Source organism: Streptosporangium sp. NPDC048886 (assembly GCF_055586905.1).
This window is the reverse complement of sequence record NZ_JBVJHH010000010.1, coordinates 86,643-141,180: the sequence shown is the minus strand read 5'-3', so window position 1 is coordinate 141,180 and position 54,538 is coordinate 86,643. Positions and strand designations below refer to the sequence as shown.

The 54,538-nt window shown below is 71.6% G+C and carries 55 protein-coding genes (2 of these 55 only partly in view); 25 read left to right on the top strand and 30 right to left on the bottom strand.

The annotated features are described in order from the left end of the window. From recR to ACZ6R6_RS14520, 4 genes are all read left to right on the top strand, one after another. Nucleotides 1–438 carry the 3' portion of a recombination mediator RecR gene (gene recR, locus ACZ6R6_RS14535; RefSeq protein ID WP_030919803.1) on the top strand. It extends 162 nt beyond the left edge of the window, so the window shows 438 of its 600 coding nt (coding positions 163–600); the start codon falls outside the window, past its left edge; its stop codon occupies nt 436–438. After that, complete coding sequence (locus tag ACZ6R6_RS14530) at nt 431–961, top strand: DUF5063 domain-containing protein (RefSeq protein WP_306861403.1); 531 nt, start codon at nt 431–433, stop codon at nt 959–961. The genes recR and ACZ6R6_RS14530 overlap by 8 nt, the downstream gene beginning before the upstream one ends. Nucleotides 962–1,076: 115 nt before the next feature. Next, nucleotides 1,077–2,351, top strand: coding sequence for an aspartate kinase (locus ACZ6R6_RS14525; protein WP_470093437.1), 1,275 nt, complete (start codon nt 1,077–1,079; stop codon nt 2,349–2,351). Then, nucleotides 2,348–3,415 (top strand): aspartate-semialdehyde dehydrogenase, encoded by a 1,068-nt coding sequence (locus tag ACZ6R6_RS14520; RefSeq protein ID WP_470093435.1) that lies wholly within the window; start codon nt 2,348–2,350, stop codon nt 3,413–3,415. Before ACZ6R6_RS14525 ends, ACZ6R6_RS14520 begins: the two co-directional genes overlap by 4 nt. A 189-nt stretch (nt 3,416–3,604) precedes the next feature. On the opposite strand, the gene ACZ6R6_RS14515 is transcribed toward ACZ6R6_RS14520, so the two are convergent. Beyond that, complete coding sequence (locus ACZ6R6_RS14515) at nt 3,605–4,306, bottom strand: hypothetical protein (protein WP_470093433.1); 702 nt, start codon at nt 4,304–4,306, stop codon at nt 3,605–3,607. A gap of 209 nt (nt 4,307–4,515) precedes the next feature. On the opposite strand from ACZ6R6_RS14515, the gene ACZ6R6_RS14510 reads away from it, so the two are divergent. Continuing rightward, on the top strand, nt 4,516–5,136 hold the full coding sequence (locus tag ACZ6R6_RS14510) for a TetR family transcriptional regulator (protein ID WP_451932155.1): 621 nt from the start codon (nt 4,516–4,518) through the stop codon (nt 5,134–5,136). Between the two features lie 82 nt (nt 5,137–5,218). Further along, nucleotides 5,219–5,995, top strand: coding sequence for a bestrophin-like domain (locus tag ACZ6R6_RS14505; protein ID WP_470093431.1), 777 nt, complete (start codon nt 5,219–5,221; stop codon nt 5,993–5,995). 65 nt (nt 5,996–6,060) lie between these two features. On the opposite strand, the gene ACZ6R6_RS14500 is transcribed toward ACZ6R6_RS14505, so the two are convergent. Then, nucleotides 6,061–6,183, bottom strand: coding sequence for a hypothetical protein (locus ACZ6R6_RS14500; RefSeq protein WP_470093429.1), 123 nt, complete (start codon nt 6,181–6,183; stop codon nt 6,061–6,063). Between the two features lie 837 nt (nt 6,184–7,020). Here ACZ6R6_RS14500 and ACZ6R6_RS14495 point away from each other — a divergent pair. Continuing rightward, nucleotides 7,021–7,989, top strand: a complete 969-nt coding sequence (locus ACZ6R6_RS14495; RefSeq protein ID WP_470093427.1) for an LLM class F420-dependent oxidoreductase — start codon at nt 7,021–7,023, stop codon at nt 7,987–7,989. Nucleotides 7,990–8,122: 133 nt separating this feature from the next. Then, nucleotides 8,123–8,461, top strand: coding sequence for a YkvA family protein (locus ACZ6R6_RS14490; RefSeq protein WP_470093425.1), 339 nt, complete (start codon nt 8,123–8,125; stop codon nt 8,459–8,461). Here the strand turns inward: ACZ6R6_RS14490 and ACZ6R6_RS14485 are convergent. The 3 genes from ACZ6R6_RS14485 to ACZ6R6_RS14475 all read right to left on the bottom strand — a co-directional run bounded on the left by ACZ6R6_RS14485 (nt 8,442) and on the right by ACZ6R6_RS14475 (nt 11,370). After that, complete coding sequence (locus ACZ6R6_RS14485; RefSeq protein WP_470093423.1) at nt 8,442–9,638, bottom strand: amidohydrolase family protein; 1,197 nt, start codon at nt 9,636–9,638, stop codon at nt 8,442–8,444. The two genes, ACZ6R6_RS14490 and ACZ6R6_RS14485, sit on opposite strands and share 20 nt — an antisense overlap. 169 nt (nt 9,639–9,807) lie before the next feature. Continuing rightward, nucleotides 9,808–10,548: a tyrosine-protein phosphatase gene (locus tag ACZ6R6_RS14480; RefSeq protein WP_470093421.1), complete on the bottom strand. Its 741-nt coding sequence runs from the start codon at nt 10,546–10,548 to the stop codon at nt 9,808–9,810. 36 nt (nt 10,549–10,584) lie between these two features. Then, the gene (locus tag ACZ6R6_RS14475; protein WP_470093419.1) at nt 10,585–11,370 is read right to left on the bottom strand and encodes an SURF1 family cytochrome oxidase biogenesis protein; all 786 of its coding nucleotides are present in this window, start codon (nt 11,368–11,370) and stop codon (nt 10,585–10,587) included. Nucleotides 11,371–11,552: 182 nt separating this feature from the next. Here ACZ6R6_RS14475 and ACZ6R6_RS14470 point away from each other — a divergent pair, with 182 nt between their 5' ends. Next, on the top strand, nt 11,553–12,221 hold the full coding sequence (locus tag ACZ6R6_RS14470; RefSeq protein WP_470093417.1) for a VC0807 family protein: 669 nt from the start codon (nt 11,553–11,555) through the stop codon (nt 12,219–12,221). Here the strand turns inward: ACZ6R6_RS14470 and ACZ6R6_RS14465 are convergent. Then, the gene (locus ACZ6R6_RS14465) at nt 12,154–12,684 is read right to left on the bottom strand and encodes a winged helix-turn-helix transcriptional regulator (protein WP_470093415.1); all 531 of its coding nucleotides are present in this window, start codon (nt 12,682–12,684) and stop codon (nt 12,154–12,156) included. The genes ACZ6R6_RS14470 and ACZ6R6_RS14465 overlap by 68 nt on opposite strands. Nucleotides 12,685–12,750: 66 nt before the next feature. Here ACZ6R6_RS14465 and ACZ6R6_RS14460 point away from each other — a divergent pair, with 66 nt between their 5' ends. Both ACZ6R6_RS14460 and ACZ6R6_RS14455 read left to right on the top strand, forming a co-directional pair. Then, a complete protein-coding gene (locus ACZ6R6_RS14460; RefSeq protein WP_470093413.1) occupies nt 12,751–13,269 on the top strand; it encodes a GNAT family N-acetyltransferase in 519 nt (172 codons plus the stop codon). A gap of 124 nt (nt 13,270–13,393) precedes the next feature. Next, nucleotides 13,394–13,990 carry a TetR/AcrR family transcriptional regulator gene (locus ACZ6R6_RS14455; RefSeq protein WP_470093411.1) on the top strand — a complete coding sequence of 199 codons (597 nt, stop codon included), beginning with the start codon at nt 13,394–13,396 and terminating at the stop codon, nt 13,988–13,990. A gap of 98 nt (nt 13,991–14,088) precedes the next feature. Here the strand turns inward: ACZ6R6_RS14455 and ACZ6R6_RS14450 are convergent, their stop codons facing one another. Further along, nucleotides 14,089–14,400, bottom strand: a complete 312-nt coding sequence (locus tag ACZ6R6_RS14450) for a hypothetical protein (protein WP_306861373.1) — start codon at nt 14,398–14,400, stop codon at nt 14,089–14,091. 147 nt (nt 14,401–14,547) lie between these two features. Between ACZ6R6_RS14450 and ACZ6R6_RS14445 the strand changes: the two genes are divergently transcribed. Next, nucleotides 14,548–15,990, top strand: a complete 1,443-nt coding sequence (locus ACZ6R6_RS14445) for a DUF7059 domain-containing protein (RefSeq protein WP_470093409.1) — start codon at nt 14,548–14,550, stop codon at nt 15,988–15,990. A 313-nt stretch (nt 15,991–16,303) separates the two neighbouring features. Here the strand turns inward: ACZ6R6_RS14445 and ACZ6R6_RS14440 are convergent, their stop codons facing one another. Continuing rightward, a complete protein-coding gene (locus ACZ6R6_RS14440; protein ID WP_470093407.1) occupies nt 16,304–19,366 on the bottom strand; it encodes an AfsR/SARP family transcriptional regulator in 3,063 nt (1,020 codons plus the stop codon). Between the two features lie 319 nt (nt 19,367–19,685). Here ACZ6R6_RS14440 and ACZ6R6_RS14435 point away from each other — a divergent pair, with 319 nt between their 5' ends. Next, entirely contained in the window at nt 19,686–20,177 is a 492-nt protein-coding gene (locus ACZ6R6_RS14435) for a hypothetical protein (RefSeq protein ID WP_470093405.1), read from the top strand. A gap of 102 nt (nt 20,178–20,279) precedes the next feature. On the opposite strand, the gene ACZ6R6_RS14430 is transcribed toward ACZ6R6_RS14435, so the two are convergent. Beyond that, complete coding sequence (locus tag ACZ6R6_RS14430; RefSeq protein WP_470093403.1) at nt 20,280–20,924, bottom strand: GNAT family N-acetyltransferase; 645 nt, start codon at nt 20,922–20,924, stop codon at nt 20,280–20,282. Nucleotides 20,925–21,109: 185 nt separating this feature from the next. Continuing rightward, the gene (locus tag ACZ6R6_RS14425) at nt 21,110–22,390 is read right to left on the bottom strand and encodes a pyridoxal phosphate-dependent aminotransferase (RefSeq protein WP_470093401.1); all 1,281 of its coding nucleotides are present in this window, start codon (nt 22,388–22,390) and stop codon (nt 21,110–21,112) included. Nucleotides 22,391–22,488: 98 nt separating this feature from the next. Between ACZ6R6_RS14425 and ACZ6R6_RS14420 the strand changes: the two genes are divergently transcribed. Both ACZ6R6_RS14420 and ACZ6R6_RS14415 read left to right on the top strand, forming a co-directional pair. Beyond that, nucleotides 22,489–23,424, top strand: a complete 936-nt coding sequence (locus tag ACZ6R6_RS14420) for a LysR family transcriptional regulator (RefSeq protein ID WP_470093399.1) — start codon at nt 22,489–22,491, stop codon at nt 23,422–23,424. 10 nt (nt 23,425–23,434) lie between these two features. After that, complete coding sequence (locus ACZ6R6_RS14415; protein WP_470093397.1) at nt 23,435–24,103, top strand: ribonuclease HII; 669 nt, start codon at nt 23,435–23,437, stop codon at nt 24,101–24,103. Here ACZ6R6_RS14415 and ACZ6R6_RS14410 read toward each other — a convergent pair. Continuing rightward, nucleotides 24,100–24,513, bottom strand: a complete 414-nt coding sequence (locus tag ACZ6R6_RS14410; protein WP_470093395.1) for a HepT-like ribonuclease domain-containing protein — start codon at nt 24,511–24,513, stop codon at nt 24,100–24,102. The genes ACZ6R6_RS14415 and ACZ6R6_RS14410 overlap by 4 nt on opposite strands. Continuing rightward, on the bottom strand, nt 24,485–24,796 hold the full coding sequence (locus ACZ6R6_RS14405; protein ID WP_470093393.1) for a nucleotidyltransferase family protein: 312 nt from the start codon (nt 24,794–24,796) through the stop codon (nt 24,485–24,487). The genes ACZ6R6_RS14410 and ACZ6R6_RS14405 overlap by 29 nt, the downstream gene beginning before the upstream one ends. 259 nt (nt 24,797–25,055) lie before the next feature. Here ACZ6R6_RS14405 and ACZ6R6_RS14400 point away from each other — a divergent pair, with 259 nt between their 5' ends. Next, nucleotides 25,056–26,084, top strand: coding sequence for an LLM class flavin-dependent oxidoreductase (locus ACZ6R6_RS14400; RefSeq protein WP_470093391.1), 1,029 nt, complete (start codon nt 25,056–25,058; stop codon nt 26,082–26,084). On the opposite strand, the gene ACZ6R6_RS14395 is transcribed toward ACZ6R6_RS14400, so the two are convergent. Together ACZ6R6_RS14395 and ACZ6R6_RS14390 are read right to left on the bottom strand one after the other, a co-directional pair. Further along, nucleotides 26,081–26,467: an SCO5389 family protein gene (locus tag ACZ6R6_RS14395; protein ID WP_470093389.1), complete on the bottom strand. Its 387-nt coding sequence runs from the start codon at nt 26,465–26,467 to the stop codon at nt 26,081–26,083. The two genes, ACZ6R6_RS14400 and ACZ6R6_RS14395, sit on opposite strands and share 4 nt — an antisense overlap. A gap of 63 nt (nt 26,468–26,530) precedes the next feature. Beyond that, entirely contained in the window at nt 26,531–27,496 is a 966-nt protein-coding gene (locus ACZ6R6_RS14390; RefSeq protein WP_470093387.1) for an ATP-binding protein, read from the bottom strand. Nucleotides 27,497–27,610: 114 nt separating this feature from the next. On the opposite strand from ACZ6R6_RS14390, the gene ACZ6R6_RS14385 reads away from it, so the two are divergent. Continuing rightward, a complete protein-coding gene (locus ACZ6R6_RS14385; RefSeq protein WP_470093385.1) occupies nt 27,611–27,925 on the top strand; it encodes a DMT family transporter in 315 nt (104 codons plus the stop codon). Here ACZ6R6_RS14385 and ACZ6R6_RS14380 read toward each other — a convergent pair. The 5 genes from ACZ6R6_RS14380 to ACZ6R6_RS14360 all read right to left on the bottom strand — a co-directional run bounded on the left by ACZ6R6_RS14380 (nt 27,857) and on the right by ACZ6R6_RS14360 (nt 32,779). Beyond that, nucleotides 27,857–28,378, bottom strand: coding sequence for an RrF2 family transcriptional regulator (locus tag ACZ6R6_RS14380; RefSeq protein ID WP_306861347.1), 522 nt, complete (start codon nt 28,376–28,378; stop codon nt 27,857–27,859). The genes ACZ6R6_RS14385 and ACZ6R6_RS14380 overlap by 69 nt on opposite strands. Nucleotides 28,379–28,382: 4 nt before the next feature. Further along, a complete protein-coding gene (locus ACZ6R6_RS14375) occupies nt 28,383–29,258 on the bottom strand; it encodes an ABC transporter permease (RefSeq protein WP_470093383.1) in 876 nt (291 codons plus the stop codon). Next, on the bottom strand, nt 29,248–30,039 hold the full coding sequence (locus ACZ6R6_RS14370; RefSeq protein ID WP_470093381.1) for an ABC transporter ATP-binding protein: 792 nt from the start codon (nt 30,037–30,039) through the stop codon (nt 29,248–29,250). Before ACZ6R6_RS14370 ends, ACZ6R6_RS14375 begins: the two co-directional genes overlap by 11 nt. Nucleotides 30,040–30,079: 40 nt before the next feature. Further along, nucleotides 30,080–31,147 (bottom strand): ABC transporter substrate-binding protein, encoded by a 1,068-nt coding sequence (locus ACZ6R6_RS14365; protein ID WP_470093379.1) that lies wholly within the window; start codon nt 31,145–31,147, stop codon nt 30,080–30,082. Between the two features lie 252 nt (nt 31,148–31,399). Beyond that, nucleotides 31,400–32,779, bottom strand: a complete 1,380-nt coding sequence (locus tag ACZ6R6_RS14360; RefSeq protein WP_470093377.1) for an LCP family protein — start codon at nt 32,777–32,779, stop codon at nt 31,400–31,402. Between the two features lie 232 nt (nt 32,780–33,011). Here ACZ6R6_RS14360 and ACZ6R6_RS14355 point away from each other — a divergent pair, with 232 nt between their 5' ends. Beyond that, on the top strand, nt 33,012–33,905 hold the full coding sequence (locus tag ACZ6R6_RS14355) for a hypothetical protein (RefSeq protein WP_470093375.1): 894 nt from the start codon (nt 33,012–33,014) through the stop codon (nt 33,903–33,905). Here the strand turns inward: ACZ6R6_RS14355 and ACZ6R6_RS14350 are convergent. The 6 genes from ACZ6R6_RS14350 to ACZ6R6_RS14325 all read right to left on the bottom strand — a co-directional run bounded on the left by ACZ6R6_RS14350 (nt 33,863) and on the right by ACZ6R6_RS14325 (nt 39,768). Then, nucleotides 33,863–34,783, bottom strand: coding sequence for an NAD-dependent epimerase/dehydratase family protein (locus ACZ6R6_RS14350; RefSeq protein WP_470093373.1), 921 nt, complete (start codon nt 34,781–34,783; stop codon nt 33,863–33,865). The two genes, ACZ6R6_RS14355 and ACZ6R6_RS14350, sit on opposite strands and share 43 nt — an antisense overlap. A 39-nt stretch (nt 34,784–34,822) precedes the next feature. Then, on the bottom strand, nt 34,823–36,310 hold the full coding sequence (locus ACZ6R6_RS14345; RefSeq protein WP_470093371.1) for a class I adenylate-forming enzyme family protein: 1,488 nt from the start codon (nt 36,308–36,310) through the stop codon (nt 34,823–34,825). Beyond that, on the bottom strand, nt 36,307–37,428 hold the full coding sequence (locus ACZ6R6_RS14340) for a cytochrome P450 (protein WP_470093369.1): 1,122 nt from the start codon (nt 37,426–37,428) through the stop codon (nt 36,307–36,309). The genes ACZ6R6_RS14345 and ACZ6R6_RS14340 overlap by 4 nt, the downstream gene beginning before the upstream one ends. Further along, nucleotides 37,425–38,156: a glycosyltransferase family 2 protein gene (locus tag ACZ6R6_RS14335; protein ID WP_470093367.1), complete on the bottom strand. Its 732-nt coding sequence runs from the start codon at nt 38,154–38,156 to the stop codon at nt 37,425–37,427. The genes ACZ6R6_RS14340 and ACZ6R6_RS14335 overlap by 4 nt, the downstream gene beginning before the upstream one ends. Continuing rightward, the gene (locus ACZ6R6_RS14330; RefSeq protein WP_470093365.1) at nt 38,156–39,115 is read right to left on the bottom strand and encodes a 3-oxoacyl-ACP synthase III family protein; all 960 of its coding nucleotides are present in this window, start codon (nt 39,113–39,115) and stop codon (nt 38,156–38,158) included. Before ACZ6R6_RS14330 ends, ACZ6R6_RS14335 begins: the two co-directional genes overlap by 1 nt. A gap of 71 nt (nt 39,116–39,186) precedes the next feature. Next, nucleotides 39,187–39,768, bottom strand: a complete 582-nt coding sequence (locus tag ACZ6R6_RS14325; RefSeq protein ID WP_470093363.1) for a TetR/AcrR family transcriptional regulator — start codon at nt 39,766–39,768, stop codon at nt 39,187–39,189. Nucleotides 39,769–39,908: 140 nt separating this feature from the next. Between ACZ6R6_RS14325 and ACZ6R6_RS14320 the strand changes: the two genes are divergently transcribed. From ACZ6R6_RS14320 to ACZ6R6_RS14310, 3 genes are all read left to right on the top strand, one after another. Beyond that, nucleotides 39,909–40,877, top strand: coding sequence for an AurF N-oxygenase family protein (locus ACZ6R6_RS14320; protein WP_470093361.1), 969 nt, complete (start codon nt 39,909–39,911; stop codon nt 40,875–40,877). Nucleotides 40,878–41,002: 125 nt separating this feature from the next. Further along, entirely contained in the window at nt 41,003–42,442 is a 1,440-nt protein-coding gene (locus tag ACZ6R6_RS14315; RefSeq protein WP_470093359.1) for an MFS transporter, read from the top strand. Between the two features lie 150 nt (nt 42,443–42,592). Next, entirely contained in the window at nt 42,593–42,961 is a 369-nt protein-coding gene (locus tag ACZ6R6_RS14310) for an ArsR/SmtB family transcription factor (RefSeq protein WP_306861321.1), read from the top strand. A 93-nt stretch (nt 42,962–43,054) separates the two neighbouring features. On the opposite strand, the gene ACZ6R6_RS14305 is transcribed toward ACZ6R6_RS14310, so the two are convergent. Continuing rightward, nucleotides 43,055–44,041, bottom strand: a complete 987-nt coding sequence (locus tag ACZ6R6_RS14305; RefSeq protein ID WP_470093356.1) for a GlxA family transcriptional regulator — start codon at nt 44,039–44,041, stop codon at nt 43,055–43,057. Nucleotides 44,042–44,156: 115 nt separating this feature from the next. On the opposite strand from ACZ6R6_RS14305, the gene ACZ6R6_RS14300 reads away from it, so the two are divergent. Beyond that, nucleotides 44,157–45,191, top strand: coding sequence for a peptidoglycan-binding protein (locus tag ACZ6R6_RS14300; RefSeq protein WP_470093354.1), 1,035 nt, complete (start codon nt 44,157–44,159; stop codon nt 45,189–45,191). Between the two features lie 89 nt (nt 45,192–45,280). Here ACZ6R6_RS14300 and ACZ6R6_RS14295 read toward each other — a convergent pair whose 3' ends face one another. The 3 genes from ACZ6R6_RS14295 to ACZ6R6_RS14285 all read right to left on the bottom strand — a co-directional run bounded on the left by ACZ6R6_RS14295 (nt 45,281) and on the right by ACZ6R6_RS14285 (nt 50,833). After that, nucleotides 45,281–46,615 (bottom strand): sensor histidine kinase, encoded by a 1,335-nt coding sequence (locus ACZ6R6_RS14295; protein WP_470093352.1) that lies wholly within the window; start codon nt 46,613–46,615, stop codon nt 45,281–45,283. A 124-nt stretch (nt 46,616–46,739) separates the two neighbouring features. Further along, nucleotides 46,740–49,394 (bottom strand): helix-turn-helix transcriptional regulator, encoded by a 2,655-nt coding sequence (locus ACZ6R6_RS14290; RefSeq protein WP_470093350.1) that lies wholly within the window; start codon nt 49,392–49,394, stop codon nt 46,740–46,742. A gap of 26 nt (nt 49,395–49,420) precedes the next feature. Next, nucleotides 49,421–50,833, bottom strand: coding sequence for an LCP family protein (locus ACZ6R6_RS14285; protein WP_470093348.1), 1,413 nt, complete (start codon nt 50,831–50,833; stop codon nt 49,421–49,423). 213 nt (nt 50,834–51,046) lie between these two features. On the opposite strand from ACZ6R6_RS14285, the gene ACZ6R6_RS14280 reads away from it, so the two are divergent. The 3 genes from ACZ6R6_RS14280 to ACZ6R6_RS14270 all read left to right on the top strand — a co-directional run bounded on the left by ACZ6R6_RS14280 (nt 51,047) and on the right by ACZ6R6_RS14270 (nt 54,129). Next, complete coding sequence (locus tag ACZ6R6_RS14280) at nt 51,047–51,559, top strand: GNAT family N-acetyltransferase (RefSeq protein ID WP_470093347.1); 513 nt, start codon at nt 51,047–51,049, stop codon at nt 51,557–51,559. Nucleotides 51,560–51,584: 25 nt separating this feature from the next. Further along, nucleotides 51,585–52,286 (top strand): NADPH-dependent FMN reductase, encoded by a 702-nt coding sequence (locus ACZ6R6_RS14275; RefSeq protein ID WP_470093345.1) that lies wholly within the window; start codon nt 51,585–51,587, stop codon nt 52,284–52,286. A gap of 82 nt (nt 52,287–52,368) precedes the next feature. Then, a complete protein-coding gene (locus ACZ6R6_RS14270) occupies nt 52,369–54,129 on the top strand; it encodes an ABC transporter ATP-binding protein (RefSeq protein ID WP_470093343.1) in 1,761 nt (586 codons plus the stop codon). A gap of 45 nt (nt 54,130–54,174) precedes the next feature. Here ACZ6R6_RS14270 and ACZ6R6_RS14265 read toward each other — a convergent pair whose 3' ends face one another. After that, nucleotides 54,175–54,538, bottom strand: the final stretch of a protein-coding gene (locus ACZ6R6_RS14265) for a glycoside hydrolase family 16 protein (protein ID WP_470093341.1). 662 nt of this gene lie beyond the right edge of the window; only the last 364 of its 1,026 coding nucleotides appear in the window; the start codon falls outside the window, past its right edge — the gene reads right to left on this strand; its stop codon occupies nt 54,175–54,177.

The following is a 54,538-nucleotide window of genomic DNA, read 5'->3' as shown; positions in this document are numbered from 1 at the left end:
TTCTGCCGGGTCTGCGGGAACGTCGCGGCCGAGGAGGAGTGCCGGATCTGCCGTGACGCCCGGCGCGATCCCCACGTGATCTGCGTCGTCGAGGAGTCCAAGGACGTGGTGGCCATCGAGAAGACCCGCGAGTTCCGGGGCCGCTACCACGTGCTCGGCGGGGCGATCAGCCCGATCGACGGGGTGGGCCCCGACGACCTGCGGATCCGCGAGCTGATGACGCGCCTGGCCGACGGCCAGGTGACCGAGCTGATCCTCGCCACCGACCCCAACCTGGAGGGGGAGGCGACGGCGACGTATCTCGCCCGTCTGGTGAAGCCGATGGGTCTGAAAGTCACACGACTGGCCAGCGGCCTGCCGGTAGGCGGTGACCTCGAATATGCCGACGAGGTCACTCTGGGCCGCGCGTTCGAAGGAAGGAGGTTGCTGGATGTCTGACGCATGGAGTGCTCTGGCCGAACGGATCGCCGAGCACACGGAGAACTACATCGACGGTCTGACCCGGCTGGCCGGCGGCGAGGGCGGAGACGCCATCCTGCCGCTGCTGCTGGTGGAGGTGGCCCAGGTCAGCTCGGCGGGCGCGCAGCTCGGTGCCAGCCAGGACGTGATCCTGTCCGGCAACTGGGAGCCGCACCTGAGCGAGGACCCGGACGTCGACGCCGTCCGCACGGCTCTGGCCGAGCGGCTGGGCCCGGTGGACGACTACGCCGAGGTCTTCGATCCCTACAAGGACACCTCGGTCACGCCCTACCGCCTGTCGGACGACCTGACCGCGGTGGCGGCCGATCTCATCCACGGTCTCCGGCACTACCGGGCGGGCCGCCCGCTGGAGGCGCTGTGGTGGTGGCAATACTCCTACTTCAACACCTGGGGCAACCACGCCGGAGCGGCGATGCGGGCTCTCCAGGCGCTCGTCGCGCATACCCGACTTGACGTCGCGGAAGAGCGCACGATGGTGTGATTGTCCACATACACAACGGTGTGATTGTCCACATAGTGGGCTGGACCAGGAGTGACTTACCAGAGCGCCAGTAGACTGTGAGCTCCACAGCCCTAGATTGCTTCGGAGACATCTCGTGGCGCTCGTTGTTCAAAAGTACGGTGGTTCGTCCGTCGCCGACGCGTCCTGCATCAAGCGGGTCGCCCAGCGGATCGTCGCGACGAAAAAAGCCGGCAACGACGTCGTGGTGATCGTCTCGGCGATGGGCGACACCACCGATGAGTTGCTGGACCTCGCCCAGCAGGTCTCGCCGCTGCCGCCGGGCCGTGAGCTCGACATGCTGCTCACCTCCGGTGAGCGCATCTCCATGGCGCTGCTGGCGATGGCGATCGCCAACCTGGGGCAGGAGGCGCGCTCGTTCACCGGCTCCCAGGCCGGCGTGATCACCGACTCCTCCCACGGCCGCGCGCGCATCATCGACGTCACGCCCGGCCGGATCCGCGAGGCCCTCGACGGCGGCCAGGTCGCGATCGTGGCCGGCTTCCAGGGCGTCTCCCAGGACACCAAGGACATCACCACGCTCGGCCGGGGCGGTTCCGACACGACCGCGGTCGCGCTCGCCGCGGCCCTGAACGCGGACGTGTGTGAGATCTACACCGATGTGGACGGCGTCTTCACCGCGGATCCGCGCATCGTCCCGGCGGCCCGTAAGATCCCCAAGATCTCCTATGAGGAGATGATGGAGATGGCGGCCTGCGGCGCGAAGATCCTGCATCTGCGCTGCGTCGAGTACGCTCGCCGCTTCCACCTGCCGATCCACGTCAGAAGTTCGTTCAGCACCAAGGAAGGCACGTGGGTCGTCTCCGACCCCGACAGTGAAGGAACAGAGATGGAGCAGCCCATCATCTCCGGCGTCGCGCACGACCGGAGCGAGGCCAAGATCACCGTTGTCGGGGTCCCCGACAAGGTTGGCGAGGCTGCCACGATCTTCAAAACGCTGGCCGACGCCGAAATCAACATCGACATGATCGTGCAGAACGTGTCGGCGGCGACGACCGGTCGGACGGACATCTCCTTCACGCTGCCCACGAGCGACGGCTCCACGGCACTCACCGCACTGAAGAAGATCCAGGAGCGCATCGGCTTCGAGTCGCTGCTCTTCGACGACCAGATCGGAAAGGTCTCGCTGATCGGCGCGGGCATGCGCTCGCACCCCGGCGTCACGGCGACGTTCTTCGCCGCCATCGCCGACGCGGGCGTGAACATCGAGATGATCTCCACCTCGGAGATCCGCATCTCGGTGATCGTCGGGCAGGACGAGGTGGACTCGGCGGTCACCGCCGCGCACCACGCGTTCAACCTCGACGCCGACCAGGTTGAAGCTGTGATCTACGGAGGTACCGGGCGATGAGCCGCAAGCCCACTCTTGCTCTGATCGGTGCGACCGGTGCCGTCGGCACCGTCATGCGCGACATCATCACCAGCCGGGACGACATCTACGGCGAGATCAAGCTCGTCGCGTCCGCCCGGTCGGCGGGCAAGGTCCTGCAGGTCCGCGGGGAGGACCTGGTCGTCCAGGAGCTGACCCCCGAGGTCTTCGACGGCGTCGACATCGCGATCTTCGACGTGCCGGACGAGGTCTCCGCCGTCTGGGTGCCGGTCGCCGCCGAGCGCGGCGCGATCGCCATCGACAAGTCGGGCACCTTCCGGATGAACCCCGAGGTCCCGCTGGTCGTGCCGGAGGTCAACCCCGAGGCCGCGCGCAACCGGCCGCTGGGCATCATCTCCACCCCCAACTGCACCACGCTGTCGATGATGGCCGCGATGGGCGCGCTCCACGAGCAGTACAACCTGCGCGAGCTGGTGGTCGCCTCCTACCAGGCGGTCTCCGGCGCCGGTGTGGCCGGCTCGGCCCGCCTCTACGACGAGGTCGAGGCCCTAGCCGGTGACCGGACGGTCGGGCAGAGCGCCGGTGACGTGCGCAAGGTCCTGCAGAACAAGCTGGGCGAGGGCGAGTCGCCGTTCCCGGCGCCGGTGGCCTTCAACGTCGTGCCGTGGGCGGGGTCGCTCAAGGACGGCGGCTGGGCCTCCGAGGAGATCAAGCTCCGCAACGAGTCCCGGAAGATCCTCGGGATCGACGACCTGAAGGTCTCGGCGACCTGCGTCCGCGTACCGGTGATCACCACCCACTCGCTGGCCGTGCACGCGACCTTCGAGCGTGAGATCACCGTCGCCGACGCGCACCGGATCCTGGAGGCCGCCCCGACCGTGGTCGTCATGGACGACCCGGCCAACGGCGTCTTCCCGACCCCGGCCGACGTCGTCGGCACCGACCCCACCTACGTGGGCCGTGTCCGCCAGGCGCTCGACTTCCCCAACACCCTGGACCTGTTCGTCTGCGGTGACAACCTCCGCAAGGGTGCGGCCCTGAACGCGGCGGAGATCGCCGAGCTGGTCGCGGCCGAGTTCGCGTAGGTCACGGACCCGCCACAGGCGCGGGTCCGCAGTGGTTCCCGGGCCCGCGTGGTCCCGCCCGTCGTACGGCCGGAAGACGTCTTCCGGCCGTACGACGGCGCCGGGCGGCGCGGGCTCAGCCGTACGGCGGCGCCGGGCGCCATGAGTTCAGCCGTACGGCGGGGCCGGGCACCACGGGCACCACGGGTGTCAGCGGAAGAGGATGTCCCAGTGGTCGGACTCGCGGGCGTAGACGGTCCCCTCGTCCCGGTAGAGGGCGGCTCCGTCGCCGCGGACGCCGTCGAGGACGTGCTCGCGGGTGATGTAGCCGTTGATGCAGGGGTTGAGCTTGATGTCCAGCTTGTAGCCCCGGTGGTGGCTGTAGCGGCCGGGGGCGTGGCCGATCTCGGTGCCGCCGGTGACGACGACGGGGCAGCCGCTGCGGCGCTTCAGCGCGATCACGTTCTCCACGGTGGCGGCCCGCACCGCCTCCAGTGAGGTGCAGGTCCCCACCCTGCGGTCGCTGCACCCCCCGGACGACATCCAGCGCAGGCCGGCGTTGTGCAGCAACTGTGTGGCCTGCGCGTGGCCGAGCCGTACCGGCTGGCCCGGGGCGGACTCCCCGCCCGGCCGCTCTGCCGCCCTGACCGCGCTCGCCTGCCGGTACAGGCTCCGGGCGTAGCGCCGGGCGGCGGCCAGGACGCCGGCGCCGTAGGCCCCGACGGCCATGGCCCGGAGCCGGGCGGGCCCGACGGCGGCGGACGCCCCCGCGGCCGTCACGGCGACGGACGGGCGCGGACTGTCGGCCGCGGCGGTGCCGTGCGAGGCCGGCGCGATGAGCGATATCTGCAGTGCCAGCAGTGCTCCGGCCGTGAGCCGCGCACGCCGCTGTTTACAGGGACGTGTCCCCATACATTTATCCCTTGTGACGGGAGCCCTCCCACAGAAAGGATCAATCCCACATTGGAACCGGTATGACCCCTCTGGGGGGGTGGATTTTGCCCTGTGATGGTGATCATCGTGATCCGCGATGACCTCACGGCGCCATGGGTCGTACAGTGACGAACGTGGCCGAGCCGACTCAGAGAAGCAGGGGATCAGACAAGACTCGCGAAGTCATCGTGGAGACCGCTTTACGGCTGTTCCGCGAGCGCGGATACGAGGCCACCACGATGCGGGCCATCGCCGCCGAGGCGGGCGTCTCGGTGGGGAACGCCTACTACTACTTCGCCTCCAAGGAGGCCCTGGTCCAGGCGTACTACGACCGGGCGCAGGCCGAGCACGAGGCCGCCTGCGAGGAACTGCTGGCCACCGAGCGCTCCTTCGCCCCGCGCCTGGGCGGGGTGCTGCGGGAGTGGGTGCGCGTCTCGGAGCCCTATCACGAGTTCGCGGTGAAGTTCTTCAAGCACGCGGCGGAGCCGAGCAACCCCCTCAGCCCGTTCAGCGCCGAGTCGTCGCCCGCCCGGGACGCCGCGATCGCGATCTACCGCAGGGTGGTGGAGGGGTCGGCCGACCGGATGGACGCCGAGCTCAGGGCGGAGCTGCCGGAGCTGCTCTGGCTGATGTCGATGGGGGTCGTGCTGTTCTGGGTGCACGACACCTCGGAGGGGTGCCGGCGGACCTACCGGTTCATCGAGCTCAGTGTGCCGCTGGTGGACCGGCTGGTCGGGCTCTCCCATCTGCCGGGCCTGCGGGGGGTCGCCCGGGACTTCATCGCGGGGGTCCACGAACTCCGCGAGTGACGTCCGGCGCGAACCACGAGAATTCCAGTAACGAACACATTACCCTCGGTAGTTACTTCGGTGACGAGTTCGAGGGAGTCTCATGGGCTGGGTAACCATGCTGGTCGTGGCGGCCGTCGCGATCACGATGATCGCGCTTCTCGTGCTCAGGCGGCGGGGCAGGGCGGAGGAGGGGGGCGGCTCCGCGTCGGTGGACTTCTCCGCCAACCTCGCCCTCGCCGTCTACCTGCTGGTGCTGGCCTACGCCGCGGTGCTCTGCCGGGACGCCCTGTCGACCTCGCAGGCCGACGTCCAGGCCGAGGCGGAGGTCCTCACCGAGATGTACTGGTCGGTGGCGCCGATCCCGGAGGCGGCGCCGATCCGGGCGCAGATCCGCGACTACTCCGCCAGGAGCGTCGACCTCGACTGGCCGCTGATGGCCAAGGGGCAGGTGTCCCCGATCCCCACGCTGATGCTGGAGGACATGCGGGCCGCGACGATCCGGCTGCGGCCCGCCGGCGAGGAGAGCAGGGGCCTGCAGCAGGACGCGCTCGGCCACCTGTCCGAGGCCGCCCACGCGCGCGCCGTCCGCACGGCCGACGCCGGCACGGGCCTGGAGAGCATCTTCGTGATCTCAATGATCATCTCCGGGCTACTGGTGATCGCGCTGCCCTGGACGCTCGGGGCCAGGCCCACGCTCCCGTCGATCATCGGCGACGCCGTCAGGGTGGGCGTGGTCGTCATCGGGATCGGCTTCATCATGCTGATCAGCCACCCGTTCGCGGGGCTGGGCGCCGTCGGGCCCGACGCCTTCAAGGCGGCGCAGAAGCAGTACGACCAGATCGACGAGCGGTTCCCGGTGAGATACGCCGCCGAATAGCGGCCAGGTGTGGCGTCCGGGGCCCGTCGGCGGATCTCCGCCGGCGGGCCTCCGCGTCTTCTCCGCTACCGGCGGGCCCTGCCGTTCAGCGCGGCGACCGCGGTGACCGAGATCACGCCGGTGAAGACCACCAAGATGACCAGCCTGCGGTCGGTGCCCCGGCGCCGGTCGGTGAAGCGGTCCAACACCGCCCGCCGCTCCAGGGTGCGGGGGTGGGCGGAGGGGAGCGGCCGGGGCGTCGGGCTCGGGGTCGGAGTGGGAGTGGCCGACGGTGGGGCGACGGCCCGGCGGGGCTGGGGCCTCGGCGGTGCGGGCGGCTCGACGGGCCGGGGCGTGGGCGGCCGGGGTGTCGGCGGCCGCGGGACCGTCGGCGTGGGAGGCGGGGGAGCCGTCGGATACGGAGGCTCGGGCGTGGGATATCCCGGCCCTGGATATCCCGGCCCTGGATATCCAGGATCGGGATATTCGGGGCCGGGATAGTCAGGATCGGGATCACCCGGCTCCGGATGATCGTCGCCGGGGTGTCCGGGCTCCTCCGGGACGGGCGGTGGAGGCTCGGCCGGGTGACCCGGGTGCCGAGGTCCCGCCGCCTCCGCGAGCGCCCTGAGGGCCGCTCTCGGGGCCGCGCCGGGCGCCGGCACGGAGGGCGCCGGGGCCGGGGCGGCGGCCCCGGGCGGCGGCCCGCCGTGCTCGGACCTCCGGCAGTGGCCGGAAGGGGCCGTCCGGCCGTCGGCGGAGGCCGCGGCGCCGGCCGATCCCGCTGGCACGGGCGCGGCGATGCAGGCAGCCAGGACCGCCGCGCCGAGTAGTCGCCGTCGTTGTCTCACGCGCCTGTTCATCGTCACCCGAACGTTCTAACACCTAACGCACGGTGATGAAGGGGTAAGTGAGCAGGCGGTAAAGATCGTTCCAAGGAACATACCGTCCGGTTGGTATGGTCAATCTATTGACGGCCCCCCGATCGGGTGCGGCAAGCTACATCAGAATGTCGTTCTGGACGGCGACCACGGACACGGAGGCGGCAGATGGCTACGGGCGCACGCTGGGGGATGACGGTCCCCTTCTATGACCGCACGCTGGCCGGGTCCAGGGAACTGGTCGCCGAACTGCCCGGGCTCGGCTACACCGACGTCTGGTCGGCCGAGGTCAACGGCGTCGACGGCTTCGTGCCGCTGGCGCTGGCCGCCGAATGGGCCCCCGGTCTGCGGCTCGGCAGCGCGATCGTCCCGGTCTCCACCCGGGGGCCCGGCCTGCTGGCCATGTCGGCCGCCACGCTCGCCGACCTCGCCCCCGGACGGTTCGTCCTGGGCGTCGGGGCCTCCTCCCCGGCCATCGTCGAGCGGTGGAACGCCGGTGAGTTCGTCAGGCCGTTCGCCAGGACCAGAGACACCCTGCGCTTCCTGAGGAAGGCCCTCGCGGGGGAGAAGGTCACCGAGAAGTACGAGACGTTCGAGGTGAAGGGCTTCAGGCTGGAGCGCGCCCCAGAGGTCCCGCCGAAGATCGTGCTCGCCGCGCTGCGGCCCCGGATGCTCCGCCTGGCCGCCGCCGAGGCCGACGGCGCGATCACCAACTGGCTCTCGCCGCAGGACGTGCGGAAGGTCAGGGCCGAGCTCGCCCCGGAGACCGAGCTGATCGCCCGGCTGTTCGTGTGCGTCAGCGAGGACGCGGAGCGGGTGCGGGAGCTCGGCCGGCGGATGCTCGCCGCCTATCTGACCGTCCCGGTCTACGCTGCCTTCCACGAGTGGCTGGGGCGCGGTGAGGTGCTGCGGCCGATGCATGAGGCCTGGGCCGCAGGTGACCGCCAGGCGGCCCTCAAGGCCATCCCGGACGAGGTCGTGGACGCGCTCGTCGTGCACGGCGACGCGGCGACGTGCCGGGCCAGGATCCGGGAGTACGTGGACAGCGGGCTGGACACCCCGGTGCTCGCCCCCATCCCCGGCGGCGAGGTCCCGATCGCGCAGGCCGTACGGGAGCTGGCTCCCACCGCGGGATGACCCGGCGGGCCGTGGGAACCCGGCGCGGGATGGCCCGGCGGGCCGTGGGAACCCGGCGCGGAGGTCACGCGTTATATCGTGAAACGGCGGGGTAGTAGGCCGCCAGACGAACGTGCTCCGAGGAGGTTCCCCCATGGCGAAGGCGGCGCGTGCGGCACAGGCCTGGCGGACGTACAAGAGCGTGAGGGAGCCGGGCTCGCCCGGTCTCGGCGCCCGCCTGCGGGCCATCCCGAAGATGATCGGCGCGGTGATGCGCGGGCAGTATCCCGGCATGGGCAGGAGCAAGCTGGCCATGATGGGCCTGGGCGTGCTCTACATCCTCTCGCCGGTCGACGTCGTCCCGGACTTCCTGGTGCTCATCGGGGTGGCCGACGACTTCGGTGTCTTCCTCTGGCTGATGGGCTCGTTGCTCGGCGAGAGCGGCCGCTACGTCGACTGGGAGCGCAAGCGGGTCAGAGCTTTTCCATCCTGAGCCAGGCGCGGGAGGGCAGCGGGTGGCCGAACAGGCGGGCGGCGTTGCCATAGGCCACCCTGGCGATGTCGGCGGGCGGCAGGCTGCCCAGGTTCGTCGCGACGGCCTTCTGCGTGTCGGGCCAGGTGGAGTCGGAGTGCGGGTAGCCGCTCTCCAGCAGGACGTGCTCCAGGCCCACGGCCAGGCGCACCCCTGACAGGGCGTGGTCGTTGAGCGTGCCGAAGAAGAAGTTGCGGCGCAGGACCTCGCTGGGCTTCAGACCGCCCTCCCAGGCCGCCTCGCCCGCGACCGGGTGGTCCAGGGCGTAGTCGGCCCGCTCGGCCAGCATCGGCAGCCAGCCCACGCCGCCCTCCACGATCAGGATCCGCAGCGCGGGGAAGCGCAGCGGCACGCCCGACCAGAGCCAGTCGGCGCAGGCGAACATGGCACTGGCCGGCATCAGGGTGGTGATCGCCTCGATCGGGGTGTCCGGGGACGGCACCGGGGCCCAGGAGCCCGCGCCGGCGTGCAGGCACACGACGGTCCCCGTCTCCTCGCACGCCTGGAAGAACGGGTCCCAGTGGTCGCTGTGGATGGACGGCAGGCGCAGGCGCGTGGGGAACTCGGGGAAGAGCACGGCCTTGAAACCGCGGGTCGCGTTCTCCCGGATCTCCTTGGCGGCGGTCTCCGGGTCGGTCAGCCAGGGGAGCTGCAGGGCGATGATCCGCTCCGGGTAGGTGCCCGCCCAGACGTCGACGTGCCAGTCGTTCCACGCCCGCAGGACCGACAGGCCCAGCTCCTGGTCGCGGGTCTTGGCGAAGACCATCCCGGACTGCCCGGCCAGCATGCCGGGGAAGCACAGCGCCGCCCAGACGCCGGCCCGGTCCATGTCCTCGATGCGGGCCTCGATGTCGTGGCAGCCCGGCCGCATGTGCTCGAACCGCACCGGGTCGAGCGTCCACTGCTCGCGCGGCAGGCCGGCGCCCACGTCGAGCCCGGCGCACGGGTAGGTGGCGCCGCCGTAGCGCCAGACCTGGTGGCCCGACTCGGTCTCGACCACCTTGGGGGCGAGGTCGGCGTATTTCTCGGGGAGCCGGCCCTCGAACATGTCGGGCGGCTCGATCAAATGATCATCGGCTGAAATGATCACATAATCCCGCCGCCTGGGCTCGGGGTCGGGGAGCAGCGGCGTAGTCACGCGGTAAACCGTACGTCGCTGGCATAACACTCATCAAGCTGCGAGGTCTCCGCTTGGTATCTGTAATGCCTCCCCGCCGGTCCCGGGGCCGCCACAGGGGGAAAGGCGGCGGCCCCGGGGGTGGACCCGCCCCGAGGGTGCTGCTCTTGGCGGGCCCTGATCGGTGCCCCTACCCAGAGATCGTCCGAATATCGGGATTTTTCAGAAGATGTTGTCGAAGGGAAGTTATGACCTTTTCGTCGATTTCCAGGATCCGCGCGCAGTAGTCGCGGACCGGGCCGAGTTCGGTCAGGAACAGCCGCATCGCCTCGGCGGGCGCCTGGCCGAAACCCGGCCACGGCACCGGCTCGCCCGGATTCTCCCGCTGCCAGTACGCGATCAGCCGGGGCGTGGCCAGCCCGGTCAGCGCGTAGTCGGCGATCACGTCCTCCTCCGGCACCGACAGCAGCCGCAGCACCAGCGCCGTGAGCACCCCGGTGCGGTCCTTGCCCGCCGCGCAGTGGACCACCACGGGGGCGTTACCCGCCTCGGCGATCATCTCCAGGGCGCTCCTGATCTCGACCTTCCCGTCGTGGGCCACCTCGTGGTAGCGGTCGGCGAAGAACCGGGCGATCCCGGCGTCGGGCAGGTAGTCACGCTCGACGTTCCAGCGCCGGTGCTCCACCGAGAAGTTGTGGTAGAGCGGGCCGTGGGGCGCCCGGCCCCGGCGCTCGACCTCCTCGGGATGGCGCAGGTCGATCACCGTCCGGACGCCGAGCGCCTCGAAGCGGCCGAGGTCGTCGTCGGCGAGCCAGTGCAGCGAGTCGGACCGGTAGAGCCGCTGCCAGCGCACCTCCAGCCCGTCTTCGGTGGGGTATCCGCCCACGTCCCGGAAATTGTGCAGCCGCGCGAACTCGATATGCCGGATCACGGGCCCCAACCTATCCAGCGCCGGGCGGCGGGGACATCAGGCGCCGACGGGGTCGGCCGCCTTCTTGGCCTCCTCGGCCCTGAGGTCGGCGGCCTCCCGGCGGATCAGCAGCGCCCAGCCGCCGACCGCGATCCCGATGAACAGCCACCACTGCACGCCGTAGGCCAGGTTGAGCCCGCCGCCCGCGCCGACGTCCGGCTCGGGCACCGGGGCCGGCGCCGCCGCCGCCTTGGGCGACTGCTCGGTCAGCTCCACGTATCCGCCCAGGAGCTTGTACGGCAGGCCCCGCCCGATCGCCTCGGTGTTGATCAGCAGGACCTGGCCCGGCGGGAGGCCCGCCCGGTTCTGGATGCCCGAGGACTCCTCGGTCTCGGTGGGCCGTATCCGGCCGGTGACAGTCACCTCACCCGTGCTCGGCGCGGGCACCTCGGGGAGGGCGTCGGCCGTGGCGCCCGCCCTGACCCAGCCCCGGTTGACCAGCACGCCCCGGCCGTTGCCGATGTCCAGCGGGGTGAGCACGTAGAAGCCGACCACGCTGTCCTGGACGCGGCGGCGGACCAGGAGCTGGTGGGCCGCGTCGAACGTCCCCGTCGCCGTCACGGGGTGGTATTTGTCCTGGACGCGCACCGTGCCGCCGGGCGTGGTCAGCCTGTCCACGGGCACGGGCGCGGCCGCCAGGTTGGCGGTGACCTCGTGACTGGCGGTGGACCGCTCCTCATAACGCCCGAACTGCCATTGACCCAGGAACACGAAAGCGGGGATGACCAGCAGGACCACCACGTGAAGGGCGAGCCATCGAGGAGTCAGAAGGAACCGGTACACGCTCCCAAGAGTAGGCACCGGGGGCACCGCTCTCTCCCCCGACCACGTCTTGCGCCGTAGTAGGGTGCCCCGGAACGCCTGATCGTCGGAGTCTCGGGAAGTCTTCCGGACGCTCCGGACATCCCGTACGGTCGGGTGGATCCATCCCCGGAACGTTCCATGATCTCCGGAGCCCGCGCCTGATGACTCTGCTCCTGTCACCCCCCGTGGTCCCGGTCGCGCTGCCCCGGTTCGGGGCGCTGCTGCGGCACGCCGCACCCCGGGTGCTGGAGGGGATGATCCTCCCGGTCGCCGTCTTCTACGTCGGGCTGGTGTTCCTCGGCCCGTACGGCGCGCTGGCCGTGGCGGTGGCCTGGGTCTACGGCGGGATCGCCTGGCGGCTGGCCAGGCGCGGGCCGGTGCCCGGCACGGTGATCCTGGCCGCCGGGACGATCACGGTCCGGATGGTGCTGGCCTGGGTGGCCGAGAACCCCGCGCTGTTCTTCCTGCCGTCCTGTCTCGGTGTCTTCTGCGCGAGCATGGGCTTCCTGCTCACCGCGCGGCTGCGGCGGCCGCTGGTCCAGCGGGTGGCGACCGACCTGGTCCCGCTCCCCGAGCACCTGCTGGAGCATCCGCGGATGCGCCGCTTCTTCGTGGGGCAGTCGGTGCTGTGGGGCGGCGCGCAACTCCTCAACGCGGGGCTGAGCCTGTGGCTGCTGCTCAGCCAGCCCCTGGAGACCTATCTGCTCGTGCGGACCACGGCGGTCGCGGTGCTGCTCGGCGGCGCGGCGCTGATCTCGGTGCTCAGCTTCCGGCGCTGCCTGCGCGCGCTACGGCGCGCGGGCGCAGGCCCGGCCCGGGGCGCGGGGTGACCTCCCGGGGGCCGGCGACCTCGTGGCCGTCGGCGCAGCGGAAGTGCTGTTCGAGCGGGGCCCCGCAGTCGCGGTGGGTCAGCAGCACCGCCGGTCCCTCCTGGTCGGCGAGATAGCGGTCGCCCCACCGCATCAGCGCGATCAGCGTCGGGTAGAGGTCGAGCCCCATCTGGGTCAGCCGGTATTCGTCCCGGCGGCGCTGGCCGGGCTCGCGGTAGGGGACCTTGCGCAGCAGCCCCTCCTCCACCAGCCGGGTCAGCCGGGCGCTGAGCACCTGCCTGGGCGCCCCGGTGGCGGCCTGCATGTCGGCGAAGCGGCGGACCCCGCTGAAGGCCTCCCTGAGCACGAGGAACGACCACTTCTCGCCGACGATGGCCAGGGCGCGCTCGATGGAGCAGTTGTCCACCCGCAGGGGGATGTCACCGGAGGCCGCCTCACTCATGTCCGCATCGTAAGTCGCCATGGCATCTCCTCCAACGCCATCTAAGTCTAGTTGACATACTCAGCCCGGCGGGGCGACTCTAAGTCCATGATGCGAACTCAGCTCGCACGGGCGCACCGCGGTCCGTCGCCGGCCGTGCCCGGCGACGGCGTCGAGATCCGGCCGGCCCGGGAAGACGACGAGGAGCGGATCCGTCGCTTCCTCGCGGGACTGTCGCCGCGGACGCAGACGCAGCGGTTCTTCACCCGGATCACCCGCCCGAGCGCGACCCTGGTCAGGGCGCTGCTCGCGGTGGACGAGCGGCGGGACGCGCTGCTCGCCGTACGCGGGGAGACCGTCGTCGGCCACGCGATGAGCTTCAAGGGGGACGCGACCGACATCGAGATCGCCCTGGTGGTTGCCGACGAGTGGCAGGGGTGCGGGGTCGGCTCCCGGCTCGCCTGGCGGCTGCTGCGCCGGGCCTCCGTCAGCGGGGCCCGGACGCTCGGGATGGACGTGCTCGGCGACAACCGCAAGGTGCTGTCGATGGTCCGCAGGGCGTGGCCGGAGGCGACCATGCGGGCCTCCGGCGGGGCCGTCCAGGTGACGGCGGCGGTGGACCTGTGACCCGTCCGGGGTGGTCTCCCAGGTCCGGGGCGGGCCGTCGCGGCCGAGGCGATATGCTCGACTCGCTCTGAGGCGTCCCCGCGATATTTGCGGAACAAGGTTCTGTTGCCGCACCATTGGGCTTGTGAAGAGTGCCAAGAACGGACGCGACGGCCGCACCCGGATCGTCGAGGGTGCCCTGCGCCGATTCAGCCAGGACGGCGTCTCGGCCACCACACTGGCCAGCCTCCGCGAGGAGAGCGGCGTCAGCGTCGGTAGTTTTTACCACCACTTCGCGAGCAAGGAACACGTCTACGGCGTGCTCTACGCCGACACCCTCCGGATGTATCAGGAGGTCTTCCTCGCCGAGCTGCGGCGGCACGAGGGCGCCAAGGAGGGCATCGAGGCCATCGTCGCGCTGCACATGGCCTGGTGCGGCGAGAACCGCGAGCGGGCGCACCTGCTGATCAGCGAACGGCCGCCCAAGCGCGACGAGCCGGGCGGCACCGAGGTGTCGGATTCGCGCCGTGCGTTCTTCAAACAGGTCTCCGACTGGTGGCGCCCCCACATGAAGGACGGCCTGCTCCAGCCCGTCCACCCGACCATGTGCTACGTGCTCTGGCTCGGCCCCGCCACCGAGATGTGCCGTCTGTGGTTCGCCGGCGCCCACCAGCCCACCCAGGAGGAGATAGCGGGCCTGTGCGAGGCGGCCTGGCAGAGCCTGCGCCAGCAGCCCGCCTGACCCCGGCCCCGCGCGGGCCCCGCGGCGGGCCGGCGCGGCCTCGGCGCGTTCCCGCCGGCCGGCGCGGCCTCGGCGCGTTCCCGCCGGCCGGCGCGGCCTCAGCGCGCTCCCGCCAGCCGGCGCAGCCGGGTGGGCACCCGCCAGACCTCCTCGTCCAGCGAGATGTCCAGCCGCAGGTCCTGGCGGCGGCGGCGCAGGCCGGGCACGCGCACCCGGTCGCAGACGTCGAACCTGCCGCGCCGGGGGTAGCCGAAGCCCAGCTCCCCGGGCAGGACCCGCAGCTCGTCCCGGTTGCCGCAGCGGGGACAGGTCCAGGCGACCAGGTCCATCCCCCGGTTGTAGTCGTGGCAGGCGCGGAAATACTCATCAGGGCGGAAACGGGACTCGCAGGCGAAGCACGGGATCAACATCACGGATCCTTTGAGCGGATGAGGCGGCTCTACAGGATTACCCCTCCGTGCTTGAGGTCGGCTTGCAGAATGCTTACGCAATCTGTAACAGTCTGATCACTCTGTGCATCGAGGGGATGATGAGGCCGCTGATGCGAGGATGGCCCGGTGAACGATCTGCCTGTCCGGCTCCGGGAGCTGCTGCTCGAGGCCGGCTACACCATCGACGGCGTCCGTGAGCGGCTCGGCGAGGTCGCCGCCACCGCGCTCTCCCGTGAGGAGACGGTGCCCGCCCTGCGCGCCACCCGCGACGGAGACCTCCTCGGCACGCTGATCCGGCTGTGGTGGCTCGGAGTGCCGGTGGAGGCGCCCGCCGCTCTCCCGGTGGCCGACCTGGCCGCCGCCGGCCTGGTGGCGGCGGAGGCGGGCCGGATCACCTCCACGGTCCACCTGCAGCCCTGGGAGACGGGCGGCTACGTCGTCTCCGACCGCAAGGTCAGGCCCGGCGACCCCGCCCTGCGCGAGGAGCACGTCGTCGGTGCGGGCGGGGCCTCGGCGAACCTGGCCCAGCTGGTCTCCCGCCGCCCGGTGGAGCGCGCTCTCGACCTCGGCACCGGGTGCGGGGTCCAGGTGCTGCACCTGGCCGGCCGGGCCGAGGAGATCGTGGCCACCGACGTCAATCCCCGCGCCCTGGAGATGGCCCGGCTGAGCTGGGCGCTGTCCGGGGTCGAGGGGGTGGAGGCCCGGCGCGGCTCCCTGTTCGACCCCGTGGAGGGCGACCGCTTCGACCTGATCGTCTCCAACCCGCCGTTCGTGATCTCCCCCGCCGGCCGGTTCACCTACCGGGAGTCCGGCTCCGCGGCCGACGACTTCTGCCGCGACCTCGTACGGCTGGCCCCCCGCTTCCTCGCGCCCGGCGGCACCTGCCAGCTGCTGGCCAACTGGTTGCACGTCGGCGGCGAAGACTGGCGGGACCGGGTGGGCGGCTGGCTGACCGGGACCGGCTGCGACGGCTGGGTGGTGCAGCGGGACGTGCAGGACCCGGCCGAATACGTGGAGCTGTGGCTGCGGGACGCCGCCGAGCAGGGCACCCCCCGCTACCGCGAGCTCTACGACGGCTGGCTCGGCTGGTTCGAGTCCCTCGGCGTCACCGGGATCGGCTTCGGCTGGATCACCATGCACGACTCCGGCAGCCTCGACCCGGTCGTGCGGGTCGAGGAGTTCGGCCAGCGGGTGGAGCTGCCGGTGGGCGGCTACGTCGACGGGGTGCTGGGCTCGATCGCCGAGGCGCACCGGCTGTCCGACGCGGAGCTGCTGGGCGCCCGGCTGGCGCTGGCCGACGGCGTGCTGGAGGAGCGGATCGGCCCGCCCGGCGCGGAGGACCCGGCGAGGATCACGCTCAGGCAGACCGTCGGGCTGCGCCGCAGTGCACAGGTGGGGACCGTGGAAGCGGCTCTCGCCGGGGTCTGCGACGGTGATTATCCACTGGACCCGCTGCTCGCCGCGATCGCGGAGCTCACCGGGGAGGACCCCGATGAGCTGCGGTCCAAGGCTCCCGGAGTGCTCCGTCCACTGATCGCCGAAGGGTTTTTCCACATATCCACAGGGTGATCGTCCACAGGCTGTGGATATCTCTGCCGATCGCTTTTTGATCGAAAGTTGAACGCCGGGGGACATGCTCTGGCTGTGGGCACGGATCCCGGGGGGAAAGGGACCGTGTTCGAGTCCGGCCGGTCGTCGAAGTGAGGCGGCCGGCCACCGGGTGACGCACCGGATGACCGGGCCCCCTACGCGTCCCCCGATGGCCTGACGGCTGGCCGGGCACCCACATCCATCCGACTCCAGGCTCAGACCGACAGGGACCCCGGTGATCAACCACTTCTGGATGACGCGTCTAGACGACGACCTGTACGACGGCCTCGGGTCAGTTGCCGACGTGGTCGCGATCGAGCAGGGCACGCAGGTCCGCGGCCTCGGGCGCGCCGAGCCTGACGAAGATGTCATGGGCGCGCTGGAGACAGTCATGGCTGCGGGCGGTGCTGCCGAGCCCCGCGAGCGCCCTGCCTAGCACCCACAGCGACAGCGCCTCGCCGTACGGGTGGCCGATCTCGCGGCTGACCGTCAGGGCCTGCTCCGCGTGGCGGGTGGCGTCGGAGAACCGGCCGGCGGTGATGAACGTCTCGGCCAGCCGCGAGCAGACCCGCTGCTCCCACACCCGCTGCTTGCTGGCCCGGAAGAAAGCCAGGCACTCGGCATGATGGTGGACCGCCTCGTTGAGCCGCCCGACCCGTGACAGGACCATCCCCAGGTGGTAGCGGGCCCGGGCGGTGCCCGCGCTGGAGCCCATCTCGATGAAGACGGCCAGCGCCTGCTCGGCGGCGGCGGTCGCCTCCTCCTGCTGGCCCAGGAACAGGTGGTCGCGGGCGGAGTAGCTGAGCGCCAGGGCCTCACCGCCCCGCGCGCCGACCTCCCTGAACACCTCGCGCGCCGAGTCGAACCAGGCCAGCGCCTCCACGTGGCGGCGCCGGCGGCCGGCCACGACGGCCAGCGCGTTCATCGCCTCGCCGGTGACGATCCGGTCGCCCCCGGCGGCCAGGTCCAGCGACGCCCGGAACTCGCTGTCGGCCTCGGCCAGCCGGTTGGCGCCGAACAGCACCCGGCCCAGCACGTAGTGGCAGCGCAGCTCGCTGGAGGTGGCGCCGAGCCGCTGGGCGACGGCCAGCATCTCCCTGGTCCGCTGCTCGAACTCCCGGGCGTGGCTGCCCGACTCCAACAGCGGCTCCATGGCCAGCAGCAGGTCGGCGCCGGGCAGCAGGGCCTCGGCCGCCCGGGCGCCGCTCGCCTGGGCGATCGAGGCGAACAGCGACTCCGCCTCGACCGACAGCCAGGCCACGGCCTCGTCGGCCGAGCCGAACGCGTGGCCCGTCCCGGCCACCGCGAGCTGGTCGGCGACCGTGCTGCCCTCGTAGGCGAGCCGGTGCGCCGACCGCGCGGAGGCCAGGTAGAAGTCGAGCAGCCGGCGCAGCGCGGGCGCGCCCTCCCCGTCGGCGGCGGCGCCCTCCGCCCCGGCCCGCGGTCCGGTCTCCCCCTCGGCGCGCTCCGCGGTGCGGCGGGCGAAGAGCTTGAGCAGGTCGTGGAAGCGGTAGCGGCCGGGGGCGGGGGCCTCCAGCAGGCTGGCGTCCACCAGGGACTCCAGGATGTCCTCGGTGTCCATCGGGCCCAGCGCGAGCAGCGCGGCGGCGGCCCCGATCGAGATGTCCGGGCCGCCGGGCAGGGAGAGCAGCCGGAACGCCCGGGCCTGCGCCGGGCCGAGCTGGCCGTAACCGAGGGCGAAGGTCGCCTCCACCGCGAGGTTGCCCACGCGCATCTCGTCCAGGCGGCGGCGCTCGTCGGCCAGCCGGGACACCAGCGAGGCGACCGTCCAGGAGGCGCGGGCGGCCAGGCGCGCCGCCACGATCCGCACCGCGAGCGGCAGGAAGCCGCAGGCGGCGACGGCGTCCATGGCGGCGGCGCGCTCGGCGGCCACCCGCTCGGCGCCGGCGACCGTGCCGAACAGGCCCAGCGCCTCGTCCGGCTCCATGACGTCCAGGTCGACCAGCCGGGCCGAGGCCAGGTCGGCGAGCTTGTGACGGCTGGTCACGATCGCCGCGCAGCCGGTCGAGCCGGGCAGCAGGTGGCTGACCTGGGCGGCGTCCCTGGCGTTGTCGAGCAGCACCAGCATCCGCCGCTCGGCCAGGATCGAGCGGAACAGCGCCGACCGCTCGGCCAGGCCGTCCGGGATGACGTCGGCGGGCAGGCCGAGGCCGCGGAGGAAGGCCGCCAGCACGGACTCGGGGGCGGCCGGATCCTCACCGTATCCGCGCAGGTCGGCGTAGAGCTGGCCGTCGGGGAACAGATCGTGCAGGGTGTGGGCGACGTGCACCGCGAGCGTCGTCTTGCCGACCCCTCCGATGCCGGAGATGGCGGCCACCGGCACCCCGTCGGCCCCGCCCTGGGTGGACAGCAGGGTGCACAGCCGGGCGACGATCTGGCGGCGGCCGGTGAAATCGTTCACCGCCGCGGGGAGCTGCGCCGGGCGTGGCAGCTCGGGGATCACGGGCTCGGCGGCCTCCGCCTCCCGGACGGGCTCGGCGGCGGCGGCGAGCGTGGGCCGTACCGGGTCGGCGCCGGAGACGGAGACGGAGGCGGGGACCGGCGCGGGAGTGAGGCCCGGGTCGCCGGTGAGGATCCGTCGGTGCAGGGCGCTCAGGTCGGGTCCCGGCTCGATGCCGAGCTCCTCGATCAGCGCGGCGCGGGTGTCGGCGAAGGCCGCCAGCGCCTCGGCCTGCCGCCCGCACCGGTAGTAGGCCAGCATGAGCTGGGCCCGCAGCCGCTCGCGGAGCGGGTGGTCGGCGGTCAGCGCGATCAGCTCGGAGACGACGTCGGCGTGCCGGCCCAGCTCCAGGTCCAGGTCCATCAGGGTCTCCAGCACGCTCATCCGGCGCTCGACGAGCCGGTCGCGCTGGTGCTCGGCGTAGGGGCCGACGGCCCCGGCCAGTGGCTCGCCGGTGCACAGCGCGAGGCTCGCGCGCAGGCTCTCGGCGGCTCCGGCGAGGTCGCCGGCGCGGCGGGCGGTCTCGGCCTCCTGGACGCCCTGGTCGAAGAGGCTCAGGTCGAGGACGCCGCCGTTCAGGCGCAGCGCGTAGCCCCGGCCGACCGAGGTGAGCAGCTCGGGGCGGGTGCGGGGGGACCTGCCGGGCTCCAGCACGGCCCGCAGCCGGGAGACGTAGGTGCGCAGCGCCCCGAGGGCGCGTGGCGGGGCGTCCTCCCCCCAGACCGCGTCGATCACCTCGCCCGGCGTGACCGCCCGGTTCTCGCGCAGCAGCAGCATCGCCAGGATGGAACGTTGCAAAGGGGTGCCCAGATCGAGCTCTATGCCGTCACGCCACGCCTGGACAGGGCCGAGTACGGCGAAGCGCAGTCCGTCTCCGCTGTCCTGAACGGCCATTTCTCTGATCTCCGCATCAATGGAAAGTTTTATGGCCAAATGATAGATCCTTGGTTGCTTACTCCATAGATGGCCGCTCGCTCGTTAACCGAAGCGTTGATTAGCCGTCAATCGGGCGTTGAGCCGTCAACGTGATGCTGAGGGCTGTCGGGCATGGCGCCATACGGGGGCTGCCATGCCCGACATGTCAGTAGTTTGCAGGCGTCGATCAGGCGTTGATAAAGGCGCTGTAAGTGCGGTGCAGGCGGCACGCCTTATCAATGAGCCATGGCTCCTCCACCAGGAAAAGGGAGCCGCCCCACCCTCAGGGAGAACCATCATGCGCCGCACGACCCGCACCCTCATGGGCCTGGCCGCCGCCACCGCCGTCATCGCGGCCGGCGTCCCGGCCCTGGCCACCTCAGCCTCGGCCGCCACGCTCACCGCGAGCACGACCGCCACCAGTGACTACGACGACTACTGGGGCTACGACTACTCCAAGTACTACGACGACTCCCGCGCCAAGGCCAAGGGGCGCGTGTGGACCGACGACTTCGACAGGGTCCACGTCCAGGGCAAGCTCTACGACAAGTACTCGCCGAGCTGGCTGTGCGGCTACGCCCAGGTCAAGTTCGAGAACGAGGACGGCGACGAGACCTACAACTGGAGCAAGAAGTGCGGCTCCAGCGGCTACCAGAACTTCCACTTCTGGAAGGGCGACGTCGACAACGTCCAGGTCCGGGTCTGCTACTGGGACAACCACCAGGCCAAGAAGAAGCTGTGCGGCAGGTGGGACTACATCTACGAGGTCGACGGCGACGACGACGAGTGAGGCGGGGCCGGTCGGACCGGCCGCCGGAGGAACATCAGGCCCGCCCGGAGTCCCGGGCGGGCCTTTCTGTTCCATGAAGTCATCGAAGTTTCGGGGACGCCTCTACGCGGCCTCGACCAGACCGAGCCGCGCGTGGAGCCGTTCTCGGACGAGCGGCCACTCGGAGCTCAGGATCGAGTAGTAGGCGGTATCTCGGACCGTGTCGTCGGCGCCTCGGGTCTCAGCCCGTCGCACACCGTCGAGGTGCGCGCCGAGGGCCTCGATGGCGGCCCGGGAGCGTACGTTCCGTACGTCAGCCTTGAGCGTGATGCGGTGGACCTGCCAGGTCTCGAAGGCGAGTGAGAGCATCAGGTATTTGCTCTCCCGGTTGACACCCGTGCCCTGGGCCGAAGCGGCCAGCCAGGTGTAACCGATGTCCGCCACGGACGGGACCTCGCCCACCGCACCATGTGCACCCGGCGGCCAGGGCATGGGGCCCTGCCAGTACTCCAGGTTCATGAGACGGGTGGCACCGACGATGCGGTCGGTGTGCAGCCACCGGATGGCGAAGGGCATCGTGCGGCCCTCCGCCTGCTCAGCCAGAGTGGCCTCCACGTAGGAGACCATCTCGCCCCGGCCATGGGGGACGCGAGTGAAGGCGTAAGTAGAACGGTCTTCACTCGCCGCGGCGACGAGGTCGTCGACGGCCGCGAGGCTGAGCGGTTCCAGGCGCACGGAGCGCCCGGACAGGGTGACAAAAGCGGGCATGAGCACATGATGGGGGCTCTTCGAGATGCCCGGCGCCAAATGACACGGGACATCTTGGTGAGCATCCAGGAAAATGCCTGTCTCCCTGGCGCGTGGAGCGCAAAAGCGCAGGTCAGCCACGCGGATGTGGTCTCAGGCGGCGGTGCCGCCCGAGTAAATTTTCCGCCAAGTGCGACCGCCGTCGATCACCCCGCCGCCGGGGTCGGGACCAGGGCCGTGCGCACGAGCCTGCTGGGGACCCGCCGCGCCGCGTTGAGGCCGGTCAGGGCCTCGCTCAGGTGGTCCAGCGAGGCCGAGATCCAGGGCAGCCCGAGGGGGTCGGCGGAGCCCAGCGCGGCCAGTCGCCGCTCGGTCGTCTCGCCGTACAGGAGACTGGTCGCCACCCGCACCCGCAGGGCCCTGGGATCGTCGCCGAAGGCGTGTCCGGGGAGCACCCCGACGCCGTGGCTGTCGAGCAGGTCCGCGGTCAGCTCGGCGGAGGTCGCGTAGGCCAGCCCGGTGAAGTCGGGGTAGAGGTAGAAGCCGCCCTGCGGCGCGTCCACCCGTACACCCGCCCGGACGAACCTCTCGTGCACCGCCCGTGCCACCGTGCCGTGCAGCCTGCGGCTGTCGTCGATCCGCTCGACGAGCTCGGCGGGCTCGGTGTAGGCGTAGGCCGCCGCCTGCTGGACGGGGGCCGCGGGGCTGGACCAGATCTCGCTGGCCACGGCGAGCAGCCGGTCGCGCAGCGCCACGGACGGGAGCCGGGCGACGCCGATCCGCCAGCCGCCGAGGGCCAGGCTCTTGCTGAGCCCGCTGGTGATCACAGTGCGTTCGGGGGCCAGGTCGGCCGGGCTGAGGAAGCGCGCGGCGGGGTCGTGGACGAGGTCGCGGTAGATCTCATCAGAGATGATCATGAGATCGAGGTCGCGGGCGACCTCGGCGATCCGCCTGATCGTGTGCGCGGCGGCCAGCGTGCCGGTGGGGTTGTCGGGCAGCGTGACCAGCAGCGAGCGCACCTCACGCCCCTGGGAGCGCGCGTGCAGGACCGCGGAGGCGACCCGCTCGGGGTCCGGCACCCCTCCCTCGCCGGGGGGCGCCGGTACGAGCAGGGGACGCGCCCCGACCAGGTCCGCCTGGGCGGCGTAGCTGACCCAGCTCGGCATCGGCAGCACGATGTCGCCGCCGATCGCCAGCAGCAGGCCGTACAGCAGGGACTTGCTCCCGGGGCCGCAGACCACCAGCTCCGGATCGGTGGGCAGGCCCCGCCGGTGCCAGTATCCGGCCGCCGACTCGCGCAGCGCGGCCGCCCCGGCCACCGGCCCGTATCCGTTGTGCTCGGAGGCGGCGATCAGCCGCTCGCGCAGCGCCGGATGAACGGGCAGACCGGCCTCGCCGAAGGCCAGGTGCAGCACGCGCTCACCGGCGCGCCGTCTTCGTTCGATGTCCTCGTTGGCCGCCAACGTGGCGGAGAGCGTCACGTTCATGGGGAGTCCTCTCGCTCATTGCGGAACGTTCCCAAGCGTGGTGGGCTGTAGGCATCAGCACAAGCTTTGGTTGTTGTGGGTAGGCATAAGGAAGTCTGATGCTCGATCTGCGCCGTCTGGCGGTGATCTGCGAGTTCGCCCGCCGGGGAAGCATCGCGGCCACCGCCGCCTCCCTCGGTTACAGCCCGTCGGCGGTCTCCCAGCAGCTGGCGGCCCTGGAACGGGAGGCCGGGGCCGTGCTCCTCGACCGGACCGCGCGCAGCGCGGAGCTGACCGACGCCGGGCGCCGCCTGGTCGAGCACGCCGAACGGATCCTGTCCATGGTCGAGACCGCCGAGTCCGACCTGTCCGCCCAGGCGGCGACCCCCTCCGGCCGGGTCACCGTCACCGCCTTCCCCACCGCCGCGGTGGCCTTCGCGCCCGCCCTGGCCCGGACGCTGCGCCGGCACACCGCGCTGACCCTGCGGATGGGGCAGGGACGCTCCGGGCGCGGGATGCGCGAGGTCCAGTCGGGCGAGGTGGACATCGCCCTGGTGGACGACTGGTACGGCCGGGTGCGCGAGTCCGACACGCTGCGGGTCTTCCCGCTGCTGCACGATCCGCTGGTGCTCGTGGTGCCGCGCAAGCACCGCCTCGCCTCGCTGGATGAGCCCGTTGACCTGCGGGAGCTCCGTGACGAGCCGTGGATGGCCACCCCGGACGGCGAGCCCTCCCGGCTGGCCGTCGACCGCCTGCTGGCCGACTTCGGCGGCGCCCAGCCGGTGCCCTGGGAGTTCGAGGGCCTGGGCACCATCCTCGGCCTGGTCGCCAAGGGCATCGGCATCGCGGCCGTCCCCGCCCTGGCCCTGGCCTCCGGAGTCCGCGGCATCGTCGTCCGCCAGTTTCCCGGCGCCCCAGTCGGCCGCGACGTCCACGCCGTCGCCCGCGCCTCCGGCGTCCACCGCCCCGCCGTCTCCGTCACCCTGCGCGCCGTCCACGTCGCCGCCCGCCTGCTGGCCGCCGACCTGGAGGCGGTGGAGCTCGCCGCCCGGTAACGTCGGGGACGTGCCTCCCTCCTACGCGCTCGAGCGACTGCTGTCGGCCGGCGGGACGAAGACAGTGGCCGGGGTCGACGAGGTCGGGCGAGGGGCCTGGGCCGGGCCGGTGGCGGTCTGCGCGGTCGTCACCGACCTGTCGGAGCCGCCCGCGGGCCTGACCGACTCCAAGATGCTCAGCCCCGCCCGCCGCACATCCATGGTGGCCGAGATCACCGGCTGGGCGGCCGGGATCGGGTACGGCGAGGCGTCGCACGAGGAGATCGACGAGCTCGGCATGACCGAGGCCCTGCGCCGGGCGGCCAGACGGGCGCTGGCGGAGCTGCCGGTCCGGCCCGACGCGGTCATCCTCGACGGCAAGCACGACTACCTGGGCGCGCCGTGGCCGGTCCGGTGCGAGATCAAGGGCGATCTGTCCTGCGTCTCCGTGGCCGCCGCCTCGGTGATCGCCAAGGTCCGCCGCGACGCCTACATGGCCTCGCTCGGTCTGGCGGACTACGGCTTCGCCGACAACGCGGGCTACCCCTCCCCGGTTCACCAGAAGGCCCTGGCCGAGCTCGGCCCGACCGAGCACCACCGGCTGTCCTGGTCCTACCTGGACGACCTGCCCCGCTGGCGCCACCTCAAGAAACACCGCAACCCCCTGGCCGGAGAGGGTCAGCTCGGGCTGTTCGGCTAGGAAAGCCGCCCACCGGCCGAGCCACCAGGTGGTTCAAGCTGTTTCGCGGAGTCGGGGTTGATCAGCCGGAGAAGGTCCAGCGCATGCCTTTCCAGGGTGGGGACATCGACCTTGGACGTTTTCCAGACCGCGCTGAGGTCTATCGAGAAGTAAGCATGGGCGAGGATGTTCCGGAGGCCCCGGATGGATCGCCGGGCGACCTCGGGACGTCTGGCTCTGGTGGCTTCGCTTATGCCGTTCGCGGCTTCGCCGATGTTCATGATCTTCCACTGCGCGGCTGACTGCAGCTGCTCGTCATGGAGCCACTGATCTTCCTCTACGCCCTTGAGGAAGGTCGCGATGGATCGCGCGGACTTGACGATGTCGGCGAGGTAGAGCTCGTCACGCCGCGTAGAGGACTCGGGCGTCATGCAGGATCTGATCCCTGACCGTCTCGTTGAGGTAGCGCTTGGCCACCAGGTCGACGGGGCGGTCGAAGAGAGCCTCCAGCTCCTCCTGAAGCGTCATGATCTCAAGGAGGCCGAGCGGGGCGCCCTCGGCGTGGACGTACAGGAGGTCGAGGTCGCTGTCCGGCCGTTCCTCTCCTCGCGCGACGGATCCGAAGACGGACAGCTCGCTGACGCCGAACTGCTGGCACAGCTCGGTAAGCCGCGCTTTCACCGTGTCGAAGTCCGTCTCCGCCTCCCTCTCCATCGGGCCATGCGTCCTGATCCGAACTCGGTGGTGTGACGTTCTTTCTCGGAATGATGACGATCTCACTGTCCATCTCCATGAAGGCGGCGTCGTCACCTGTGCGGGGTGCCGGATCTCCGCGGGGTCCCGGATCTCCGCGGGAACCGGCCGGAACGGTGATCTGGCCTTCCCCGTTCACGCGCGCCGTTCCAAAGTACTCACCATGCGTATCGGTGTCTTTCTGGTTGCGGCCGGATTTCCGGGGCGGGAGCCGGGGGCGGTGTTGCGGGAGACGGTGGAGGCGGTCGTCGCCGCCGAGGAGGCGGGGTTCGACGACGCGTGGATCGCCGAGCACCACTTCATGCCGTACGGCGTGTGCCCGTCGGCGGTGACGCTGGCCGGGGTGGCGCTGGGCCGTACCTCGCGGATCCGGGTCGGGACGGCGGTGAGCGTGCTGTCGACCCGGCACCCGGTCGACCTCGCGGAGCAGGCGGCGGTCCTCGACCAGGTCTCCGGGGGGCGGTTCGCGCTCGGTGTCGGGAGGGGCGGGCCGTGGGTGGACCTGGAGGTGTTCGGGACGGGGCTGGCGCGGTTCGAGCGCGGCTTCGCCGAGTCGCTCGACCTGCTGTGCACGGCTCTGGGCCGGGAGAGGGTCTCGGCGGACGGGGAGTTCTTCCGGTTCAGGGAGGTGCCCATGGTGCCCGCGGTCCGGCTCCGGCCGGTCGTCGCCTGCACCTCGCCGGAGACCGTGGCGCTCGCCGCCGATCGCGGGCTGCCGATGCTGCTGGGCATGCACATCGGAGACGAGGAGAAGGCCGCCATGCTCGGCGACTATCGGGAGGCGGCCGTACGGCGGGCGCCGGGCGGCCGGGAGGGCGGGGAGCCCGGCGGGCGGGGACCTGGCGCCGGAGGGCCCGGCGGGGAGCCGGGCGGCCCGGCGGGGCCGCCCCCGCCCGGGCACGTGGCGGCGGTCGTGGGGCACGTGGGCGACTCGACGGCGCAGGCCGTCAGGGAGCTGAAGGAGGCCATGCCGCGGTGGCTGGAGCCGGGGCTGGCGGGATACGTGCCGGTGGACGGCCGGCCGCGGCCCCGGCGCGACATCGGCCGGTATGTGGACTTCCTGTGCGACACGCACCCCGTCGGCTCGCCCGGCCGCTGCGTGGAGAGGATCACCCGGACCGTGGAGGCCACCGGCCTGCGGCACCTGATCCTCATGGTCGAGGGCGCGGGCGAGCAGGCCCGCACCCTCGGCAACATCAGGCGGCTCGGGGCGGAGGTGCTGCCCCGGGTCCGTGGACGGCGCCCCTAGCAGTCGACCAGTTCGGGCGTCTGGTTGAGGATCTGGGACCTGGCGGTGACGAACTCCGCGTGGGCCCTGGTGGCCGAGGGGTCGAAGACCGCGACCCGGTGGCAGTTCTGGAAGGCCAGCCGGACCCCGAAGTGCCGCTCCAGGGCACCGCGCATGGAGTCGCTGGCGAGGCAGCGCAGGAGCTGGCCGCGGGCGCTCTCGTCCGGCGGCGGGACGGTGTTGTCGGCGAACTCGGCGCCGCTGCGGTCACGCTGCTCGACCAGCTCGCTGATCACCGACCAGGCGTAGGGCAGGGAGTCGCGGACGCAGGCGACGAATGCCTCGTCGTCCACGTCACCGGCTTTCGCCTGATCGATAAGATCGTTCGAAACGGTCAGCGACATGCTGCGTTCTCCTCTCAGAAGGGGATCGTTCAGACACTAGGTCGGGCCCGCTGAGCGCTCCATCTAGCGCAGGAGCGACACTCGCGTGGGCCCGAAGACGAAGTCGGGGTCGATCTGGGCGGCGAGGTCCTCCCCGGTGGCCCTGTCCGCCCAGGCCGCGGCGTTCTTGAGATGGAACTCCACGGCCTGGCGGCCGAACCGGGGCCAGTCCTTCTCCTGGGCGTCCAGGTGCTTCAGAAGCCTGCCCAGGGCCTGGGTGTTGGCCGGTTCCAGGTCCTCCAGGGTGAAACGGCGCCCCTGCTCCATCGCCCGGACCGCCGCCGAGTGCTCCAGGCACACCAGCAGGTCCTCGCCGACGTGCTCGCGCAGGAACTCCACATCCTCCGGCCCGTGCACCTTGTTGCCCACCACCGCCACCGGCACGCCGTGGCCGGCCGCGTAGTCGCGGTATTGCCGGTAGACCCCCACGCCCTGCCGGGTCGGCTCGGCCACCAGGAACGTCATGTCGAAACGGGTGAACAGCCCCGAGGCGAAGGAGTCGGCCCCGGCGGTCATGTCGACCACCACGTATTCTCCCGCTCCGTCGACGAGATGGTTGAGATACAGCTCCACCGCGCCGACCTTGGAGTGGTAGCAGGCCACTCCGAGGTCGTCGTCGTCGAACGGGCCGGTGACCATCAGCCGCACTCCCTCCGGGGTGGCGGCGGTGAAGGCGGCGTGAATCGGGTCGTCGGGCTCTTCCAGGCGCAGCAGCCGCGAGCCGCGGCCGGGCGGGGTGGTCTTGACCATCGTCGCGGCCGAGGAGATGCGCGGGTTGACCCCGCGCAGGAACTCCTTGATCTCGCTCAGGTGCGCGCCCATCGGCCGGGGCAGCGCGCCCTCCGCCACGCCCAGGGCCATGCCCAGGTGCTGGTTGATGTCGGCGTCGATCGCGACGACCGGCCCGCCCCGGCGGGCGGTGTATCTCGCGAACAGCGCCGAGACGGTCGTCTTGCCGCTGCCGCCCTTACCGACGAATGCCACCCTCACGACGACGATCCAATCTGATTATGAAAATCATTGCAACCTCTGACCGTGGTTATCATGCCACGGTCGGTGAGCGCGCGTGACGGGTAGGCGAGGAAAGGGATCGGGAGGCGGCCGGTGGCGTGGTTGGTTCTGGTGGTGTCCGGAGCGATGGAGACGGCCTGGGTGGTCGCCCTGGAGAGATCCGACGGGTTCTCCAGGCCGCTGCCCACTGTGATCTTCGTGGTGACGCTGGCCCTGAGCATGGCCGGGCTCGGCTACGCGTTGAAGTTCATCCCGGTCGGCACCGCCTACGCGGTGTGGGTCGGGATCGGCGCGGTCGGCACGGCGCTCGTCGGCATGGTCTGGCTCGACGAGCCGTCGTCAGCGGCCCGGATCGCCTGCCTGCTGCTGGTGGTGGCCGGGATCGTCGGCCTGAAGGTCTTCCACTGACCGGCGCGGGTCCCGGGGCCCCTTCACCGCCTGGTCGTACTGGGCGTGGCCGGGGCGGGCGTCGGGGAGCGCGTCCTTGGCGATGTGGGCGAGGGTGATCTCGGTGAGCAGCGTCTCCTCGTGCTCGCGCAGCAGGCTCCACACGTCGGCCAGGGGCCCGGCGACCCCCGGGTAGCCGCCGTGCTGGGAGTGCTCGGGGTTGCCCTCGACCACCATGACCACATCGGCCAGGGTGATCTCCTCGGCCGGCCGGGCCAGCCAGTAGCCCCCGTCGGGGCCGCGCTGGCTGTGGATGAGCCCGGCCCGCCGCAGTTGCAGCAGGATGTTGTCCAGGAACCTCCGGGGGATGTTCTGCGCCACCGCGATCTTCTCGGCGGGCACGGGGCCGGGCGGCGCGGCGGCCAGTTCGGTGGCGGCCCGCAGCGCGTACTGGGTTCTGGCGGAGATCCGCATGTCGTCAGTTGCGCACCTGCTGGAGGCCCCAGCGGCGGCGCAGGGAGTTGTCGGCCGTCTCGAACAGCAGGTCCACCCCGATGCCGATGACCAGAATAATGATCATGGTGGCGAGCAGACCGGCCGAGTCGGCGAGCTCGCGGTCGTAGTAGAGCCGCTCGCCCAGCGAGGACTGGTGGGCGATGATGACCACCAGCTCACCGGCCATCAGCGAGCGCCAGGCGAAGGCCCAGCCCTGCTTGAGCCCGGCGAGGAACGACGGCAGCGACGCCGGCAGGATCACGTGGCGGTAGAGCTGGAGGCGGCGGAAGCCGAGCACGTGACCGGCGCGCAGCAGGATCGGCGGCGTGTAGTCCACCCCGCCGATCAGGCCGTTGGCGATGGACGGCGCGGCACCGAGGATGACCACGAAGGTGATCGCGCTCTCGGTCAGCCCGAACAGCAGGATGGCCAGCGGGAACCAGGCGATCGACGGCATGGTCTGCAGGCCGGTGATCAGCGAGCCGAAGGCGGCCCTGAGCACCCGGACCCGGGACACCAGCGCTCCGACGACCAGCCCGGCCAGCACCGACACGGCGAAGCCGGTTACCGCGCGGCGCATCGTCACGCCGATGGCCTCCCAGTATTCGCCGCTGGTCAGGCGGTCGGCGAGGACCGGGACCACGTCGGCCGGCCCGGCGAAGACGTAGTCCGGCCAGAAGCCGGCCCACACCACGCCCTGCCAGATCGCCAGCACCATGCCGGCCGCCAGCGCCATCGGCCAGACGCGGCCCCAGATCCGGGGGGCGAGCCTGCTGCGCGTGCCGCCGCCCAGCTCCAGGGCGTCGAGCCCGGCGAGCTGCCGGGCATGGGTGTCGGGGGTCACCTGGTCAACGGCCATGGCGCATGACCTCCTCGCGCAGGCGGCCGGTTATGGCTCCGGCGATCTCGGCCACCTCCGCCGAGTCGGTGCGGCGGGGCCGGTCGAGGGTGACCGCGAAGTCCTCGACGACCCGGCCGGGGCGGCTGCTGAGCAGGACCACCCGGTCGCCGAGCCGTACGGCCTCGCGGACGTTGTGGGTGACGAACAGCACGCTGAGACCGCGCTCGCGCCAGATCCGCTCCAGCTCGTCGTGGAGCAGGTCGCGGGTCATCGCGTCCAGGGCGCCGAACGGCTCGTCCATCAGCAGCACGTCCGCGTCCTGGGCGAGCGCGCGGGCCAGGGACACCCGCTGGCGCATGCCGCCCGACAGCTCGTGCGGGCGCTTGGCGCCGAAGCCGCCCAGGTGGACGATCTCCAGGAACTCCCCCGCCCTGGCCCGACGGTCGTGCTTGGCCACGCCCTGGACCCGCAGCGCCATCTCGACGTTGGCCGAGACGGTGAGCCAGGGGAACAGCGCGGGTTCCTGGAACATCATGGCGATCTTGCGTCCCTCGGTGCCGATCCGGCCCGCCGTGGGGCTGTCGAGCCCGGCGACCAGGGAGAGCAGCGTGCTCTTGCCGCAGCCGGAGGCGCCGAGCAGGCAGACGAACTCGCCCGGCTCGACGGAGAGCGAGACGTTGTCGAGGGCCAGGAGGCCGTTCTTGCCCTGGCCGTAGATCTTGGAGACGCCGTCCAGTCGGACCGCGGGCCCGCCGCCCGCGGTCCGGCCTTCCGTCCGCTCCCTGAGCGGAGCTGTCATTTGCCCTCCTCCTGGGGGACCTGGGGGACCGATCGGGCGCTTACTTGTCGACGACCGCGGTCTCGCCCTTGGCTTTGAGGATCTCGTTGAGGGGGTCGAGGTCGTAGATGCCGTTCAGGTCGACCGGCTGCAGCAGCCCGATCTTGATCGCGTGGTCCGCGCTGCCGATCAGCGAGGAGGCGATCGGGTCGTTGGTGAAGGTGATGTTCTTGAAGACGCTGTCGAGGACCTCCTGCTTGAGCGGCTTGCCGCTCAGCTTCTCCAGCGCGCTGTTGACGGTCTTGGCGGCGTCGGCCGGGTCGGCGTTGATCGCGGCGTTGGACTCGACGTGCCCTTCGAGGAGCTGCTTGACCGTCTCGGGGTGCTGGGCGGCGAACTCCTGGCGGACGATCAGGTGGGTGATGACGAACTGCTTGTCCGGCCAGAGGTCGCGCTCGTCGACGAGGATCTTGCCCTTGCTCTCCAGGACCAGGCGGCTGGCGAACGGCTCGGGCACCCAGGCCCCGTCGATGTCGCCGGTGGCGAAGGTCTGCAGGGTCTGCGAGTTCTCCTGCGGGACGATGTTGACGTCGCCGCCGCCCTTGGTGTCGGTCTTCAGGCCCTTCTCCTGCAGCCAGTAGCGCAGGGCCACGTCCTGGGTGTTGCCGAGCTGCGGTGTGGCGATCTTCTTGCCCCTGAGGTCCTCGACCCCGTTGATCTCGGGTTTGACGACCAGGTAGACGCCACCGGAGGCCGAGCCGGCGACGATCTTGATCGCCTTGCCCTTGGACTTGGCCCAGGCGTTGATGGCCGGGTTGGGGCCGATGTAGGTGGCGTCGACCGCGCCCGAGAAGACCGCCTCGATCGCGGCCGGGCCGGCGTTGAAGGTGCTGGTCTTGAGCTTGGTGGCGCCGAGGTGCTTGGCGAACAGACCCTTCTCGATGCCGACCAGCGCCGTGGAGTGGGTGATGTTGGGGAAGTATCCGAGCCGGACCTCCGCGAGCTTGTCCCCGCCGCCGGCGGAGGCCGCCGTCCCCGTCGTCTCCGAGCCCCCGCAGGCGGTCGCCAAGGTCGTGAGCGCCAGGGCGGCCAGTGCGGCCACCACCCCGCGGACCCTGCGAGCGTTCATGACTACTCCCTAATTCCTACTTAATAAGTCGGTTATGCGTATATAAGAACCCGCACTGCCTACCAGTCAAGTAGGAATCATGGAGAATGGCCCATCGTTACCGCTCTGTGTTCTTCCGTGCCGTCTCGGTCACTCCCGGACCGGGCCACGGCCGCAGAAGGGGGCCGGGGCCGACCGGCGGAGGACACGCCGCCGGGCCGGCCCCTCGGCGGGCCGGCCCGGCACGGGTGCCGGTGGGGACCGGGCCGCGCGTCAGCCGCAGGCGAAGTCGAGGGTGATGGCGCCGTGCACGTCGTCCTTGGAGGGGATCTTGCCGGAGCCGGCCTTGGACGGCTTGGCGGCGTCGGCTGCCGACTTCGCCAGGATCGAGCTGACCTTGTGCTTGATCAGACGGTAGTCGGGGTCAGCGGTGTTGATCAGCGGGGGGACGAACTGGAAGCTCTTGATCCTGGATTCCTTCACCTTGTCGGACAGGTCGATCAGGTTCGGCAGCAGCCCCTGCGGGATGTCGGTGGAGACGGCGTGCACCGTGGCGTCGGCCAGCTTCTCGAAGCTCCGCAGCACCGTCACCGGGTCGGCCTGTTTGGCGACGGCGTTCATCAGGCACTTCTGCCTGCCCATCCGGACGTAGTCGTCGCTGTAGGTGCGGGCCCGGCCGAACCAGAGCGCCTCCTCACCCGACAGCTTCCGGGTGCCCGCCTGGATCAGGCCCTCGTTCTCCCTGCCGTACACGATGGGCTCCTTGACGGTGAGCCTCACCCCGCCCATCGCGTCGATGATCGCGGCGAAGCCGCTCATGTCGACCATCGCGTAATGGGTGATGTCCAGCCCGGTGATGTCGCTGAGCGTCCTCTTGAGCAGGGTCGGGCCGCGCTGGCCCTTGGGGACGCCCGGGACCATGCTGGGATAGTCCTCGGCGTACTGGAAGACCTCGTTGAGCAGGCCCGGGCTGTAGGGGGGCTCGCCTCCGAAGCCGTAGGGGAACTGCTCGCGGGGCGGTCCGGCCGGCATCGGGACGTTCTCCAGGTTCCTCGGCAGGCCGAACAGCACGGTGTCGCCGGTCCGGGTGTCGATGCTGGCGACGGTCATGCTGTCGGTGCGCACGCCGGGCCTCTTGGGCGCCGCGTCGGCGCCGATCAGCAGGATGTTGACCCGCTCGCGGCCCTTCCAGGGGTCCACCGGGATCGGGGCGGTGGTGGCGGCGAACACCGAGGTGACCACGTGCTGGGAGACGAAGGCCAGGCGGGCGGCGTAGACCATCGGGGTGACCACCGCGACGCACAGCAGGCCGACCGCCAGGGCCGAGAGGTAGCGGGCGGGGCGGGTCAGCGACTCCGGGCGGACCAGTTGGTAGGAGCGGACGACCACGGCCACGGTGGCGGCGGCCAGCAGCAGGGCGCCCAGCGCGAAGCTCCACAGCCAGGCCGGCTGCACGGCCAGGGAGAGCAGCTCCGTCCTGACCTTCAGCAGGGTGATCACGATGGCGGCGACGAGGGTCAGATAGACCCCCATCAGGAGGGCGCCCGTCACGCGCCGACCCACCCACAGGTGGGCCAGCCCCCACAGGGCGGCTGAGCCCAGCGTTAGCGCCAGGCCCGTTCCGATGCTCTGACCACCCCGTTTACCTGCCATCTTTCTAACATCTCCTGTCCGTGGGATCCACGTGTCACAGGTTAGTAACGGTTGTCGGATGAATGGGCTATGTCGCTGCGCGACGCGCGGAGAAGTCCAGGTCAAGCTTCGGTGAGTGAAGCCTGTCGTTTCGGGCGATCACTGATCTCCAAATTGCGGTCAAAAAGGATATCTGCCGGGTTTTGGCAGGTGGGGATGGGGATTCCCAGGTAAGGCCGGGGAGGGGGATCCTGTGCGAGCGGTAATCAGTGCGATCTTGATCGTGCTCTGCTGCGTCTCCGCGCCGCTCGCGCTCACCGGGTTCTGGGTGGCGGGCGACATCGCCGACACCGATCGCTACGTCGGGAACATGGCCCCGCTGGCCACCGACCCGGACATCCGGGAAGAGGTCGTCGAACACGTCACGGTCGCGATCACCGGACCGCTCCGGAAACGGACGCCGTCGCCCGCCGAGGACCTCGTCCGCACGTTGGTGGAGGGGGTCGTCGCCGGTGACGACTTCCCCGCCATCTGGGAGGGCGCCAACCGGGTGGCGCACCGGCAGCTCGTCGCGGTCCTGTCGGGCGACGGCGGCCAGGGGGCGCCGGAGGACGGCACCGTCAGCATCGACCTCACCCCGGTGTACGACCGGGTCAGGGCCCCGGTGGACGACCTGATGAAGCAGGAGCTGGGCGCCCCCCTCCCCGACCTGCACCCGGTGATCGAACTGTCCTCCTCCGCCGACCTGGTCAGGGTGCGGGCCGTCTACACCTGGTCGCTCAGACTGAAATGGGTGCTGCCGGTCCTGTCCCTGGCCTTCCTCGTGGCGGGGGTGGCGCTGGCGGGCGACCGGATGAGGGCGTTGCTGGGGGCCGGTCTCGGCCTGGCCGCGAGCATGCTCGTGCTGGCCGCCGGTCTGGCCGTGATCCGCGACGTCTACCTGCCCGAATACCTGAGCAGCGCGATGTCGGACGCCGCCGCCACCACCGTCTTCGACGCGCTGACCGGATTCCTGAGAGCCGGCCTGCGGGTGATCTTCGCTGCCGGCCTGGGCATGGCCGGGACGGCCTTCTTCCTGGCCCACCGGGCGCGGCGGGACCACCGTCACCAGCCGGCGGCGCCCGCGAACGACGTCGCCGCGGGCTGAAAGCCCAGCCGGTCACGGGCGGCGCTGATGTCGAGGGTCCGCTCCACCGCCAGGTGACCCGCGGCGTAGCGGGTCAGCCGGGGTGGACGCGGGCGGCCGAGCAGGCGGAAGGCGGTCTCGGCGGCGGCGGCGAGGGGGCCGACCAGCTTGAGGGGCAGATAGTACGGCTCGGCGTCGATGCCGCGTTCGCCGAGGATCGCGCGCAGGGCGTCGTCGAGGACGACCGGCCGGGCGTCGGTCACGTTGAAGACGCCGTTGCCGACGGGGCCGGCGGCGGCCAGCAGGCAGGCCCGGACCAGGTTGTCCACCGAGGTCAGGCTGACCAGCTGGCGCCCGTCGCCCACCGCCAGGAGCCTGTTTCCCCGGACCGCCCCCAGCACCCGGGGGAGCAGGGTCGTGTCGCCCGGCCCGTAGACGGCGTGCGGCCGCAGGACGACCGCCTCCCCCAGGACCCGCTCCGCGGCGGCCTTGGCGGCGCCGTAGGCGTTGGCGTACCGGCTGACCGGGGCCAGGTCCTCGGTGGCCATGACGGTCGGCCGGAACGGGTCGTAGACGCTGGCCGTGCTCACGTGCACGAACCTGGCCCCCGGGAAGGCCGCGGCCGCGCTGCGGGTCCCGTCCACGTTGGCCGCCCAGATCTCCTCCGGCGGCCCCCAGTCGGTGACGCTCCCGGCGCAGTGGACCACCACGTCCACCTCCGGCAGCTCCGGCCGGCCGCCCAGGAGATCCCAGGACGTGTACGGCGCGCCGCCCACATGGCAGGGTGCCACCGACGGCCGCCTGCCGAAGGCGGAGACCTCCCATCCCTCGGCCACGGCCGCGCGGCAGACCGCCCCGCCGACGAATCCCGACGCCCCCGTCACCCCGACCCTCAGCACGTCGCGCCCCCCGTCCCGGGCGGGCCCCCGGTCCCCCGCTCAGCCACGACGGGTGACCAGGTCGCGGAGGGCGGCGCGGTCGAGCTTGTCGGCACGGCCGGAGCGGGGGAAGGCGTCGAGGGGTTCGACGCGGTCGGGGAGAGCCGCGGCGTCCATGATCGCCGGGAGGGCCTTTCTCAGCCGGCTCCCGTCGTAGCCGTCGGCGGGGATGACGGCCAGCACGACCTCCTCGTCCCCGGTCTCGGGGTCGGCGAGCCCGACGATCGCGGCCTCGGCCACTCCGGGCAGCGCGGCCACGGCCGGCTCGTAGAGGCCGGGGTAGATGTTCACCCCGTCGCGGAGGATCATGTCCTTCTTCCGGCCGAGCAGGACGAGCCGGCCGTCCTCGACACGGACCAGGTCCCCGGTGGCGATCTCCTCCAGCGGGTCCTCGCCGAGATAGCGCCGGGCGAGGTGCGGTCCGGAGACGAACAGCTCGCCGTCGTCCGCGATCCGGACGCCGACCCCCGGCAGGGGTGCCCCGAGCAGGTCGCCCTCGGATTGGGCCAGCTTCTCCCGGGCCGAGGCGATCGCGATCGGCAGCGCCTCGGTCATCGCGTAGACCGACAGCACCTCCGGCCCGGACTCGATCGCCCGGCGGAGCACGGCCGGGGGCGCGGGGGCCGCGCCGAGCAGCAGGTAGCGCAGGGTCGCGGGCAGTTCGGGCGCCCGGCGGAGCAGCCTGTCCAGATGCACCGGGACGGCGAAGGCATGGGTGGCCCCCCGGGCGGCCAGTTCCCCGGCGAGGTCCCCGCCCCCGGGCAGCGACCAGGTGGCCCCGGCCAGGAGCGCCGGCAGCCCCAGCATGAGCTGGTCGGTGTGCACGACGTCGCCGGGGCCCAGCGGGAACGCGCTCCGGAAGAGCGTCAGCCCCGCCGCCAGGGACCCCCGCGTGTGCACCACGCCCCGGGGCCGCGCGGTGGTCCCCGACGTGAAGATCACCGCCGCCGGCTGATCCGCGGTGGGGGCGGCGGCGTCCGGGGCGTCGGCGCCCGGCGCCCTGAGGATCCGGGACAGGCGCAGGGCTCCCCGGGGGACCCCGGGCAGCCAGGGGCCCGTGTGGAGGTGGCGGACGGGGTGTCCCGGGAGGGGGTCGCGGAGGCTGGGCAGCAGCAGGCCGCGGCGGCGGGCCAGACCCTTGAGCGGGCCGCTCAGGGTGTAGAGCAGGGATTCGGCGACCACCCACCTGGGCCGGGTGACGGCCATGCGGGCGGCGAGCACCTCGGGGGCCAGCCCGGGGTCGGCGAGCACGAGCGTCCCGCCCGCCGCCACCGCCCCCAGCGCGAGCGCGACCGCGTCCACCCCCGGCCGCACCGCGAACAGCACGCCGTCCCCGGGCCGCAGCCCGGTCATGGCGCCGCGGACGGCGTTCACCCGGCGGGCCAGCTCGCCGTAGGCGATCTCCCGGCCGCGGCCGTCGATGATGGCGATCCGTCCGGGCTCCCGGCCGGCGGTGGCCATGATCCCGGTGATGATGTCGTCGTTCATGCCGCGGCGATCCACAGGTGCTCGTAGGTGGGGATGAGGACCCTCCTCGCGGCGCGCCGCCGTACGACGCGCACGTGGTGGGAGAGCAGCAGCGACGCCACCGCCCGGATCTCGGCCAGGGCCAGGGGGTAGCCGATGCAGAAGTGCGGGCCCGCGCCGAACCAGAGCCTGCGCAGCTCGGGCGGGTGCCCTCGGGAGGGGTCGAACGGGCCGTAGGCCCGGGCGCAGTTGTGGGTCACGATCAGCACCCGGTCGCCGGGCCGTACCGCCACCCGGCCGATCCGCGCGGCCGCGCCCACCGAGCGCAGCATCATCGGCGTCGGGGTGGTGATCCGCATGGCCTCCTCGATCACCTGGTCGAGGTCGTCCACCCGCGTCCGGTGGTCGTGCAGGAGGGCGATCAGCCGGGGCACGAAGGTGGCGACGGTCTCGGTGCCGGTCAGGAAGAACGCGCCGGCCGCGCCCCTGGCCTCGGCGGCGGACAGTCCCTGCGCGCGCATCCGGCCCATGACGGTGGAGTCGTCCCCGGCCTCGTAGGCGGCCTGCGCGATGTCCCCGATCCCGTCCAGCACCCGCTTGGCGACCGCCACCTGCCGCTCCCGCAGCCGCCGGGACCTCAGCGAGACCATCGAGACGACCCGCTCCCCGTCGGCGAACAGCTCGCGGGCGCGGGCCTCGGAGACGTCGCCCAGTCCGATCACCCGGCAGATCACCGCCCCGGCCATCACCCGCATGGCGTCGACCAGGTCGACCGTCTCCCCGCGCCCCAGCCGCGCGGAGAGGGCCTCCAACGGCTCCCGCAGCACGTCGGCGACCAGCGCCGAGACGTAGGCGGAGGTGAACAGCGGCATCAGCTTGCGGCGCAGCGCCAGGTGACCGGGGCCCTCCATGTTGAGCAGCACCGAGGGGCCGAGCACCGGCGTCCACAGGTCCCCGGGCGATCCGGGGCCGTCCTTGCGGAAGCGCTCGTCGGTCAGCACGGCGCGCGCGGTGGCGGCGTCGTTGACCACGACCCCCAGTCCGGGGACGCGGACCACCGGCCCCAGACGGGCCAGCAGCCGCATGAGCGGATAGACGAAGGGGTGCGCGGCCAGGTAGAGGCGGGTCTCGTGGTTCACCGGATATCGATCACTTCTGGACGGTAGTGGTGGTCGGCGTACCAGGCCAGGGTGCCCGCCAGGCCGTAGGCCCGCAGCCGCCGGACCGAGCCGAAGACCACCACGTCGCGGCGCGAGCCGTAGGCGGTGGTGAGCTTGCGGACCCGGTTGACCAGGGCGCGGTCCTCGTGGACCTCCTCGATCGCGGTCCTCGGGAAGCCGCCCGCCCGCTCGTAGAGCGCGGCGGTGATGGCCAGGGTCGCGCCGGGCATCATCACGTACGGCCCGAGATACTCCGGAGAGCGGTTGCCCGGCCGGAAGCGGCCGAACGTCGCGGCCACGTCCACCACGAACGGGATGAACCGCCGCTCCCAGAACTTCAGCGGGAACTCGTCGGTCCGGGGCACGAGTCGGCCGCCGACCATCTCCAGCCCGTCGCCGAACGCCCGCCGGATGTTGCGCACCCAGTCGGGGCGGGGCAGGCAGTCGGCGTCGGTCCTGGCCAGATGGGTCGCGCCGTGCGCGATGGCGTGGCGCATCCCGGTGTCGGAGGCGGCGCCGGTGCCCTTGCGGGTCTCGGTGACCACCTTGACGCCGTGCCGCCGGACGATCTCGGCGGTGTCGTCGGTGCTCGCGTTGTCCACCACGACCAGCGTGAAGTCACGGTCGTCCTGCCCGGCCAGCGCCCGGAGCGTCGCCTCGATGCCGGCGGCCTCGTTGTAGGCCGGAACGATCACCCAGAGGTCCATCACATCTCCGCCAGCATCACGCCCGTGCTGATCCCGCCGCCCAGGCCGAGCAGTGCGACCCGGTCGCCCGGCTCCCACCCGCCCAGCGCGAGCTGGAGCGGCAGCGTGGTCGAGGCGCAGTTGCCGTGCTCGGGCAGGCTGATCACGAGCTTCTCCTCGGGGATGTCCAGCACCTGCGCGAGGAAGCGCAGGTAGGGCAGCGCCACCTGGTGCACCGCCACGACGGCGAAGTCGTCCCAGCTCAGGCCGGTGCGCTTGAGCGCGTTGTGGAAGATGTCCGGGCCGATCAGCTCGAACGCCTCCTTCAGCCGCCGCCCGTCACCCCGGAAGTAGGAGTGTTCGGGGTCGCGGGGATGTGCCGATCCGCCCCCCGGCAGGGTGCCGATCGCCCACGCCGTGGAGTCGGCCGAGAAGTCGCGGTAGAAAATGCCACGTTCCAAATCCGAGGCGACCAGCACCGCGGCGCCGGTGTCGGACAGCGTGTATCCGGCGAAGGAGTCCACGAACTGAGCCCGGTCCCTGACCTGCCACCGGATCGCCCGTGAGGGGATCTCACCCGAGCAGACCAGCACCTTGCGGTGCGCGCCGGACAGGATCAGCGCCTCGGCCACCTGGATCCCGTTGAGCATGCTGTTGCAGGCGTTCTTGACGTCGAACACCGGGCAGGACAGACCGAGCTTGGCCGCCGTGATGTGCGCGGTCGCGGGCTCGACCATGTCCTGCGAGGCGGATGCGAAGATCAGCAGATCGGCGTCGGCGTGATCGAGCTTGCGGGCGGCCTCCGCCGCCAGGTCGGATGCCTGCTGGTCGTCGCGGGCGACGTGTCGTGACCGGATTCCCGTCAGCCGCTCGACGACGCCTCGGTAGGGCACGTATCCCTCGATCCGCTGCTCCACCTCCGCGCTGGTCAGCGTCCGTTCCGGCAGATACGTCGCGACGCCCGTGATCCGGGCTCTCATCGCTCCCCCTATGAAACGTCAAGTCTCCTTATGTCCGCGCAATGTATCGAAAAGAATGGCAATTGTCCTGGTCATGACGGCGGGATGAGGCCGATGCGCATCAGGGCGTCGATGTAGCCGCGCAGCTCGGCGGGGTCGTCGAGGTCGGCCGTCAGGCTGGGGGTGGTGATGAGGGAGAGGATGAGCCGCACCCCCCATTCGATCACCGTGTCGATCCTCACGTCGGCGGCCCCCGCGCGGGCGAAGGCCCGGCCGAGCGGGGGCGCCACCACGTCGACGGCCAGGCGCAGCAGCGGGCCGGCGTTGACCGTGAACCGGGGGAGCACCACCTCCGGCTGTTCCAGGAGCATCTTGCGCAGCAGGGCGTGGCGCCGGGCGTAGGTGACGCTGAAGGCCACTATCTCGGCGAGCTGCTCCCTGATCGGGCCGGGCCGTTCGAGCAGCGGCCGCGCGATGTCGAGGAAACGGCCGACCTCCCGGTGCAGGAGCGCGTCCAGGATGGCCTGCTGGTCCCCCACGTGCTTGTAGACCGTGGGCCGCGAGACCGCGGCCCGCTCGGCGATGAGCCGGTGGATCCGGGCGCTCAGCCCGATCTCCAGGAAGCACTCCTCGGCCGCGTCGAGGATCCGCCCCCGGATGTCCTCTTCACTCATCGGGTGCTGCTCCTGTCGCGGTCACGGGGGTTGTGGCGATCGTACCCGGGGCGGGTCTGTGAGATCGGACATAGGTTTACGGATGATTGTGAAATGTAAACGGAAGGTGTTGACCGGCCGCCATCCGAGATTTACGTTCCATGAGAAAACGTAAATCGCCGGTTGGGAGACTCCCCGTGACGATCGCGCCCCCGGACCGCGAGCAGACCGCCGAGCGGCTGCTGCGCACCTCGGCCAAGCACTCCTACGACCCGCTGACCGAGATCGACTGGGAGGCCCCGCTCGCCGAGGGGCGCCCCTTCGCCCCGCTCCACCGCGCCTCCCTGTACGGCACGGCGCTGTGGGAGGGGCTCGGCGAGGAGCGGCGGACCGAACTGACCAGACACGAGACGGCCAGCGTCGCGAGCGTCGGCATCTGGTTCGAGTGCCTGCTCATCCGCGTGCTCGTGCGGCACATCTACGACCAGGACCCCACGACCAAGCACGTCCAGTACGCCCTCACCGAGATCGGCGACGAGACCCGCCATTCCGTGATGTTCGCCCAGATGATCGACAAGTTCGGCTGCCCGGCCTACGGCCCCGACCGCGTCGCCCGCCTGCTGGGCCGGTCGGTGGTGCTGGTGCTGCGGCAGATCTCCGGGCTGGCCGGGGCCCTGTTCGTGGAGGAGATCCTCGACGCCCTGCAGCGCGAGGCCATGGCCGACGAGTCGCTGCAGCCGCTGGTCCGTCAGGTCTCCCGGATCCACGTGGTGGAGGAGGCCCGGCACATCCGCTACGCCAAACAGGAGCTCGCCCGCCAGTGGACGGCGGCGGGGCCGCTCGCCCGCGCCTACCACCGGCTGGTCCTCGGCGGCGCCGTCTACCTCGCGACGACCCGCCTGGTCCATCCCGGCGCCTACGCCGCCGTCGGGCTCGACCCACGGCGGGCCCGCAGGGCCGCCGCCCGCAACCCGCACTACCGGCGGACCCTCGCGTGGGCGGCGGGCAAGGCGGTGGCCGAACTCGGCGGCCTCGGGATGATCAAAGGGCCCGGCAGGCTCCTGTGGCGCCGGGCCGGACTCCTGCCCGCCCGGCCCGCGAGGCCCGGCGGGAGCGCCGTCGCGGGCTGACGACAGGTCGGGGCGCGGTCGCGGGCCGGCGGCGTGCGCGGCCGGGCGGCGCGCCGTCGCGGGCTGACCTGCGGAGACGGAGTGCCCTGGCATGGGGTGATCTCCGCTGGGTAGCCGGGGGCGCCATGAGCGACGTTCAGACGGGGACGGTGACCACGAAGGTCCCCGCGCGGTTGGACCGGCTGCCATGGTCACGGTGGCACTGGATGATCATCATCGGGCTCGGGACCGTGTGGATCCTCGACGGTCTCGAAGTGACGATCATCGGAAACCTCTCGGCCCAGCTGGCCAAGGACGGCAGCGGCCTGGAGATCACCCAGACCCAGGTGGCCGGTACGGCGGCGGCCCTCTACGTGGCCGGGGCGTGTCTCGGGGCGTTGTTCTTCGGCTGGCTCACCGACAGGTTCGGCCGCAAGAAGCTGTTCATCATCACGATGATCGTCTACCTGATCGCCACCGCGGCGACCGCGCTGTCGTTCTCCGCGTGGTGGTTCTTCCTGTTCCGGTTCCTGACCGGGTTCGGCATCGGCGGGGAGTACGCCGCGATCAACTCCGCCATCGACGAGCTGATCCCCAGCCGCCACCGCGGCCGGATCGACATCATCATCAACGGCAGCTACTGGCTCGGCGCCGCCGGCGGCGCGCTGCTGACCGTCCCGCTGCTGGACAACTTCGCGGTGAACGTGGGCTGGCGCATCGCGTTCGGCCTGGGCGTGGTCCTCGGCCTGGGCATCCTCATCGTCCGGCGGCACGTGCCCGAGAGCCCGCGCTGGCTGTTCATCCACGGCCGGGACCGGGAGGCCGAGGAGCTGGTCGACGGCATCGAGGAGCAGATCCAGCGGGACAAGGGCGTCCGGCTGGAGGAGCCCTCGCAGGCCATGACCATCCACCAGCGCAGGTCGATCGGCTTCGGCCGGATCGCGCACACCATGGTCGCCCGCTACCCCAAGCGCACGATCCTCGGCTTCTCGCTCTTCGTCGGGCAGGCGTTCCTGTACAACGCCATCACCTTCGGGTACGCCCAGATCCTGTCGACCTTCTTCAAGATCGACACCAGCACGGGCTACTTCTTCGCCGTCATCGCCGTGGGCAACTTCCTCGGGCCGCTGCTGCTCGGGCCGCTGTTCGACACCGTCGGCCGGGTCCCCATGATCTCCGGCACCTACATCGGATCCGGGGTGCTGCTGCTCGGCACGGCCTGGCTGTTCGCCCAGGGCGCGCTGAGCGCGGTCACGCTGACCGCCTGCTGGTGCGTCGTGCTCTTCTTCGCCTCGGCCGGGGCGAGCGCGGCCTACCTGACGGTGAGCGAGATCTTCCCGATGGAGACCCGGGCCATGGCCATCGCGTTCTTCTACGCGATCGGCACCTTCGTCGGCGGCGTCGCCGGTCCGCTCGTCTTCGCCAACCTGGTCGAGAGCGGCCGGCCGGGCGACACCGCGCTGGCCTTCTGCATCGGCGCGGCCCTCATGATCGTGGCCGGGCTGGTGGAGGTGTTCCTCGGGGTCAAGGCCGAACGCAAGAGCCTGGAGGACATCGCCGAGCCGCTGAGCGCCGCGTCGACCTGAGGGGTCTCCGCGCCGGCCCTGGGCGGGGCCCGGCCGGCGCGGAGGCGCGGTTCAGCGGCGCGGCGGTGCGGTTTATCTGGTACGCCCGCAGGACAGATAGCTTGATACGATAGTCATTATCATTTGAGCACCTGTTCAGGAGTTTGTCCCATGGATGTCCTCACCGGTCTGGACGCATGCACCACCATGGAACCGGATGAGGACAGGGTGGCGGCCACCCGCGACCGGCTCGTCACCCCCGAGGAGGCGACCCAGCTCGCCGAGCTGTTCCGGCTGCTGGGCGACCCGACCCGGGCCCAGCTGCTGTACGCCCTGCTCGAAGCCGGTGAGCTGTGCGTCTGCGACCTCACCGAGACGGTCGAGGTCAGCGACACCGCCGTGTCGCACGCACTCAGGCTGCTGCGGACCGCGGGCATCGTGGCCAGCCGCCGGGCCGGACGGATGATCTACTACCGTCTCGCCGACGTCCACGTACGGATGCTCCTCGACCTCAGCCGCGAGCACCTCCGCCACGGCTGACCCCTCTGGCAACGGTCGGCGGGCCGTACCCACCCGGCCACGCCCGCCCGGCGACGCTCGGCGGGCCGTACCCGTCCGGCGGCCGGGCACGGTTCAGACCTCGACCATCTCCAAGCCGGGCTCGACCGGCCGGAACGTGCGGCGGTAGGCCATCGGCGAGACGCCGACGGCCGCCTGCAGATGCTGCCGCAGGGAGGCGGCCGTGCCGAAGCCGGCCCGCTCTGCGACGCCGTCCACCGGCAGGTCACTGGTCTCCAGCAGGCGGCGGGCCAGCTCCAGCCGCTGCACGACGAGCCACTGGCCCGGGCTGATCCCCATCTCGTCGCGGAAGCGCCGGGTGAAGGTGCGCCGGCTCATCCGGGCGTGGGCGGCCAGCTCGGCGAGGGGGAGCGGCAGGTGCAGGCGCTCCAGCGCCCAGGCCCTGGTCGCGGCGGTGGTGGCCGTGGACTGCCCGGGCATCGGACGCTCGATGAACTGGGCCTGGCCGCCGTCGCGCCACGGCGGGACGACGCATCGGCGGGCCACCCGGTTGGCCACCTCGCTGCCGTGGTCACGGCGGACGATGTGCAGGCAGAGATCGACCCCCGCGGCCACGCCGGCCGAGGTCAGCACGTCCCCGTCGTCCACGAACAGCACGTTGGGGTCGACGTCGACCTGGGGGAACAGCTTCTGGAAATGCTCGGCGCTGCTCCAGTGGGTGGTCGCCGGGCGGCCGTCGAGCAGCCCGGCCGCCGCGAGGACGTAGGCGGCGGTGCAGATCGAGACCAGGCGGGTACCCGGCCGGACGCGGCCGAGTGCCCCGGCCAGCGGCTCGGGGAGCCGTCCTTCTCCGGCTATCGGGCCGAGCGCGTGGGTGGCCGGGATCACCACGGTGTCCGCGGTGGCCAGCGCCTCGGCTCCGTGCCCCACCGAGATCGAGAAGTCGGAGTCGGTGCGGACCGGGCCGCCGTCGACGGTGCAGGTGACCACCTCGTAGAGCGGCTCCCCGTCCGGACCCCTGGCCACGCCGAAGATCCGCGCCGGGATGCCCAGCTCGAAGGGGATGACACCGTCAAGAGCGAACACGACGACCCTTTGCATGGCTCGATTCTTTCACGTGATGAATTCGGGCCAAATCCGCCAGGGGGAATGTCGGGATTGATTCTTTGCGATATCCGCCAAGGCTTTCCTGTAGAGCCGGGGTATTCATCGCCATGTGATCAAATATCTGGCGGGAGCGGTGATCGTGGCCGTGGGGGTGATAGGGCTCCCGGCCCCGGTGTCGGCCAAGGACCGGACCCTGCACCCCGGCGACTACACCAAGGCCGTGGAGCGGCTGCAACGACGGCTGCAGGAGCTGAAGTTCTTCCCGGGCCTGCGGGACGGCTACTACGGCGCGGAGACCCAGGTCGCGGTCTGGGCGTTCCAGAAGTCGCAGGGGCTGAAGGCCAAGGACGAGGTCGGGCCGGAGACCTGGCGGGCGCTGGCCCACCCGCACTGGTCGGCGCCGCTCGTCCCCACGGGACAGCCCCGGCGGGTCGAGATCGACCTGCGCCGCCAGCTCCTCACCGTCTACCGCCATGACCACCCGATGCTCACCTCCCACGTCTCGGCGGGCAGCGGCACGTACTTCTGCCAGTACGGCAACAGCTCCAGCACGCCCACCCCGGCGGGGGACTTCCACATCGTCGAACGTGAGCCGTACCGGAGCGCGGATCCGCTGGTGACGACATATGAGACGCTCTCCTTCGAGAGGGGACCCGCCGGCGACTTCATGAGCGCCGTCACGGGCGGCGTCGCCAGCGGCTTCACGGACGCAGCCGGCCACGACGCCGGAGCGGGCACCAGGGACCGATCGGCCAGGGGGCCGGCACACCTGGCCCACGCGGCCCGTGCGGACCGTGCGCCGCGTCCGGTGGAGAGGCGTCATCCGGCCCGTCCGGTGCTTTCGATCAAGCCGGCGTTCCCGGCCACGTCTGTCCGGCCGGCGTTCCCGGCCGGGGCCGTCCGCCCGCTCCAGGCCGCCCGCCAGGACCGGCCGGACCGGCCGCTCCGGCCGGACCACCCGCTCCATCCGCTCTACCGGGACTCCCCGGTCTCACAGGCCGCCTCGGTGCCCTCGGCTCCTCCGGCCGCCCCGGCGCCGCCTCTCGCCTCCGGGTGTGTGCGCATCCCGCCGCACATCGCCGAGCGGATCTTCCACCTGGTCGCCGTGGGGGACCCGGTCCACGTCCGGCGTGAGACGCCATAGGACCCGGGGTGAGGTGCCAAGGGCCTGCGTGAGACGCCATAGGCCCCGCGGTGAGATGGCATGGGCCCCGGGGTGAGACGCCGTAGACCCTAGATGGGGACGCTGGTGGACAGCGGCAGCCGGAGGACCAGCCGGGCGCCGCGGCCGTTGGCGCTGTCGGCGGCGTACAGCCGGCCCCGGTGCGCGGAGGCGATGTCCCTGGCGATGGGCAGGCCCAGGCCCGTCCCCCCGGCGTCACGGCCGCGTGCGGAGTCCAGGCGGGTGAACCTCTGGAAGACCCGTTCGCGCTGGTCCGTCGGGATGCCGAGGCCGTCGTCGGCGACCTCCAGCACGGCCTCCCCCCCTTCGCTGCCGACGTAGACCTCGACCTCGTCCGCCGCGTACCGGTCGGCGTTGGCCAGCAGGTTGGTCAGCAGCCGGGAGAGCTGGAGCCTGTTGCCCCGGACCACCACGTCGGGTTTGAGGCGCATGAGCACCTCGTGCCGGGGCGGCCGCCGCTCCACCTCGGTGGTGACGAGCTGGGCGAGGTCGATCTGCTCGAGCGAGTCCTGCACGCCCGCGTCGAGGCGGGCGAGCATGAGCAGGTCGTTCACGATGGCCTGGAGCCGCTCCGCGTCGGCCAGCACCGAGCGCATCGTCTCGCTGGGATCCTCGGCCTCGGGGTGGGCCAGTGCCAGTTCGAGCTTGGCGCGCAGCCCGGTCAGCGGGGTGCGCAGTTCGTGGGAGGCGTCGGAGGCGAAGCGGCGCTGGTTCTCCAGGGACCGTTCGAGCTGGTCGAGGGTCACGTTGACGGTCTGGGTGAGCTCCGCCAGCTCGTCCGCCTTGTCCGGCACCGTCATCCGGCGGCTGAGATCGGAGGTCCCGGTGATCTCGGCCATCTCGGCGCGCATCCGCCTCACCGGCTCCAGGGTCCGGCCGATCAGCCGCCAGGTGCCCCAGCCGAGCAGCGTGAGCATCGCCAGGGAGAAGGCGGCCAGCGCGATCTCCAGGATGGGGCCGGCGAGTATCGGCGGCTCGGGCTCCGCCGCGTAGACCATGACGTCGCCGTAGGCGGATGCTCTGTGCTGGAGGCCTGCGGTGACGAAGCAGATCCGGCCCTCTCCAGGCACCCTCGCGCAGGTCGTGTCGACCACCCGGGTGTCACCGCCGGTGGGCCACAGGTGGCTGATCGGGGGCTGGCCCTTCATCGCCGGGCTGGCGGCCAGGACCCGGCCGTCGTGGGAGACAACCTGGAGATATCCGACCTGGTTTATCGGTAACGTGCTGACCGGTGGCCCCTTGCTGACGGCCTCGTAGGTCTGCCGGGCCGCCACGGTGGCGGTGTCGACGGTCTCCTCCAGCACCCTGGCGCGCACGCCCAGCGACGTCGCGAGTGCTCCGACCCCCAGAACCAGCGCGGATATCAGCAGCACGGTGATCGTCATCCGGCTCTGGATCGAACGCAGGCACGGCGGTATATACACATTTCCCCCTGAAAAATCCTTTCACATATTTATAGGTGAAAGGTATTCATTGGGAAGTAAAGGCTTTCTATTATATTATGTCCAATTAATCGGAAAGAGTGAGGGAGCCGAGCTCGCCCCGGGAGGCGACGCCGAGCTTGGGATAGGCCTTGTAGAGGTGGTATCCCACCGTCCGCGGGCTGAGGAAGAGCTGGGCCGCGATATCCCGGTTGGACAGCCCCTGCGCCGCCAGCCGTACGATCTGCAGCTCCTGCGGGGTGAGCCGGGCCAACGGCCCGGGCGCGGGCACGGCGGGCGCGGCCGACCCGGTGGCGCTCAGCTCCGCACGCGCCCGGCCGGCCCACGGGGTGGCCTCCAGGCGCTCGAAGGTCTCCAGGGCGGCGCGCAGATGGGCGCGGGCGTCGGCCTTGCGCCGGGCACGGCGGAGCCACTCGCCGTAGAGCAGCTCGGTCCTGGCCCGCTCGAAGGGCCGCCCGTCGAGCTTCAACGCCGCGGTGAAATGCTCCTCCGAGTCTTCGAGCAGGGCCCGGCAGCGCAGCACCAGGGCCTCGGCCCACGGCTGCCGCGTGTGGCGGCCCCACTCCCGGTAGCGGGCGAAGGCACCGGCCGCGCGCTCCGGGGCGCCGAGCCGTACGGCCGCCTCCACCAGATCGGGCACGCACCGTGTCTCGGACACGTGGTGCCCGCCCGCCATGGGTTCGAGGCGGGAGAGCGCGGCCTCCGCCCGGCCGTGGCCGAGGTCGAGCATGCCCAGTGCCCAGGCCACCCACCGGTTGCCCGCCGTGCCGTCCTCGAGGGCCGCGTCCGCCAGGGCCCGGCAGCGCCCGTCGTCACCCTCGACCGCGGCGAGATAGGCCAGGAAGCTGTTCATCTGGCTGACCCACTGCCGCTGTCCGGTGTCGCGCGCGATGCGCAGGCTCTCGGTGGCGACGGTCAGCGCGTCGCGGTGCCGGCCGTGGAAGAGCTCGGTCTCGGCGAGGAAGAACAGCAGCGTCGGCAGCACCCCGATGTCGCCCCGGGTCCGGGCCTCGGCGACCAGCGCCGCGGCGGTCTCGCGGACCTCCCCGTCCTGGCCGGACGCCAGCCCGAACCCGCAGGCCTGGACGAGGTCGCGCGGGCCCTCCAGGCCCGCCTGCCGGGACGCGGCGACCATCACGGTCAGCGACGGCGGGGCGTCCGCCCGGGACAGGGCGGCGACGAGGAAGCCGACGACCGGCGCGAGCGGGTCGCCGGCGGGCAGCTCCAGGGCGTCGAGCCTGGCCCTGGTGCGGTCGAGCTCGGGCGCGCCGATGTACCAGGCGGTGTGCAGCGCCTGCGTGAGCATCCGCGCGGCCCGGGGACCGTCCGCCGTCGCGGCCCCGTCGAGCAGCGCCTCGTGCGCGGTGTGCAGCGACCCGCGCAGGAAGTCGGCGGTCGCCCGGACATGGGTGAGCCGGGCCTGGAGCGCCGCTCCCTCGGCCGCCTCGGCGTCCTGCCCGGCCAGCGCGGCGAGCTGCCGGGCACCCCGCTCGGCCAGTGCCCCGGCCCGGTCCAGCTCGCCGGCCCAGGCCGCCGTCTCCGCGGCCAGCGTCAGCCGCCGGGCCCGGGTCCCGGGCTGCGCGCTGAGCCGGGCCGCCCGCTCGTAGGCGGTGGCCGCGGCGGCGTGACCGTTGCGGCCGCTCGCGCGCGCGGCGGTCCGTTCCAGCTCGGCGGCCACGTCCTCGTCCGGGCCGGTCGCCGCCATGGCCAGGTGCCAGGCGCGCCGGTCGGCGTCGTCGGGGCCGTCGAGCGAGGCGGCCAGCGCCCTGTGGACGGCCAGGCGCAGGCTGGGCGGGATCCCCTGGTAGACGGCGGCCCGGACCAGGGGGTGCCGGAAGGTCATGGTCCCCTCGCTGACCCTGACCAGGTCCGCGCTCTCGGCCGGGTGGAGGTCCTCGAGGAAGTCCCCGAACACCGCCGCCGCCCGCAGCACGACGTTCAGGTCGCCGGTGTCCTCGGCCGCGGCCACCGCGAGCAGGCCCTGCGTCGCCTCGGGCAGCCGCTTGACCTGGCTGAGGAAGGCGTCCTGGACCCGGCTGGTGAGCGGCAGCGCCGTACCGTCGGCGGGCGCGGCGGCGGGCAGCTCGATCAGCGCGAGCGGGTTGCCCCGCGCCTCGGCCAGCACGCGGTAGCGCACGACCGGATCGACTCCGGCGCCCAGCAGGGCCGCGGCGGACGGGGCGTCGAGCCCCTTCAGCGGCAGCTCCGCCAGCCCCGGCGCGGTGAAGGGCTCCCGCGCGGCGAGGATCAGCGCGACCCCCTCGGCGTCGAGCCGCCGCGCGGCGAACAGCAGCGCCTCGGTCGAGGCCCGGTCGAGCCAGTGCGCGTCGTCCACCATCACCAGCAGCGGGCCGTCCTCGGCCAGCTCCGACAGCAGGGAGAGCACGGCCAGGCCGACCAGCAGCCGGTCTCCGGCCTCCACGGCGGCCAGCCCGAAGGCGGCCCGCAGCGCCCGCTCCTGCTGCTCGGGCAGTGTCCCGATCCGGTCGGACACCGGCCGCAGCAGCAGGTGCAGTCCGGCGAACGGCAGCTCGGCCTCCGACTCCACCCCGGTGCCGCGGATGACCCGCAGATCCTCGGCGGCGGAGGCCGCGTACTCCAGTAGTGCGGTCTTGCCGATGCCCGGCTCGCCCCGGACGAGCAGGGCGCCGCTCCGGCCCGCCCGGGAGTCCGCCAGCAGCCGGTCGATGGCGGCCTGCTCGGCGGCCCTCCCGTACAACATGCCCTGACCCTACTCAAAAGGGACGATCAGGCGCTCGCGCAGGAGTCGTGGGTGGCGTCGAAACCCTTGAGACTGTCGGCGTCGTCCTGGCGGAGGGGCTTGAGCCCCTTCCAGTCGTCGCCGATGGTCAGGACGAGCCGTGCCGTGACGGCCCGGGGGACGGGCCTGGCGGTGGAGGCGAGCAGGTCGCGGGTGAGGGTGGGCGCCCCCGGCGCGCCGTTCGGCGAGTAGGCGATCGTGGTCTTCGGGTACGGCCTGCGCGGGGCGTCCCCGATCTTGGCGATGTGGTAGCCCCGCTCCTCCAGGACGGCGGCCACCTGGGTGGCCAGGTGGGAGCGGCCGGTCCCGTTGCGCACCTCGACCTGGATCTTCGACCGGGCCACCTTGGACTGGCCGCCCTTGACCCCCGAACCGGCGACCGTCCTGTCCCGGGCGACGATCTGGAACAGCTTCCTGCTCTGCGGCTCGACCCATTCCACCCGGCCGGGGTAGGTGACCGAGTATCGCCAGGGGGTGGTGATGAAGTGGATCTGCCCGGCGGCCAGGCCCTGGGCGCTGGTCGCCAGGTCCTTCATGACCAGGGGGGTGAGCCCGGGGTCGGTGGTGACCGACCTGGTGGCCGCGTCGAGGAAGCCGAAGAGCTTCGTGGGGTTGGTGAGCGTCTCACCGCTCATGACCTTCTTGACCATGGAGGCGATGAACATCTGCTGCCGCTGAATGCGCCCGATGTCGGAGCCGTCGCCCAGGCTGTAGCGGGCCCGGACGTAGCCCAGGGCCTGCTCACCCTTGAGAGTCTGCCGGCCGGCGGCCAGCGTGAGCAGGGCCTTCTTGTCGTGGATCGGCTCGGGCACGCACACCTCGACGCCGCCGACCGCGTCGACCATGCCCTTGAATCCGGTGAAGTCGACCTTCACGAAGTGATCGATGTGGATGCCGGTGAGCGACTCGACGGTCTTCCACGTACAGGCGATCCCGCCGGAGTTGAACGACTCGTTGATCATGCCCAGGTGCGCCCGCTGGCCGGGGAGCCCCTGCCTGGCCCGGCACTCGGGGAGCTGGACCATCGAATCCCGGGGGAAGCTGACGACCATCGCGTTGTCCCGCTTCGGCGAGATGTGCGCCAGCATGATGGTGTCGGTCCGCTCGCCGGGGAACCTACCGTATCTGGCGTTCTTGCCGCCGCGCTGGTCCGAGCCGACCACCAGGACGTTCAGCGCCTTGGTGGCGACCTTGACCGGCCGCTTCCCCAGGTCGTCCGCCTGGACGTCGGTGTGCTTGACGTTCCCGGCCAACTTGACGTAGACGCCGCCGACCGTCGCCGCCACCGCGACCACGACGACGGTGACGGCGGCCACCAGCCACCACAGCCACCTGCGGCGCCGCCGGGGCGGCCCCTGCTCCGCGGGCCTTGAGGGCGCGTCGGTCAACCCGCTGCTCACGTGACTCCTGAGGGGATGGGCCTGGGTGGGCACCCGTGGCCGATGGGCCGGATTCCGGCCGTCGCCGAGTGTACTAATCACCCGTAAAGGGTGGATAAGAACTCGCGACAGGCCCCTCCGGGCCGGGCCTCCCGGGCCGGACGGCCTGGCGGCGACCCCGCCCCGGGGCTGCCGCGCCATGGCCCGTCCTGCGACGCCTGTTACGATCCGCCGATGATTATCCGCGATGGGAATCTTGACGATGTTCCGGCGGTTCTGGGGATGTTCGACAGTGCGGTGGCGTGGCTGACCGCGCAGGGCCGTACCGGCCAGTGGGGCAGTGAGCCGTTCTCCGCCAGCGCGGCCCGCGTCGAGCGGGTCACCTCCTGGGCGTCCTCCGGCGGGATGCGCATCGCCGAGATCGACGGCGAGCCCGCCGGATGCGTGGTCCTGGGTCCCGCGATGGACTACGTCACCCCGGCCTCGGAGCCGGAGCTGTACGTCCAGGGGCTGGTCATCGACCAGCGCTTCCACGGCCGCGGCGTCGGCTCCGCCCTGCTGGAACGGGCCCGCGCCGAGGCGGTGGAGCTGGGGGTGCCGCTGCTCAGGGTCGACTGCTACGCCGGTGACGACGGCCGGTTGGTGAAGTACTACGAGAGCCAGGGCTTCACCAGGACCGAGCCGTTCAAGGTCAATGAGTGGCCCGGCCAGCTCCTGGAGATGCGCCTGCCCACCGGTCCCGCTTGACCTCAACCGCACTGGAGGTTGCACGGTGGTCCCTCAGGGCATCGACCCGATCGACCCGCAGGAGGAGGCCGCCGTGCCGGACATCGCAGTCATCATCGCAAGCACCCGGGAGGGTGGTCTCGGGACGATGGTGGGGCGGTGGTTCCTGGAGCGGATCGGGCGGCGGGCCGACCTGAACGTGGACGTGATCGACCTGGGCCGCACCCCACTCCCCCCGCTCCGGCCCATGGGCTCCGGCGGTGAGGGGGGCTCCGGCGGTGAGGAGCGTCCCGGCGGTGAGGGTTCCGGCCGTGAGGGCTCCGGCGGTGCCGGGGTCTCCGGCGGCGCCGGGGGTGAGCCCCGTGAGCTCGCCGCCAGGGTCGGCGCCGCCGACGGCTTCGTCGTGATCACCCCGGAGTACAACCACGGCTACCCCGCCGCGTTGAAGCTGGTCATCGACTCGGTCCGCCACGAGTGGGCGGCCAAGCCGGTCGGCTACGTCTCGTACGGCGGGCGCTCCGGGGGCCTGCACGCGGTGGAGCAGCTCCGCCTGGTCTTCTCCGAGCTGCACGTGGTCTCCCTGCGCGACACCGTCAGCCTCCAGCTGGCGCACGGCCGGTCCGACGCGGCGGGGCGGCAGAACGAGCTGGAGGGCGCCGAGGGCGCGGTCAAGGTCATGCTCGACCAGCTCACCTGGTGGGCGACCACCTTGCGGGAGGGCCGGGCGGCCCGGCCGTACATCCGCTGAGCGCCCTGTGAAAGGGCGTCACACGCATGAAACATCAAAGGGAGGAGGATTGACTAGATATTTATCGTGATTTGGGGGATCTGTGGTCGGCGCTCTCGATCATCGTTACCGGGGCGAGCATCCCATCCGCACACTCGCCTACCTCTTCAAAGAAGACACCCTCAAGCTTCTCGTCGGGGTCTTCGCCTTCCTGGTCAAGCACAGCCCCACCTGGCTGCTGCCGCTCGTCACCGCCAACGTCGTCGACATCGTGGTCGGCCACCGCCCCATCGGGGGCCTGTGGGTCAACACGGCCGTGCTGCTCGCCCTGCTCCTGCTCAACTACCCCTTCCATCTCCTCTACGTCCGCTGCCTGCACGGCGCGATCCGGCGGATGGGCGTGGACCTGCGCTCGGCGCTCTGCCGCCGGATGCAGGAACTGTCCATCGGCTACCACTCGCGGGTCAGCGCCGCCGTACTCCAGACCAAGGTCATCCGGGACGTCGAGAGCGTGGAGCAGACCACCCAGCAGGCGGGTGACATGGGCCTGTCCGCCCTCGCCATGCTGGCCGGCGGCCTGGCGGTCATCGCCCTGCGGGTGCCCGCCGCGATCCCGGTCTTCCTGGTCGTCGTGCCCGCGGCGGCGTTCCTGGTGATGCGGATGCGCACCCGGCTGCGCGAGGACAACGAGAGCTTCCGCCGCGAGGTCGAGAAGCTCTCCACCCGCGTCAGCGAGATGACCACGCTCATCCCGATCACCCGTGCCCACGGCCTGGAACAGGACGCGCTGCACCGCGTCGACGGCACCCTGACCAGGGTGCTGCGCAAGGGGCTCCGGCTCGACCTGCTCAACGGCAGCTTCGGCGCGCTGGCCTGGATCCTGCTCAACGCGCTCGGCGTCGCCTTCCTGGCCGGCTCCGCGCTCGTCGCCTACTACCAGGTCATCCCCATCACCGCCGGTGACGTGGTCATGCTGTCCACCTTCTTCGCCACCCTCACCTCCGCGGTCACCTCCCTGCTCAGCCTGACCCCGGTGATCAGCAAGGGGCTGGCGTCGGTGCGCTCGATCGGCGAGGTGCTGCAGGCCCCCGACCTGGAGCACAACGGGGGCAAGGACAAGGTCGAGTCCGTCCGCGGCGAGGTGGAGTTCCGCGACGTCGAGTTCGCCTACGGCGAGGGCGACGGGCAGGCCGACGCCCCCGCGGTCACCGGCTTCAGCCTCACGGCGGTCCCCGGGGAGACGATCGCCCTGGTCGGCCCCTCGGGCGCGGGCAAGTCGACCGTGCTCAACCTCGTCATCGGGTTCCTGCGGCCCACCTCCGGCCGGATCCTGCTCGACGGCCGTGACATGGAGACGCTGGACCTGCGCACCTACCGCAGGTTCCTGTCGGTCGTGCCGCAGGAGTCCATCCTGTTCGAGGGCAGCATCAGGGAGAACGTCACCTACGGCATGGCCGACGTCTCCGAGGACCGGGTACGGCAGGCGCTGCGGGACGCCAACGCGCTGGAGTTCATCGACCGGCTGCCCGACGGGCTCGACACGGTGGTGGGAGAGCGGGGCGCCCGCCTGTCCGGCGGACAGAAGCAGCGCCTGGCCATCGCCCGCGCCCTGATCCGCGACCCGCGCGTGCTGATCCTGGACGAGGCGACCTCCGCCCTGGACAACCGGTCGGAGGCGCTCATCCAGGAGGCGCTGGCCCGCCTGGTCGCCGGGCGCACGGTCTTCGTCGTCGCCCACCGGCTGTCGACCATCCGCGGCGCCGACCGCATCGTGGTCATGCGCGACGGCGGGATCGAGGAGGTGGGCACCCACGAGGAGCTGCTGCGGCTGCGCGGCGTCTACGCCGGGCTGCTGAGCGCCTAGGAGCCTCCGGAGGGCACGGGACCCGGTCCCGTGCCCTCCCGGGCCTCATCCCGCGCCGCCGGACTCCAGCGGGTGGAAGCGGAGCCAGTCGACCTCCATCCACGCCTCCCCCGGGCTGCCGTGACCGGGGAACCAGTCGAGCTGCAGGCAGACCGACATCGGGCTGCGGGTGGACATGGACGAGCGGAACCACTCCCGCCCGTCGAGATAGCCGACGACCCCGCTGGGACTGTTCTCCACCGCGTAGGTGTGCCAGGCGGTCATGTCCACCTCGGAGTAGGACTGCTCCTCGCCCTGAGGGGTCTGCAGGAAGAAGTTCGCCCGCCACCTGCCGGGACGGTCCATCACCCCCAGGAAGTCGATCTCCTCGCCCGTGGCGCTGTGCACGCCTCCGCCGCCGCCGTCCGGC

What these genes read in the sequence shown, in the direction of transcription:
- ACZ6R6_RS14530 (WP_306861403.1), top strand. Translation starts at nt 431, where the DNA reads ATGTCTGACGCATGGAGTGCTCTGGCCGAACGGATCGCCGAGCACACG.
- ACZ6R6_RS14520 (WP_470093435.1), top strand. Translation starts at nt 2,348, where the DNA reads ATGAGCCGCAAGCCCACTCTTGCTCTGATCGGTGCGACCGGTGCCGTC.
- ACZ6R6_RS14515 (WP_470093433.1), bottom strand. Translation starts at nt 4,306, where the DNA reads ATGGGGACACGTCCCTGTAAACAGCGGCGTGCGCGGCTCACGGCCGGA.
- ACZ6R6_RS14505 (WP_470093431.1), top strand. Translation starts at nt 5,219, where the DNA reads ATGGGCTGGGTAACCATGCTGGTCGTGGCGGCCGTCGCGATCACGATG.
- ACZ6R6_RS14495 (WP_470093427.1), top strand. Translation starts at nt 7,021, where the DNA reads ATGGCTACGGGCGCACGCTGGGGGATGACGGTCCCCTTCTATGACCGC.
- ACZ6R6_RS14490 (WP_470093425.1), top strand. Translation starts at nt 8,123, where the DNA reads ATGGCGAAGGCGGCGCGTGCGGCACAGGCCTGGCGGACGTACAAGAGC.
- ACZ6R6_RS14470 (WP_470093417.1), top strand. Translation starts at nt 11,553, where the DNA reads ATGACTCTGCTCCTGTCACCCCCCGTGGTCCCGGTCGCGCTGCCCCGG.
- ACZ6R6_RS14465 (WP_470093415.1), bottom strand. Translation starts at nt 12,684, where the DNA reads ATGGCGACTTACGATGCGGACATGAGTGAGGCGGCCTCCGGTGACATC.
- ACZ6R6_RS14460 (WP_470093413.1), top strand. Translation starts at nt 12,751, where the DNA reads ATGATGCGAACTCAGCTCGCACGGGCGCACCGCGGTCCGTCGCCGGCC.
- ACZ6R6_RS14450 (WP_306861373.1), bottom strand. Translation starts at nt 14,400, where the DNA reads ATGTTGATCCCGTGCTTCGCCTGCGAGTCCCGTTTCCGCCCTGATGAG.
- ACZ6R6_RS14440 (WP_470093407.1), bottom strand. Translation starts at nt 19,366, where the DNA reads ATGGCCGTTCAGGACAGCGGAGACGGACTGCGCTTCGCCGTACTCGGC.
- ACZ6R6_RS14435 (WP_470093405.1), top strand. Translation starts at nt 19,686, where the DNA reads ATGCGCCGCACGACCCGCACCCTCATGGGCCTGGCCGCCGCCACCGCC.
- ACZ6R6_RS14430 (WP_470093403.1), bottom strand. Translation starts at nt 20,924, where the DNA reads ATGCCCGCTTTTGTCACCCTGTCCGGGCGCTCCGTGCGCCTGGAACCG.
- ACZ6R6_RS14425 (WP_470093401.1), bottom strand. Translation starts at nt 22,390, where the DNA reads ATGAACGTGACGCTCTCCGCCACGTTGGCGGCCAACGAGGACATCGAA.
- ACZ6R6_RS14420 (WP_470093399.1), top strand. Translation starts at nt 22,489, where the DNA reads ATGCTCGATCTGCGCCGTCTGGCGGTGATCTGCGAGTTCGCCCGCCGG.
- ACZ6R6_RS14410 (WP_470093395.1), bottom strand. Translation starts at nt 24,513, where the DNA reads ATGACGCCCGAGTCCTCTACGCGGCGTGACGAGCTCTACCTCGCCGAC.
- ACZ6R6_RS14405 (WP_470093393.1), bottom strand. Translation starts at nt 24,796, where the DNA reads ATGGAGAGGGAGGCGGAGACGGACTTCGACACGGTGAAAGCGCGGCTT.
- ACZ6R6_RS14395 (WP_470093389.1), bottom strand. Translation starts at nt 26,467, where the DNA reads ATGTCGCTGACCGTTTCGAACGATCTTATCGATCAGGCGAAAGCCGGT.
- ACZ6R6_RS14380 (WP_306861347.1), bottom strand. Translation starts at nt 28,378, where the DNA reads ATGCGGATCTCCGCCAGAACCCAGTACGCGCTGCGGGCCGCCACCGAA.
- ACZ6R6_RS14375 (WP_470093383.1), bottom strand. Translation starts at nt 29,258, where the DNA reads ATGGCCGTTGACCAGGTGACCCCCGACACCCATGCCCGGCAGCTCGCC.
- ACZ6R6_RS14370 (WP_470093381.1), bottom strand. Translation starts at nt 30,039, where the DNA reads ATGACAGCTCCGCTCAGGGAGCGGACGGAAGGCCGGACCGCGGGCGGC.
- ACZ6R6_RS14365 (WP_470093379.1), bottom strand. Translation starts at nt 31,147, where the DNA reads ATGAACGCTCGCAGGGTCCGCGGGGTGGTGGCCGCACTGGCCGCCCTG.
- ACZ6R6_RS14360 (WP_470093377.1), bottom strand. Translation starts at nt 32,779, where the DNA reads ATGGCAGGTAAACGGGGTGGTCAGAGCATCGGAACGGGCCTGGCGCTA.
- ACZ6R6_RS14345 (WP_470093371.1), bottom strand. Translation starts at nt 36,310, where the DNA reads ATGAACGACGACATCATCACCGGGATCATGGCCACCGCCGGCCGGGAG.
- ACZ6R6_RS14335 (WP_470093367.1), bottom strand. Translation starts at nt 38,156, where the DNA reads ATGGACCTCTGGGTGATCGTTCCGGCCTACAACGAGGCCGCCGGCATC.
- ACZ6R6_RS14330 (WP_470093365.1), bottom strand. Translation starts at nt 39,115, where the DNA reads ATGAGAGCCCGGATCACGGGCGTCGCGACGTATCTGCCGGAACGGACG.
- ACZ6R6_RS14325 (WP_470093363.1), bottom strand. Translation starts at nt 39,768, where the DNA reads ATGAGTGAAGAGGACATCCGGGGGCGGATCCTCGACGCGGCCGAGGAG.
- ACZ6R6_RS14320 (WP_470093361.1), top strand. Translation starts at nt 39,909, where the DNA reads ATGAGAAAACGTAAATCGCCGGTTGGGAGACTCCCCGTGACGATCGCG.
- ACZ6R6_RS14315 (WP_470093359.1), top strand. Translation starts at nt 41,003, where the DNA reads ATGAGCGACGTTCAGACGGGGACGGTGACCACGAAGGTCCCCGCGCGG.
- ACZ6R6_RS14310 (WP_306861321.1), top strand. Translation starts at nt 42,593, where the DNA reads ATGGATGTCCTCACCGGTCTGGACGCATGCACCACCATGGAACCGGAT.
- ACZ6R6_RS14305 (WP_470093356.1), bottom strand. Translation starts at nt 44,041, where the DNA reads ATGCAAAGGGTCGTCGTGTTCGCTCTTGACGGTGTCATCCCCTTCGAG.
- ACZ6R6_RS14295 (WP_470093352.1), bottom strand. Translation starts at nt 46,615, where the DNA reads ATGACGATCACCGTGCTGCTGATATCCGCGCTGGTTCTGGGGGTCGGA.
- ACZ6R6_RS14290 (WP_470093350.1), bottom strand. Translation starts at nt 49,394, where the DNA reads ATGTTGTACGGGAGGGCCGCCGAGCAGGCCGCCATCGACCGGCTGCTG.
- ACZ6R6_RS14280 (WP_470093347.1), top strand. Translation starts at nt 51,047, where the DNA reads ATGATTATCCGCGATGGGAATCTTGACGATGTTCCGGCGGTTCTGGGG.